Annotated in this window: 51 protein-coding genes, 2 tRNA genes and 1 other RNA gene (1 of these 54 cut by a window edge); 30 read left to right on the forward strand and 24 right to left on the reverse strand. The window is 67.5% G+C overall.

The features are described from left to right. Nucleotides 1-42 precede the first annotated feature (42 nt). The gene (locus ACFVMC_RS04830; RefSeq protein WP_379206895.1) at nt 43-1,257 is read right to left on the reverse strand and encodes an acetyl-CoA C-acetyltransferase; all 1,215 of its coding nucleotides are present in this window, start codon (nt 1,255-1,257) and stop codon (nt 43-45) included. A 421-nt stretch (nt 1,258-1,678) separates the two neighbouring features. Beyond that, a complete protein-coding gene (locus ACFVMC_RS04835; RefSeq protein WP_379206897.1) occupies nt 1,679-5,089 on the reverse strand; it encodes a DNA polymerase III subunit gamma and tau in 3,411 nt (1,136 codons plus the stop codon). A gap of 434 nt (nt 5,090-5,523) precedes the next feature. Between ACFVMC_RS04835 and ACFVMC_RS04840 the strand changes: the two genes are divergently transcribed. The 4 genes from ACFVMC_RS04840 (at nt 5,524) to ACFVMC_RS04855 (ending at nt 9,299) form a co-directional block, all read left to right on the forward strand. Then, complete coding sequence (locus ACFVMC_RS04840) at nt 5,524-6,351, forward strand: hypothetical protein (protein ID WP_379206899.1); 828 nt, start codon at nt 5,524-5,526, stop codon at nt 6,349-6,351. Between the two features lie 176 nt (nt 6,352-6,527). Next, the gene (locus ACFVMC_RS04845) at nt 6,528-7,799 is read left to right on the forward strand and encodes an ammonium transporter (RefSeq protein ID WP_379206901.1); all 1,272 of its coding nucleotides are present in this window, start codon (nt 6,528-6,530) and stop codon (nt 7,797-7,799) included. Between the two features lie 103 nt (nt 7,800-7,902). Beyond that, nucleotides 7,903-8,712, forward strand: coding sequence for a metalloregulator ArsR/SmtB family transcription factor (locus tag ACFVMC_RS04850; protein WP_379206902.1), 810 nt, complete (start codon nt 7,903-7,905; stop codon nt 8,710-8,712). Further along, entirely contained in the window at nt 8,709-9,299 is a 591-nt protein-coding gene (locus tag ACFVMC_RS04855) for a dihydrofolate reductase family protein (protein ID WP_379206904.1), read from the forward strand. The genes ACFVMC_RS04850 and ACFVMC_RS04855 overlap by 4 nt, the downstream gene beginning before the upstream one ends. Here the strand turns inward: ACFVMC_RS04855 and ACFVMC_RS04860 are convergent, their stop codons facing one another. The 4 genes from ACFVMC_RS04860 to ACFVMC_RS04875 all read right to left on the reverse strand — a co-directional run bounded on the left by ACFVMC_RS04860 (nt 9,300) and on the right by ACFVMC_RS04875 (nt 11,388). Beyond that, entirely contained in the window at nt 9,300-9,656 is a 357-nt protein-coding gene (locus ACFVMC_RS04860; protein WP_379206906.1) for a DUF488 domain-containing protein, read from the reverse strand. Between the two features lie 122 nt (nt 9,657-9,778). Continuing rightward, complete coding sequence (locus tag ACFVMC_RS04865; protein WP_379206908.1) at nt 9,779-10,081, reverse strand: hypothetical protein; 303 nt, start codon at nt 10,079-10,081, stop codon at nt 9,779-9,781. 212 nt (nt 10,082-10,293) lie between these two features. Continuing rightward, nucleotides 10,294-10,382 (reverse strand) — tRNA-Ser (locus ACFVMC_RS04870). A gap of 55 nt (nt 10,383-10,437) precedes the next feature. Then, nucleotides 10,438-11,388, reverse strand: coding sequence for a hypothetical protein (locus tag ACFVMC_RS04875; RefSeq protein ID WP_379206910.1), 951 nt, complete (start codon nt 11,386-11,388; stop codon nt 10,438-10,440). 111 nt (nt 11,389-11,499) lie between these two features. Between ACFVMC_RS04875 and ffs the strand changes: the two genes are divergently transcribed. Together ffs and ACFVMC_RS04885 are read left to right on the forward strand one after the other, a co-directional pair. After that, an RNA gene (gene ffs, locus ACFVMC_RS04880) (signal recognition particle sRNA small type) lies at nt 11,500-11,594 on the forward strand. A gap of 111 nt (nt 11,595-11,705) precedes the next feature. After that, nucleotides 11,706-12,995: an aminotransferase class I/II-fold pyridoxal phosphate-dependent enzyme gene (locus tag ACFVMC_RS04885; protein WP_379206912.1), complete on the forward strand. Its 1,290-nt coding sequence runs from the start codon at nt 11,706-11,708 to the stop codon at nt 12,993-12,995. 47 nt (nt 12,996-13,042) lie between these two features. Here the strand turns inward: ACFVMC_RS04885 and ACFVMC_RS04890 are convergent, their stop codons facing one another. After that, nucleotides 13,043-13,885, reverse strand: coding sequence for a methyltransferase domain-containing protein (locus tag ACFVMC_RS04890; protein ID WP_379206914.1), 843 nt, complete (start codon nt 13,883-13,885; stop codon nt 13,043-13,045). 110 nt (nt 13,886-13,995) lie between these two features. Between ACFVMC_RS04890 and ACFVMC_RS04895 the strand changes: the two genes are divergently transcribed. The 3 genes from ACFVMC_RS04895 to ACFVMC_RS04905 all read left to right on the forward strand — a co-directional run bounded on the left by ACFVMC_RS04895 (nt 13,996) and on the right by ACFVMC_RS04905 (nt 16,510). Next, nucleotides 13,996-14,577 (forward strand): HhH-GPD-type base excision DNA repair protein, encoded by a 582-nt coding sequence (locus ACFVMC_RS04895; RefSeq protein WP_379206916.1) that lies wholly within the window; start codon nt 13,996-13,998, stop codon nt 14,575-14,577. Between the two features lie 92 nt (nt 14,578-14,669). Continuing rightward, nucleotides 14,670-15,377, forward strand: coding sequence for a hypothetical protein (locus ACFVMC_RS04900; RefSeq protein ID WP_379206918.1), 708 nt, complete (start codon nt 14,670-14,672; stop codon nt 15,375-15,377). 173 nt (nt 15,378-15,550) lie between these two features. Then, nucleotides 15,551-16,510: an acyl-ACP desaturase gene (locus ACFVMC_RS04905; protein WP_379206920.1), complete on the forward strand. Its 960-nt coding sequence runs from the start codon at nt 15,551-15,553 to the stop codon at nt 16,508-16,510. A 30-nt stretch (nt 16,511-16,540) separates the two neighbouring features. Here the strand turns inward: ACFVMC_RS04905 and ACFVMC_RS04910 are convergent, their stop codons facing one another. Further along, a complete protein-coding gene (locus ACFVMC_RS04910) occupies nt 16,541-18,148 on the reverse strand; it encodes a DUF2207 family protein (RefSeq protein ID WP_379206921.1) in 1,608 nt (535 codons plus the stop codon). 78 nt (nt 18,149-18,226) lie between these two features. Between ACFVMC_RS04910 and ACFVMC_RS04915 the strand changes: the two genes are divergently transcribed. The 3 genes from ACFVMC_RS04915 (at nt 18,227) to ACFVMC_RS04925 (ending at nt 22,352) form a co-directional block, all read left to right on the forward strand. After that, nucleotides 18,227-19,312, forward strand: coding sequence for a neutral zinc metallopeptidase (locus ACFVMC_RS04915; RefSeq protein WP_379206923.1), 1,086 nt, complete (start codon nt 18,227-18,229; stop codon nt 19,310-19,312). A gap of 93 nt (nt 19,313-19,405) precedes the next feature. Further along, on the forward strand, nt 19,406-20,821 hold the full coding sequence (locus ACFVMC_RS04920) for a DUF1254 domain-containing protein (protein ID WP_379206925.1): 1,416 nt from the start codon (nt 19,406-19,408) through the stop codon (nt 20,819-20,821). Nucleotides 20,822-21,092: 271 nt separating this feature from the next. Continuing rightward, nucleotides 21,093-22,352, forward strand: coding sequence for an ROK family protein (locus ACFVMC_RS04925; RefSeq protein ID WP_379206927.1), 1,260 nt, complete (start codon nt 21,093-21,095; stop codon nt 22,350-22,352). Between the two features lie 175 nt (nt 22,353-22,527). Here ACFVMC_RS04925 and ACFVMC_RS04930 read toward each other — a convergent pair whose 3' ends face one another. Further along, nucleotides 22,528-24,135, reverse strand: a complete 1,608-nt coding sequence (locus ACFVMC_RS04930; RefSeq protein ID WP_379206928.1) for a wax ester/triacylglycerol synthase domain-containing protein — start codon at nt 24,133-24,135, stop codon at nt 22,528-22,530. A gap of 106 nt (nt 24,136-24,241) precedes the next feature. Here ACFVMC_RS04930 and ACFVMC_RS04935 point away from each other — a divergent pair, with 106 nt between their 5' ends. Continuing rightward, a complete protein-coding gene (locus ACFVMC_RS04935) occupies nt 24,242-25,870 on the forward strand; it encodes a cytochrome bc complex cytochrome b subunit (protein ID WP_379206930.1) in 1,629 nt (542 codons plus the stop codon). 85 nt (nt 25,871-25,955) lie between these two features. On the opposite strand, the gene ACFVMC_RS04940 is transcribed toward ACFVMC_RS04935, so the two are convergent. Further along, nucleotides 25,956-26,165 carry a DUF397 domain-containing protein gene (locus ACFVMC_RS04940; protein WP_379206932.1) on the reverse strand — a complete coding sequence of 70 codons (210 nt, stop codon included), beginning with the start codon at nt 26,163-26,165 and terminating at the stop codon, nt 25,956-25,958. A 421-nt stretch (nt 26,166-26,586) separates the two neighbouring features. Between ACFVMC_RS04940 and ACFVMC_RS04945 the strand changes: the two genes are divergently transcribed. Genes ACFVMC_RS04945 through ACFVMC_RS04955 form a run of 3 tightly spaced genes read left to right on the forward strand, consistent with a single transcriptional unit; the run spans nt 26,587 to nt 28,793 of the window. After that, nucleotides 26,587-27,141, forward strand: a complete 555-nt coding sequence (locus ACFVMC_RS04945; RefSeq protein ID WP_379206933.1) for a DUF309 domain-containing protein — start codon at nt 26,587-26,589, stop codon at nt 27,139-27,141. Beyond that, on the forward strand, nt 27,138-28,085 hold the full coding sequence (gene gluQRS / locus ACFVMC_RS04950; protein ID WP_379206935.1) for a tRNA glutamyl-Q(34) synthetase GluQRS: 948 nt from the start codon (nt 27,138-27,140) through the stop codon (nt 28,083-28,085). Before ACFVMC_RS04945 ends, gluQRS begins: the two co-directional genes overlap by 4 nt. A 54-nt stretch (nt 28,086-28,139) precedes the next feature. Then, the gene (locus ACFVMC_RS04955) at nt 28,140-28,793 is read left to right on the forward strand and encodes an RDD family protein (RefSeq protein ID WP_379206937.1); all 654 of its coding nucleotides are present in this window, start codon (nt 28,140-28,142) and stop codon (nt 28,791-28,793) included. A gap of 4 nt (nt 28,794-28,797) precedes the next feature. Here the strand turns inward: ACFVMC_RS04955 and ACFVMC_RS04960 are convergent, their stop codons facing one another. Further along, complete coding sequence (locus ACFVMC_RS04960) at nt 28,798-29,316, reverse strand: DUF4190 domain-containing protein (RefSeq protein WP_379206939.1); 519 nt, start codon at nt 29,314-29,316, stop codon at nt 28,798-28,800. 37 nt (nt 29,317-29,353) lie between these two features. Between ACFVMC_RS04960 and ACFVMC_RS04965 the strand changes: the two genes are divergently transcribed. After that, on the forward strand, nt 29,354-30,127 hold the full coding sequence (locus ACFVMC_RS04965; protein ID WP_379206941.1) for a queuosine precursor transporter: 774 nt from the start codon (nt 29,354-29,356) through the stop codon (nt 30,125-30,127). Between the two features lie 67 nt (nt 30,128-30,194). Then, nucleotides 30,195-30,500, forward strand: a complete 306-nt coding sequence (locus ACFVMC_RS04970; protein WP_379206943.1) for a chorismate mutase — start codon at nt 30,195-30,197, stop codon at nt 30,498-30,500. Here the strand turns inward: ACFVMC_RS04970 and tgt are convergent. The 5 genes from tgt to ACFVMC_RS04995 form a co-directional block, all read right to left on the reverse strand. After that, on the reverse strand, nt 30,484-31,743 hold the full coding sequence (tgt, locus tag ACFVMC_RS04975) for a tRNA guanosine(34) transglycosylase Tgt (protein WP_379206945.1): 1,260 nt from the start codon (nt 31,741-31,743) through the stop codon (nt 30,484-30,486). The genes ACFVMC_RS04970 and tgt overlap by 17 nt on opposite strands. A 22-nt stretch (nt 31,744-31,765) precedes the next feature. After that, on the reverse strand, nt 31,766-33,679 hold the full coding sequence (locus ACFVMC_RS04980) for an ABC transporter ATP-binding protein (protein ID WP_379206946.1): 1,914 nt from the start codon (nt 33,677-33,679) through the stop codon (nt 31,766-31,768). Continuing rightward, entirely contained in the window at nt 33,676-35,409 is a 1,734-nt protein-coding gene (locus ACFVMC_RS04985; protein ID WP_379206948.1) for an ABC transporter ATP-binding protein, read from the reverse strand. Before ACFVMC_RS04985 ends, ACFVMC_RS04980 begins: the two co-directional genes overlap by 4 nt. Before the next feature lie 73 nt (nt 35,410-35,482). Next, nucleotides 35,483-35,962: an RrF2 family transcriptional regulator gene (locus ACFVMC_RS04990; protein ID WP_379206950.1), complete on the reverse strand. Its 480-nt coding sequence runs from the start codon at nt 35,960-35,962 to the stop codon at nt 35,483-35,485. Between the two features lie 50 nt (nt 35,963-36,012). Continuing rightward, nucleotides 36,013-36,606 carry a TetR/AcrR family transcriptional regulator gene (locus ACFVMC_RS04995; protein WP_379206952.1) on the reverse strand — a complete coding sequence of 198 codons (594 nt, stop codon included), beginning with the start codon at nt 36,604-36,606 and terminating at the stop codon, nt 36,013-36,015. Between the two features lie 238 nt (nt 36,607-36,844). Here ACFVMC_RS04995 and ACFVMC_RS05000 point away from each other — a divergent pair, with 238 nt between their 5' ends. Continuing rightward, entirely contained in the window at nt 36,845-39,184 is a 2,340-nt protein-coding gene (locus ACFVMC_RS05000; RefSeq protein WP_379206954.1) for an MMPL family transporter, read from the forward strand. 176 nt (nt 39,185-39,360) lie between these two features. Further along, nucleotides 39,361-41,673, forward strand: a complete 2,313-nt coding sequence (locus tag ACFVMC_RS05005) for an MMPL family transporter (protein WP_379206956.1) — start codon at nt 39,361-39,363, stop codon at nt 41,671-41,673. Here the strand turns inward: ACFVMC_RS05005 and ACFVMC_RS05010 are convergent. Beyond that, the gene (locus tag ACFVMC_RS05010; RefSeq protein ID WP_379207831.1) at nt 41,627-41,821 is read right to left on the reverse strand and encodes a hypothetical protein; all 195 of its coding nucleotides are present in this window, start codon (nt 41,819-41,821) and stop codon (nt 41,627-41,629) included. The genes ACFVMC_RS05005 and ACFVMC_RS05010 overlap by 47 nt on opposite strands. A 139-nt stretch (nt 41,822-41,960) precedes the next feature. Then, nucleotides 41,961-42,161, reverse strand: coding sequence for a hypothetical protein (locus ACFVMC_RS05015; protein ID WP_379206957.1), 201 nt, complete (start codon nt 42,159-42,161; stop codon nt 41,961-41,963). A gap of 212 nt (nt 42,162-42,373) precedes the next feature. Here ACFVMC_RS05015 and ACFVMC_RS05020 point away from each other — a divergent pair, with 212 nt between their 5' ends. The 3 genes from ACFVMC_RS05020 (at nt 42,374) to ACFVMC_RS05030 (ending at nt 46,837) form a co-directional block, all read left to right on the forward strand. Further along, nucleotides 42,374-44,200, forward strand: a complete 1,827-nt coding sequence (locus ACFVMC_RS05020; RefSeq protein WP_379206959.1) for an ABC transporter ATP-binding protein — start codon at nt 42,374-42,376, stop codon at nt 44,198-44,200. Next, a complete protein-coding gene (locus ACFVMC_RS05025; RefSeq protein WP_379206961.1) occupies nt 44,197-46,104 on the forward strand; it encodes an ABC transporter ATP-binding protein in 1,908 nt (635 codons plus the stop codon). Before ACFVMC_RS05020 ends, ACFVMC_RS05025 begins: the two co-directional genes overlap by 4 nt. A gap of 184 nt (nt 46,105-46,288) precedes the next feature. Further along, entirely contained in the window at nt 46,289-46,837 is a 549-nt protein-coding gene (locus ACFVMC_RS05030) for a putative glycolipid-binding domain-containing protein (RefSeq protein ID WP_379207833.1), read from the forward strand. 6 nt (nt 46,838-46,843) lie between these two features. Here ACFVMC_RS05030 and ACFVMC_RS05035 read toward each other — a convergent pair whose 3' ends face one another. Further along, nucleotides 46,844-47,794 carry a prephenate dehydrogenase gene (locus ACFVMC_RS05035; RefSeq protein ID WP_379206963.1) on the reverse strand — a complete coding sequence of 317 codons (951 nt, stop codon included), beginning with the start codon at nt 47,792-47,794 and terminating at the stop codon, nt 46,844-46,846. Between the two features lie 58 nt (nt 47,795-47,852). Between ACFVMC_RS05035 and ACFVMC_RS05040 the strand changes: the two genes are divergently transcribed. The 4 genes from ACFVMC_RS05040 to ACFVMC_RS05055 all read left to right on the forward strand — a co-directional run bounded on the left by ACFVMC_RS05040 (nt 47,853) and on the right by ACFVMC_RS05055 (nt 49,178). Further along, nucleotides 47,853-48,392, forward strand: coding sequence for a tRNA adenosine deaminase-associated protein (locus ACFVMC_RS05040; protein ID WP_379206965.1), 540 nt, complete (start codon nt 47,853-47,855; stop codon nt 48,390-48,392). A 14-nt stretch (nt 48,393-48,406) separates the two neighbouring features. Beyond that, nucleotides 48,407-48,841: a nucleoside deaminase gene (locus tag ACFVMC_RS05045; RefSeq protein WP_379207835.1), complete on the forward strand. Its 435-nt coding sequence runs from the start codon at nt 48,407-48,409 to the stop codon at nt 48,839-48,841. A 54-nt stretch (nt 48,842-48,895) separates the two neighbouring features. Continuing rightward, nucleotides 48,896-48,983 (forward strand) — tRNA-Ser (locus ACFVMC_RS05050). Between the two features lie 69 nt (nt 48,984-49,052). Then, nucleotides 49,053-49,178, forward strand: a complete 126-nt coding sequence (locus ACFVMC_RS05055; RefSeq protein WP_379206967.1) for a hypothetical protein — start codon at nt 49,053-49,055, stop codon at nt 49,176-49,178. A 114-nt stretch (nt 49,179-49,292) separates the two neighbouring features. On the opposite strand, the gene ACFVMC_RS05060 is transcribed toward ACFVMC_RS05055, so the two are convergent. Then, nucleotides 49,293-49,670, reverse strand: a complete 378-nt coding sequence (locus ACFVMC_RS05060; RefSeq protein WP_379206968.1) for a hypothetical protein — start codon at nt 49,668-49,670, stop codon at nt 49,293-49,295. Between the two features lie 212 nt (nt 49,671-49,882). Between ACFVMC_RS05060 and ACFVMC_RS05065 the strand changes: the two genes are divergently transcribed. Then, complete coding sequence (locus tag ACFVMC_RS05065; RefSeq protein ID WP_379206970.1) at nt 49,883-50,614, forward strand: hypothetical protein; 732 nt, start codon at nt 49,883-49,885, stop codon at nt 50,612-50,614. Next, the gene (locus tag ACFVMC_RS05070) at nt 50,598-51,065 is read left to right on the forward strand and encodes an NUDIX domain-containing protein (protein ID WP_379206972.1); all 468 of its coding nucleotides are present in this window, start codon (nt 50,598-50,600) and stop codon (nt 51,063-51,065) included. The genes ACFVMC_RS05065 and ACFVMC_RS05070 overlap by 17 nt, the downstream gene beginning before the upstream one ends. Before the next feature lie 217 nt (nt 51,066-51,282). Here the strand turns inward: ACFVMC_RS05070 and ACFVMC_RS05075 are convergent, their stop codons facing one another. The 4 genes from ACFVMC_RS05075 to ACFVMC_RS05090 form a co-directional block, all read right to left on the reverse strand. Then, a complete protein-coding gene (locus ACFVMC_RS05075) occupies nt 51,283-51,591 on the reverse strand; it encodes a type II toxin-antitoxin system PemK/MazF family toxin (protein WP_379206973.1) in 309 nt (102 codons plus the stop codon). After that, nucleotides 51,588-51,878 carry a hypothetical protein gene (locus tag ACFVMC_RS05080; protein WP_379206975.1) on the reverse strand — a complete coding sequence of 97 codons (291 nt, stop codon included), beginning with the start codon at nt 51,876-51,878 and terminating at the stop codon, nt 51,588-51,590. Before ACFVMC_RS05080 ends, ACFVMC_RS05075 begins: the two co-directional genes overlap by 4 nt. Nucleotides 51,879-51,984: 106 nt before the next feature. Further along, complete coding sequence (fadD32, locus tag ACFVMC_RS05085) at nt 51,985-53,901, reverse strand: long-chain-fatty-acid--AMP ligase FadD32 (RefSeq protein ID WP_379206977.1); 1,917 nt, start codon at nt 53,899-53,901, stop codon at nt 51,985-51,987. A 144-nt stretch (nt 53,902-54,045) separates the two neighbouring features. Next, entirely contained in the window at nt 54,046-55,296 is a 1,251-nt protein-coding gene (locus ACFVMC_RS05090) for a KasA/KasB family beta-ketoacyl-ACP synthase (RefSeq protein WP_379206979.1), read from the reverse strand. 274 nt (nt 55,297-55,570) lie between these two features. Between ACFVMC_RS05090 and ACFVMC_RS05095 the strand changes: the two genes are divergently transcribed. Next, nucleotides 55,571-56,493, forward strand: the 5' portion of a protein-coding gene (locus ACFVMC_RS05095) for a DNA cytosine methyltransferase (RefSeq protein ID WP_379207837.1). The gene runs 199 nt beyond the window's last position; the window shows 923 of its 1,122 coding nt (coding positions 1-923); its start codon is at nt 55,571-55,573; its stop codon lies off the right edge, out of view.

Here is a 56,493-nt window from a genome sequence, read left to right on the forward strand (position 1 = left end):
GCCTCCTCCGGGCGCTGAGCTCACACCGCGGGTCGGTTGGGGTTAGACGCGCTCGATGATGGTCGCGACGCCCATGCCGCCGCCGATGCACAGGGTGATCAGCGCGTAGCGGCCATTGCGGCGCTCCAGCTCGTCGACCATGGTGCCGGTGATCATCGCGCCGGTGGCGCCCAGCGGGTGGCCCATCGCGATGGCGCCGCCGTTGACGTTCAGCTTCTCGTCCGGGACGTTCAGGTCCTTCTGGAACTTCAGCACGACGGAGGCGAACGCCTCGTTGATCTCGACCAGGTCCATGTCCTCGATCGACAGACCCGCCTTGGCCAGCGCCTTCTTGGCGGCCGGGGTCGGACCGGTCAGCATGATGGTGGAGTCGGCGCCGGAGGTCGCGGTCGCGACGACGCGGGCACGCGGGGTCAGGCCCGAGGCCTTACCGGCCGCCTCGGAGCCGATCAGCACCAGCGCGGCGCCGTCGACGATGCCCGAGCTGTTGCCGCCGTGGTGCACGTGGTTGATCTTCTCCACGAAGTGGTACTTCTGCAGCGCCACCGCGTCGAAGCCGCCCATCTCGCCGACCATGGCGAAGGACGGGTTCAGCTTGCCCAGGTCGGCGGCGGTGGTGCCGGGACGCATGTGCTCGTCGTTGTCCAGCACGACCAGGCCGTTCTGATCCTTGACCGGCACGATCGACTTGGCGAAGTAGCCGCCGGTGGTGGCCGCGGCGGCCAGCTCCTGCGAGCGCACGGCGTAGGCGTCGACGTCATCGCGGGTGAAGCCCTCGATGGTCGCGATCAGGTCGGCGGAGACACCCTGCGGCACGAAGTAGGTGTCGTAGTTGGTGGCCGGGTCCAGGGCCCAGGCGCCACCGTCGGAGCCCATGGCCACGCGGGACATCGACTCGACGCCACCGGCGATCACCAGGTCGTCGAAGCCGGAGCGGACCTTCTGCGCGGCCAGGTTGACGGCCTCGAGGCCGGAGGCGCAGAAGCGGTTGAGCTGGAAGCCACCGACAGTGTCCGGCAGACCGGCCACGGTGACGGCGGTGCGGGCGATGTCCATGCCCTGGTCGCCGACCGGGCTCACCACACCCAGGATCAGGTCGGAGATCTGGTCCTCGTCGAGGTTGGGGAAACGGTTCCGCAGCTCCTGGATCAGACCCACGGTCAGGTCGATCGGCTTGACCGAGTGCAGCGAACCGTTCTTCTTGCCGCGTCCGCGCGGGGTGCGGATGGCCTCGTAAATGTAGGCCTCTGTGGTCATGTGGAGTGTTTCCTTCCTTGGGGTGCGGCGGCCGGGAGTTCACCCGTCCGAGCGCTCTGTGCACCGACCGGCGCTACGACCGACCGTCTGTATTCAATTGGGCGACGCTGTCCGAGCCACGCATCGATAACGCTGCAGGCTCGTCGTTCGTGCCGCATAACGCTGTACAAATTCGGGCACGCAACTGCTCACGATAGAGCCTCGCCACACCCGAGTCGACGGCCACCCGCTCATAGTACGCGCTGTGCGAACTCCGGTTAACTTAACGTCCTCCCGCCAACCCTTGTCAACCATCTGGGGATGTGGCGCCGAGCTCACTGGGGACCACCCCACCCCCAACCCATCCCCACACACTCGAAAGTGCTTGCGTCGGGCAAACCATGTGAGGTTGGGCAATACCCCGGTGGGGTGGACGCGGGGGTCAGCCGTCGATTCGGGTGGCGCCCAGTTCTGCGCGGAGGAGTTCGAGGGCGGCTTCGTCCGGGTCGCGGCGGTCTTCGGGGGCGACCGGCTTGGCGGCTTCGGCGAGGAATTCCTGCTCCTCCTCCGGGGTCAGGTCGCGTGGGGTCGCGTCGTAGGTCGGTTCGCCGCCCGGCTCAGCGGGCGGAGGGTCAAAAGGGCCGGGGTCGTCCGGTAGATCGGGGTAGTCGGGGGGCGGGATGTCGTCCTCGGCGAACGGTTTGGGGTCCGGGGCCGAGCGCTGCGGGGCGGCCGGCTGGGCGGACTTGGCCTGGCTGGGACGGGAGAACCGCGGCGGGGCGGCCGGACCACCGGAGTTGCCCGCGCCCGGCGCGGCGGGCTGCGCACCGCGCGTGGCCTTGACGGCCGGCGCTGCCTGCCGCGGGGCCGCACCGCCTGCCTCCCAGCGGATCTCGTATTCGTGACCGAGCACCGCCCGCACCGCCGACTTCACCGCTTCGATATTGCGCGGCTCGGACAGTCGCTTCGCCAACGGCGCGTGCTGGTGCGCGAACACGATCACCTCACCCTCGATCCGCGCCACCGAAGCACCCGAAAGCAGCGCCTGCACCGCGGCTCCGAACTCTCGCACCTTCGCCCGGATATCGGCCCACGCCGCCTCCACCGAGCGCAACACATCATCCGAGCTCAACCCCGATGAACCCGCCGCGGGCACATCGCCACGTCCAATAGCCGCACCAGCCCCCGCCGACGCCTCGGAACCTGCCCCCGCAGCGCCACTTTCCACTGGCGGCCGCTGTTGTGTCACTCGCTGAGGCTCCGCTGCGGTCGCCTGATCAGGTTGATGGTTGTCCGCACCACCCACGGCCTCGGTGTTCGCCGCGTCACGCCCGTTGCCGTGATCGCCTCGCACCGGCGACCCCTCGCTGGCCGCCGAGCTCTGCGCAGTTGGCGAACCATCTCGCGCGCCGAGGTTCCGCGGTTGTTCGGTTGTCGGCGCACCGAGCTCCGGGGCCATCGACGTGGCACCTCGCGCCGCCGGATCGCGCTCAGCCGGCGACGCGAAATCCGATGCGACGCCCGGCGCTGGCGCCCCGGAACTGCCCGGGACCCCAGTACCGGAGCCGTGCACGCCATGCGGAACCGCACCTTGTGCATCGGAGTAATCCTGCACACCGTGCGTATCGGCATGCGACGCCATCTCGGCCGAATGAGATGAGATCCCCTGCTCAGCGCCCGGCGGCGGAACACTTGCGGTCGATTGGACAGGGTGCTGCGACACATCCTCGCCATCGAGACGCGCACCCCCTGGACCGGTTACCCCCGCAGCCGGCTCAGCAGAGCCCTGCGCGACCGCACGAACAGCACCTCGAGGTGCACCCACGCCGTGCTCGGACGCTTCGCGCCGGCCGACGTCGCGCCCCGCCGAATCCGATGCCTTCTCAGCGGAGCTCGGCGCGAACTGGGGATCGACACCCTGCGCCGCGGTGCTCGTCGCTCGAGCAGCTGCGCCCTGATCACCAGGACCCTGCCCGGCCGATACGGCACCCAGCCGACCAGCAACGGGGTCCGGCCCGCCGACCGGCTCGGTCGAGGCGGAACCCGGTGCCAGTTCAGCGAGATTCGATGTCACCGCACGCTCAGCACCCTGAGCTGCACCCGGGATGGAACCAGCCGCTTCGACATGTCCGGCGCCAGTCGCGGAACCATGCCCGGCGACCGACGGAGAATCGTGCTGTACCGAGCCGGAACCGCTGGCGCCCCGCACGGGTTCAGTGGCGGACATCGGGTGCCCCGCGTTGTCTGTCGCCGCCGAGGCTGATGCGGAACCGGCGGACGCTGAGGTAGAGCCAACAGACGCCGGAGCGGAACCGACCGGCGCAGACGGAGTGCCGCCGGATGCCGGAGCGGAGCCAGCAGACTCTGGGCTGGAACCGACAGATCCCCGGGCAGAGCCGACAGACCCCCGGGCAGAGCCGACAGACCCCGGGGCGGAATCAACAGGCGAGGGAGCTGAGCCAGTAGACCCCGCAGGAGAACCAGCGGACGCGGCGGTGGAGCCGGGCGCGGTTCGCGCGTCGGCGGCTGGTTGAGGTTTCGAAGCGCCGCTACGTTCGGCTCGAGCGGCGGCGAGGGCTTCGGCGCCGCGGCGGCGGCCGGGTTCGGGGGCGGCGGGCCGGTGCGGGGGTGCGGCGGCGGACGAGTCCGCAGCGGCGGGGCGAGCGGAGCCGGCCGCGGACGAGTCCGCGGCGGCAGGGCCCACCCCTGCGCGTTCGAGACGTTCCAGGCGTTGCAGGGTGGCGGATTCCGCGTCGGAGACCGACGGGAGGAGCATGCGGGCGCAGACGATTTCGAGCAGGAGGCGGGGGGCGGTGGCGCCGCGCATCTCGCCGAGGCCCTCGTGCAGGAGCTCGGCGTAGCGGGCGAGCGTGGCCGCGCCGACGCGCTGGGCCTGATCGCTCATGCGTTCCAGCACATCGCCGGGGCCGGTGACCAGGTTGCGTTCGACGGCGTCGGGGACCGCGCGCAGCAGGATCAGGTCGCGGAAACGCTCCAGCAGGTCGACGGCGAAGCGGCGCGGATCGTGCCCGGCCTCCATGACCCGGTCGACCGCGCCGAACAGGGCCGCGCCGTCATCGACTGCGAGAGCTTCGACGGCGTCGTCGATCAGGGCGACATCGGTGACGCCGAGCAGCGACACCGCACGGTCGTAGGTGACGCCCTCGGGTCCGGCGCCGGCCAGCAGCTGATCGAGCACGCTGAGGCTGTCGCGCGGGGAACCGCCGCCGGCGCGAATCACCAACGGGTACACGGCTTCCTCGACCGGCACGTGTTCCTGGTCGCAGATCTTGCCGAGCAGGCCGCGCATGGTCGCGGGGGGCAGCAGCCGGAACGGGTAGTGGTGGGTGCGCGAACGGATGGTGGGCAGCACCTTGTCCGGCTCGGTGGTCGCGAAGATGAAGATCAGGTGGGCGGGCGGCTCCTCGACGATCTTGAGCAGCGCGTTGAAGCCCGCGGTGGTGACCATGTGCGCTTCGTCGACGATGAAGACGCGGTAGCGGGATTCGGCGGGCGCGTAGAAGGCGCGGTCGCGGAGTTCGCGGGTGTCGTCGACGCCGCCGTGGCTGGCCGCGTCGAGTTCGATGACGTCGAGGTTGCCCGGACCGCCGGGCCCCAGCGCCACGCATGACGGGCAGACGCCGCAGGGTGTCGAGGTGGGACCTTCGACGCAGTTCAGCGAGCGCGCGAGGATGCGGGCGGACGAGGTCTTGCCGCAGCCGCGCGGGCCGGAGAACAGGTAGGCATGACTGATCCGCCCGGTGTCCAGGGCGGTGCTGATCGGGTCGGTGACGTGCTCCTGACCCACTACCTCAGCGAATGTTGCCGGTCGGTACTTCCGGTACAGAGCCACGGCCAGAGGTTACCGGCGACCACCGACAAAACCCACACCCGCCGGGAGGCCGCCGGTCGGCGCAGCGCAAACATCCAATTATGTGATGTAGATCACAGCTGACAACGCACCCGATTCCAGCGCACTTCACGAAACCCGCAACAGCAACGTATTAGCAATCACCAGGCGGGCCCGCCGCCCAGCCGACGAACACCAGCAATACACCCATCCGATCAGCACTATTTCGAACTCCCGCCCCGTTATCACGGATTATTTCGGAGGTAACGAATCCATTACCTCCCATGACATCACGCAATCGGCTGGCTACCGTGGCACTCGGCAACTTCGGTAGCCAAACCTTCATCAGGTTGGTGGCCCCGGCCGGTCCCTCATCCCGACCGGGGCACAACCTGGAGTCCCGATTTCACCGACACGTACCCGGAGGAATCTCCCCCGTGCCGTCCTGTGATGACATCGCCTCGGCTTGGCTCTCCAGCACCGACTTCGCCGGAGACCGCGCCGCGGTCGATCTACTCAGCCGAGCCATCAGCCCACAGGACTTCGACCTCAAACGCGATTCGCTACCGGTCGCCGCGGCCGCCGACCCGGCCACCGCCACCGCCATCCTCGAGCTTCTCGAGCGCGGTCAGGTGCCGACCATGGCCGCCATCCGCACCTTGACCGCACAGAACGAGATGCGCCGCGAGGCCGAGCGGATCGAACGCCTGGGCCGGCGCGCACAGCGCAGCATCGACGACTTCGGCAAGGTCCTGGCGCGGCTCGCGCACGAGCACTGGACCGCGCACGGCACCGGCCCCACTCGCCGCGACGCGCTGTCCTCCGCACCGGTGATGGCGCTGATCGCCGAGCGGATCGGCGAGATCGCGCCCACGGCGGTGAAACATCTGTGGTTGATCGAGCGCGCTCAGCGGGCCGGTTGGATCGCCTCCAACGCGAATCCGCAATCGCTGTGCGCGGCAAGGCGTTTCCATGCCTCGAAGTACGGCAACCGGGTGTCGCTGCGGCCGGTCAATACGATCGGCACCCTGGTGGCGGGCTTCCTGGCCGAGCACCGCGCCGAGCATGGACGTCCGCCACGCTGGTCGGCGCTGGCCCGCGAACTCCGCGACGACCGCGGCCGCCGCCTGTTCCACGACACCGCCGACGCCCGCATCCAGCAGCTGTGGCTGACCACCGCCGAATGGATCGCGATCGACGAGGACGACCTCCCGATCCCGGGAAAACGCGGCCTGCGCACCCTCGCCCGAAAATCCCGTTCATGAGGGCGACAACCGATCTGTGAAGAACACGGGTAACTCACCGGGTACCGGCCGACTCGACCTCGCCGGTACCGGCGGCCGCCAATGTGACTGGTCACGCACCTGAGTCTGGCCTGAAGTCACGGAGAGGCGGGGGAGTAATTTCCTTGCAACGCAAATTCTGCGTGAAGGGAGTTTCTGTGTCCTCGATCGATCCTGCGGCCACCGCGTGGCTGCTCATCAGCACCGCATTGGTGTTGCTGATGACGCCCGCCCTGGCCATCTTCTACGGCGGAATGGTGCGCTCCACCGGCGTACTCAACATGCTCATGATGAGCTTCATCGCGATTCCGCTGGTGACGGTGGTCTGGCTGCTGGTCGGCTACACGCTGGCCTTCGGCGAGGACGCGGGCGGCGGCCTGATCGGCAATCTGGAGCATCTCGGGCTGGCGGGCATCGACCCGAACACAGTGAAGGGCACCGTGCCGGAGCTGCTGTATGTCACGTTCCAGCTGACCTTCGCGATCTTGACCGCGGCGCTGGTCAGCGGCGCGATCGCGGATCGGGCCAAATTCGCGGGCTGGATGGTGTTCGTGCCGCTGTGGACGCTGGCGGTGTACGTGCCGATCGCGCACTGGGTGTGGGGTCCGGACGGCTGGCTGGCGAAGTTCGGCGCGCTGGACTACGCGGGCGGTCTGGTCGTCGAGATCGCTTCCGGTGCTTCGGCTTTGGCGCTGGCGATCGTGCTCGGCCCGCGGGTGGGTTTCAAGGTCGACGCGATGCGCCCGCATAATCTGCCGTTCGTGCTGCTCGGCGCGGGTCTGCTGTGGTTCGGCTGGTTCGGCTTCAACGCGGGCTCGGCGCTGGCCGCGAATGGCACGGCCGCCGCGGTCTTCCTGAACACGCTGGTCGCTGGCTGTCTCGGCATGCTCGGCTGGCTGGCGGTGGAGCAGATCCGCGACGGCCACCCGACCACGTTCGGCGCGGCCTCGGGTGTGGTGGCCGGCCTGGTGGCGATCACCCCGTCCTGCGGTTCGGTGAACACGGTGGGCGCGCTGGTCGTCGGTTTGATCGCGGGCGTGGCGTGTTCGTTCGCGGTGGGCTGGAAGTTCAGGGCGGGCTATGACGATTCGCTGGATGTGGTCGGCGTGCACTTCGTCGGCGGCGTGGTCGGCACGATCCTGATCGGCCTGCTCGCCAACCAGGTGATGACCGGAGGCGTCGAGGGCCTGCTCTACGGCGGTGGGCCGGCCCAGCTGGGTAAGCAGCTGGTCGGCGTCCTGGCGGTCGCCGCGTTCGCGTTCACGGTCAGTTTCGTGCTCGGCAAGCTGATCGATCGCACCGTCGGTTTCCGGATCACCAAGGAGGACGAGACCTCGGGCATCGATTTCGCGCTGCATGCGGAGACCGCGTATGCCGAAGGCGTGCACGGACATTCGCCCGGCAAGAAGGTCTTCGGCAACACGCACTGACCTGTCTCGGCGGACGCCCATCACCCTGAGCGGGTGGTGGGCGTTCGGCGTTTCAGGAGATATTCCTTGACAGGAATATTCCCTACAGTGAATACTTCAATGCATGGAACAGGTCGCCTCGGCACTCGGAGACAGCGCCCGCTGGCGCATCGTCGAACTGCTCGCCGAACGTCCCCGCTCGGTAGGTGAACTCGCCGAACTCACCGGTTTGCGGCAGCCTCAAACCACCAAGCATCTGCAAACGCTGGCCCGCGCGGGCCTGGTCGCGGTCTATCCCTTGGGCCAGCGGCGGGTCTACGCGCTGGAAGCTGCCCCGCTGGCCGCCCTCGCGCAGCGGCTGCGTGAACTCGTCGGCACGGTCGAGGCGCATCGAGGCGAACGCGATGTGCTGGCCCGGTACCAGGCCGCCATCGAGGCGGATTCGCTCGCGGCGAACCGGCAACGCTGGGCGGACGGCCGACATTTCACCTTCGAGCGGGCCCTGCCGGTGCCTCCGGAAGTCCTGTGGCGGCAGTGGACCGACCCGGACCAGCTGGTGGCCTGGTGGGCGCCGCCCTCGATGACGATCACCGACTGCGTGATCGAACCGAAAGCGGGCGGTCGCGCCGTGCTCGACTACCGCGACGCCGAGCGGCGGCGGTACCGCTCCGAAGGCCGGGTGCACGCCGCCACCGCGCCGGAGCACCTCGAATTCGATCTCTCGGTCCTGGACGCGGCGGGGGCGGTGTCCTTCACCGGCCACTACGACCTGCGGCTCACCGCCACCCCAGCGGGCACCGCGCTACGGCTCGACCTGCGCATCACCGACACCACCGTCGAGGCGGTCCCGTTCATCGCCGGAATCGAAACCGGCTGGGGCCAGGTCCTGGACAACCTCATCACGCACACCACAGACAAGGAAGCCCGATCATGAACGCACGCAAGATAACCGCGAACATCGCCCTGACCCTCGACGGCCGCTACCACGGTCCCGGCGGCCCCGCCGACGCCGGCGCGATCGTCCGGTACGCGACCACCGACACCGCGCGCGACTTTCTCGGCTGGATCCACGAGAACGCCACGACCGCGGTTCTGGGCCGGGGTTGCGCCGAAGGCTTCCTGGGGTTCTGGTCCACCGTCGCCGTGGACGAGCAGGCCGATCCCCGCGACCGCGGTTACGCCAAGTGGCTGGTCGACACCGAAAAGGTGGTCCTGTCCTCCACTTTGACCGAATCCCCCTGGAACCACGCCCGCGTGATCGACGCCCCCACCGCCGACGTGCTCACCGAACTGAGGGCCACCGGCACCGGTGACATCCTGGTCAACACCAGCCCGAGCGTCATCAAGCCGCTGCTCGCCGCCGACCTCGTCGACCGGCTCTACCTGCTGATCTGCCCGGAGATCGCGGGTGGCGGACAACGTCTGTTCGAGGACGGTTTGCCCGGTTCCACGTGGAGCATCGTCCGCCGGGAGGTCGGCGAACTGGGCGAACTGGCCCTGGTCTACGACCGCGTGCGCTGACTAGCGCAGGTGCGCGAGCAGCACGGCGACGTGGCTGTGCGCGGGGTCCTTGGCGGCCGTCACCAGCGTGACCCGCCGCTGCTTCCCTTCGTCCCGCAGCTTCGTCAGCGCCTGCCGCTGCGCGTCACCGGCCAGTTCGGCCTCGTAGCGCCGCACGAACTCGTCGAAGTTCGCGCCCGGATCATGGTGGAACCAGGTCCGCAGCGCGCCCGAGGGTGTCACGTCCTTGGCCCACTCGTCGATCCGCGCCTCCTCCTTGCTGACCCCGCGCGGCCACAATCGATCGACCAGCACCCGATATCCGTCCCCCTCGTCCGGTCCGTCGTACGCGCGCTTGACCGCGAACCCGCTCGTCATTTCCTCATCATCGCGGCGAGGGCGGCATCCGCAAATTCCGACACACCACCTCGAGTTATTCACGGCCCATACGAAGGCCCCCTGGAGCGATCCAGGGGGCCTATTCTTCAGGCGGGCCCGAATCAGCAGGAGATCGCCGCCGAGCCCGTTCCCGGGGAGCACGGACGGCTGGGCTCGTTATTGTTCGGGCGGGACTCCTCGACTTCCAAGCGGAGGATGTAGTTGTACCCGTTGGTGCCCGGGATGGGGGACGTGGCGCTACAGCGGTAGCTCAGCACATCGCCGTGCAGCTGGGCCTTACCCGCCTGCTCACAGGCGGATCGGCTGCTGTACGTGCCTGCCTCGATCGTCTTCGCGGAAGCGGTTCCCATTCCGAGGGCGGTGACCGCGGTGGCGAGCATGCCGAGGACAATGGCGCGTTTCATCAGATTGATCCTTTCGTGCCCAACCCTCGCGGCCGGGCCCAAAAGACATTACCTCGCGACACCGACATCTATTGTCCGGCAATTGATTTCGAATGCGGGCACGATTTCCGATCGATAACCCGAATCTCGCATCGGCAATGCGAGTCTCGCAAAAGGACAACCTGTGGATGAAAACAAGCAACGCCCCTGACCATTGGTCAGGGGCGTTGCTGTGGCGGAGGATAGGGGATTTGAACCCCTGAGGGCTGTTAACCCAACCCGCGTTCCAGGCGAGCGCCATAGGCCACTAGGCGAATCCTCCGTCGAGCAGCATACCGGGTAAGTACGGGTGAGTACCAAATGCCCCTGTCAGAGGGCTACTTCTGGAGGCCGGTCAGGGCTTTGCGGACCTGCGCCTTGGCGACCTCGCCGAGTTCCTCCTTGTCGAAAGAGTCGCCGTCGGCGCGGTCGACGGAGATCTCGACCTTGATCGAGACATTGCTGTCCTGCACCGCGACCGTGTACTCGGTGATGGCCGAACTGGAGTAGTCGCGGACCTCGGAGTGCCAGTAGCCCTTCTCGCCGATGCCGGTGACATCGCCGGAGGACAGGCCGGAGCCGGTGGTGCCGGTGTCGTACTGCTTCCAGTTGTCGTAGTCGTGATCGGCGAAGGAGCCGTCGCCGAGGAAGGACACGTCCAGGCTGATCGAGGCGGTGTTGGTGTGGTACTTGCTGCTGGTGCTGGCTTCCTTGTAGGTGGCACGGCACTTGAGTTCGCCGCCGGTGTAGCTCTTGGGCTGGGTCTCGGTGTGCTCGGGATCGCCGGAGGGTGTCTTGGCCCACTTGGTCACCGAGGAGGTGTCGATCAGGTTGCACGCGTTGGTGATCTTGTCCATGGCGTACTTGCCCTCGGCGTTGCCGCCGCCGCTCTTGTAGCTGTCGCTGGCGGTGTTGATCAGCGCGACACAGCCCGCGAACAACCCGATCACCAGCACCAGCACGATGCCGCCCGCGATCAGCCAGGGCGTCTTGCTGGATCTGGTCCGCTGGAACGGCACCGGCTGGGGCGCGTAGCCGGGCTGGGCGCCGTACTGCGGCTGCGGCTGCGGCGCGGTGTAGGGCGGTGGAGCCGCGTATTGCGGCTGCGGCGGCGGGGTGTACTGCTCCTGCCCCGCGAAAGGCGTTGTGGGAGTTCCGATCATGGTCGGATCCGAGCGGGCCGGATCCGGCGCACCCGACGCCGCCGCGGTCGGCTGCTCCCACCAGTGCGCGGCCGGGTCCGCACCCTCCGGTGTCGCATCGCCGTTGGGTGGATTCTTCTCAGTCACGCGACCGGTCCCCTCGTACCTTTGTCTGGGCAAGCCCCTCCGTTATTGCGACCGATCGTAGCCGTATTCGGGGCACCTGATGGTGATCGGTGATCGTCCGCTACACTCGTCTGCGGATCCCGCGCGGCGCGCATCCTGTGAACTCCCCCAGGGCCGGAAGGCAGCAAGGGTCAACGGGCTCTGCCGGGTGCGCGGGGTCCCCTTAAAACAATCCCCTCCACTTCGGAGCAACACCCGGGTACGGTGAATCGCGGTCCGCCCCATGGCTTGGACCCGCCCAATATATGCCCATTCGCCGCTTCGAAAGGCTGCACAGGATGCCCCGGCAAACGCAGATCGGTTTGATGAGCCACGAGGAGCTCGTGTCCGAACACGAGACCCAGACCGCGAATTACGCGACGCTCCAGACCGAGAAGCTCACGCTGGATCTGACCCGAGGCAAACCCTCACCGGAACAACTCGACCTCTCCGCGGCCCTGCTCGCCCTGCCCGGCTCGGGTGATTTCACCGACGGCACCGGTACCGACTGCCGCAACTACGGCGGCCTGCACGGTCTGCCGGAACTGCGCGCCATCTTCGGCGAACTACTCGGTATCCCGGTGTCGAATCTGCTGGCCGGCAACAACGCCAGCCTCGAGCTCATGCACGACATCATCTCCTTCGCGATGCTGTATGGCACACCCGATTCCGAACGGCGCTGGGTCGCCGAGGACACCGTCAAGTGGCTGTGCCCCGCCCCCGGCTACGACCGGCATTTCGCCATCACCGAGGCGCTCGGTTTCGAGATGATCCCGATCCCGATGCGTAACGACGGCCCCGATACCCACGCGATCGCCGCGTTGCTGGCCGGCGATCCGCAGATCAAGGGTCTGTGGGCGGTGCCGAACTACTCCAACCCGACCGGCTTGACCTACTCCGAAGAGGTTGTGCGCGAACTGGTTTCGATGCCCGCCGCGGCTCCGGACTTCCGCCTGTTCTGGGACAACGCCTACGCGGTACACCCGCTGACCGACACCGCCGAACCGGTGCTGGACGTCCTGGGTCTGGCCGCCGCAGCCGGAAACCCGAACCGCCCACTGGTTTTCGCTTCCACCTCGAAGATCACCTTCGCGGGCGCGGGCGTGAGTTTCCTGGGCGGGTCGAGCGCGAACCTGGACTGGTACCTGTCGCACGCCGGGCGCAAGAGCATCGGCCCGGACAAGCTCAACCAGCTGCGCCACCTGCGTTTCTTCACCGACGCGGCCGGTGTGCGCGCGCATATGCAGAAGCACCGCGAATTGCTGGAGCCGAAGTTCCAGCTGGTGCTGCGGATTCTGGAGGACCGGCTGGGCGCCTCGAAGGTCGCGTCCTGGACGGAGCCGAAGGGCGGCTACTTCATCAGCCTCGATGTGCTCGAGGGCACCGCGGCCCGGGTGATCGCGCTGGCCAAGGACGCGGGTATCGCGTTGACCGCCGCCGGCTCGGCCTTCCCGTACCGCAACGACCCGGAGGACAAGAACATTCGCATCGCGCCCAGCTTCCCGAAGCTGCCGGAGCTGGAGCAGGCGATGGACGGGCTGGCCACCTGCGTGCTGCTGGCCGCGACCGAGAAACTGCTCGACAAATAGGCCGATAGGGAAACGGCGGGCGTCCTGGACGCCCGCCGTTTTCGTGCCTATTCGGGTTTGCGCGCGAGCACCGCGAACATGGTGACCGACAGGTGGATGTCACCGTTCTCGGCGCCACCCGCCAGATCGGCGAGCAGTGCGTCACGCTGCGCTTCGCCGATCGCGCCGCGCGCCACCGCCATCGCCGAGATCCGCTGCACCAGCGCACCCGCGCCGACCGTGCGGTCCTGCACCAGCGCGTGCGAGCCGATGTCGTCGATGACCAGGCCCGCCGTGGTGAGCAGGCCGGGCAGGCGGCGGCCGGAGAACGGATTGGTGGTGGCCGCGACCAGGGTATCGATCACCTCGCGCACCACCGACCGATCCCCCGGATGCACGATCGCGGTGCCCCAGTCGACGTCGACGACGACCGCTCGGCCGCCGGGGCGCAGCACCCGCGCGATCTCGGCGGCGGCGCGGGCGGGCGCGGTCAGGTGCTGGAACACCCGCTCGCACAGGGCCGCGTCGAAGCTGTCCGCGCCGAACGGCAGGCCGTAGGCATCCCCGGAGTGGAATTTGGCGCGCGAGCCGGCCTGCTCGGCACGGCGTTCGGCGGACGCGAGCAGGTGCGGGTCGGGTTCGACGCCGACCGCGGCGCCGGTCGGGCCGACGGCGTCGGCGAAAGCCATGACTTCCGAGCCGGTGCCGGAGCCGATGTCCACGGCATGTTCGCCGGGACGCAGGGCGAGCGCGTCGTGCGCCCAGTTCCGCAGCCGGTGGATGCCGGGCAGGGCCGCGTGCAGGTCGCGCACGTCGACCAGTTGGTCCTGGCCGGCGCGGTCGAAACGATCCGGTCGCGGTGCGTAGGTGTCGCTGAGCCGGTCCTGAGCTGAGGCCGTCGTCTGAGGCATGGCCGGAGCATACGCTCAGCTGTGACGCAGCGCACTCGGATGATCCGCCGACCGCGGAGTGGAATGATCGATGCGGATCGGGTTGCACTGGCCGCAGGAAAGGATCGATGGTGACCGCACAACTGTGTCTCGCGCAGGAGCCGGAGGCGGATCGTCTGCTCTCCGAGGATCCGTTCGCACTGCTCACCGGCATGCTGCTGGATCAGCAGTATCCGCTCGAACACGCCTTCCGCGGGCCGCGCAAGATCGCCGACCGGATGGATGGCTTCGATATCCATCGGATCGCCGCCGCGGACCAGCAGGCTTTCGAGGAGCTCTGCTCGACGCCGCCGGCCATCCATCGCTACGGCCGCTCGATGGCCCGGCGCACGCAGGATCTGGCGCGGTATGTGCTCGAGCACTACGACGGCGACACCGCGGCGATCTGGACCGCGGGCGATCCCGACGGCACAGAGGTGCTGCGACGGCTCAAGGACCTGCCCGGCTACGGCGATCAGAAAGCGCGAATCTTCTTGGCGCTGCTGGGCAAACAGCTCGGGGTGCGGCCCGCCGGGTGGGAGCGGGCCGCGGGCGCCTATTCGGAGCCGAATTCGCGGCGTTCGGCCGCCGATATCGTCGATCAGGAGACGCTGCTCGAGGTGCGCGCGTTCAAGAAGGAAGCGAAGGCCGCAGCCAAAGCTACCGGTAAGTAAGAATCGCACTGCGTAATTTCCTCGTCACCTGATGTTCGCTCAATAAAGCTTGACCCTCATCGAAGCACTGTCGAGATGAGGGATAGCAGTACATGAAGATCAGGAAACTGGCCGTCGTGGCCGCACTGGTTACCGCGGCGACCGGAATCGCCGCGGGCAGCGCCGGCGCCGCGCCGGTCGCCGACGAGACGCCGATCAATTTCACCGCCCGGGCCACCGATACGCAGTCGATCATCTCGATCGACTCGGGCTCGCTCGTGGTCGAGGACAATGCCTTGAAGATCAAGGCCGCCAACGGTCTTACGGTCGCGGGCACGCCGCTGTCGTTCCGGATCGACGATTTCGAATTCCCGATCGCCGCGCAGATCTCCGACCGCACCGCGACGCTCACGCCGCAGATCGCGCGGGACAAGGCCGTATACAAGCCGGTCGCGCTGCCGCACGAGGACAAGGCGCCGTGGAAGTCGGAATACGACCGTGAGCAGGCCGCCTGGAGCCGGTTCACCAGCACGATCAGCCTGGGCGCCACCATCGGCACCCTGGTCGGCGGCATCGGCGGCGGTGCGCTCGGCTGCGTGCTGGGCGGTATCGCGGGTGCCACGGTCGCCTCGGCCACCATCATCGGCCTGTTCGGCCCGTTCATCCCGGCCGCGGCCATCGGCTGCATCGGCGGCATCCTGGCCGTCGGCGCGATCGGCACCCTGCTGGGTCAGATCTTCGTGACCGCGCCCTTCGCCATCGGCGCGGCCATCCAATACTTCACCACCATCAACCAGCCGTTCACCGCACCGGCCAAATAGTTTTCGCGTGACAATCGGCCCCGCCCAGCGACTTTCGCCGGGCGGGGCCGAGGCGACGCGCCGATTCGGTGGGTGGCGGGCAGTTGAATACCCGCGCTCGGGTGACTTACGGTGGCTCGGCGATATCTGAGTTCTGTTCTGCCCGGTTGATCTGATCTCACCGAAAGGCGTTCATGACAACGGATTTGACCCAATTGCAGCTTTTGTCGGAGTTGGAGCCGGTGGTTGCGCAAAACCTCGATCGGCATCTGGCGACCGTCAAGGATTGGCACCCACACGATTACGTGCCCTGGGACGAGGGCAGCAATTTCGCGGCCATGGGCGGCGCCGACTGGTCCCCGGAGCAGTCGCGGCTGTCCGAGGTGGCCAAGGTCGCGATGATCACCAACTTGCTCACCGAGGACAACCTGCCCTCCTACCACCGCACCATCGAGGAGAACTTCTCCCGCGACGGCGCCTGGGGCACCTGGGTGGGGCGCTGGACCGCCGAGGAGAATCGGCACGGCATCGTCATGCGCGACTACCTGGTCGTCACCCGCGGCGTCGACCCGGTAGCGCTGGAGAACGATCGCATGGTGCACATGACCCGCGGCGTGCACGCGCCCGACAACTTCGGCGGCGTGCTCGACCAGGTCGCGTACGTGACCTTCCAGGAACTGGCCACCCGGGTCAGCCATCGCAGCACCGGGCGGGTGTGCGGCGATCCGATCTGCGACAAGATGCTGGCCCGGATCGCGACCGACGAGAACCTGCACATGATCTTCTACCGCAATGTCGCCGGCGCCGCCTTCGACCTGGCTCCGGATCAGGCGATGGAATCGGTGACCAAGGTGGTGCTGAACTTCGCCATGCCCGGCCACGGCATGCCGAACTGGCGGCGCAACGGCGTGCTCATGGTCAAGCACGGCATCTACGATCTGCGCCAGCATCTCGACGATGTGGTGTCGCCGGTGCTGCGGATCTGGAATGTGTTCGACCGCACCGACTTCACGGCCCGCGGCGAGCAGGCCCGCGAGGAACTCATGGAGTATCTGGAGCGGCTGAAGAAGGATGTCGTCCGCTTCGAGGAGCAGCGCGATCGCATGTTGGCGCGCGAGGCCGCGCGCGCCGAGGTGGCGCCGGCCGTCGTCTGACCGAGGTGGGCGCCGGATCCGGCGCCCACCTCAGTTCTCGCCCTGCTTGCCGAACAAACCCTCCATCGCGGTGATGAAGTAGGGGAAGTGGCCCGCGAACCGGACCAGATCGCGATCGTGGTCGAATCCGCCGAACCAGTAGACGCCGGGCTGCGAATCGGCGGCCGGATTGAGGTCGCGGAAGGTGCGGACCCAGTTGTCGGCGCGGCCGGACACCACCGCGAAGGGCAGCGCACGAGAGAACACGGTCTCCTGATCCTCCGGCGGAATCCGTTCGGGGCGCACCGCGTCCAGCCCGCGCTGTAGTGCCCGCACCTGCCCGGCCAGTTCCCGGCCGAGCGCCGTGCGCGCGGGCAGATACCTGGGCAGCAGCGCGATGGCCACACCCGCGAGCAGGATCGCCACACCCACCAGCGCGTGCCCGGCGGTGAACGCCAATGCCGGGGTCGCGATCGCGCCCGCCACGACCAGCCCGCCGCCGAGCCAGGTGGCCGGGCCGGGGCGGGAACGATCGATCAGCGCATCGCGCGCGACGGCGTCGGCGATGATCGCTTTGCGGATCGCCGCGGCCGGAATCCGGTCCGGCGCCCGCAATTCGCTGACCCGCACCGTTTCGGTGCCCTCCGGCAGTAGCGCGGTGTAGACAGCCTGCTCGTAGTCGCGCAGCTGATCGTCGGGTGCGTTGACCCGGCTGATCTGCCAGTCACCGTCACCGGCCGGAGCGATCCAGAGATAGCGGCGCACCGCGAGATCGACGACGGTGGCGGCGATATCGATCGGGTCGGCGTATTCGTCGACGACCAGCCCGGCCTCGCCGGGCAGCAGTCCGCCGGGCGAGACGAACTGCACCTGCCCGCTGTCTCGGCGCAGCGGCTCGATAACCTCCGAACCCGCTGTGGCGCGGGCATTCTCTCGGCGCGCCCGGACCGCGTACCCGGCCAGCCCGGCCAGGGTGAGCAGCAGCGCGATCAGCGCGAGCAGCGCCGGCAGGGTGAACGCGAACGGATTGGCCTGCTCGCCCGGGGTCGCCACCGTGCCCGGCGGCATCCGCAGGGTCAGATCGATCGCGTCGCCCTTACGCAGGTCGGTCTGTTCCAGGAACAGCACGCCGTCGGCTTCGACACGCACGTCCGCGCACGGCCGGGTACCGCCGGGCGGGCCGAGTTTGCAGTCCACGATGGACATCTCGAAACTCGGGCTGATCAACGAGACACTGACCGAGGCGATGTCGTGGTTCACTACGCCGAGCCAGCGGAACTCCTGTGCGCTCGGCGCGTCGTCGACCATATTGTGGATCAGATAGCTGAACTTGGATTCGCCCGGATCGGCGTCGACGATGAACTGGTCGTTGGCGATTCGGGTGCTGCCCGCGCCGCTGGTGGTGACATCGGTGACCTCGAAGGTGCGCACCACGTCGTCCTGCAATTGCAGGCGCAGCGGCAAGGTCATGGTGAAGTCGCCGTCCGGCGGCACCGTGACGGTCTCCTCCACGCGCAGCACACCGTCACGAGTCAGGGTCAGGTCGGCCACGATGGTCGCTCCGGCCGCGGATTGGCCGTGCGCCAGCGGTGCGGTCGCGATCATCCCCAGGCCGGCGAGCGCGAGCGCCCCGGCCCGGAGCCCCCGAAAAGTCAGCATGGTCGCCCACTTTAGACAGGTTGCTATCCTGCGTCAGCGGAGCCTGACGACGAAACCGAGACGAGGGGGTACGGGGGAGTGAACCAGCCACCGTACGGGCACGGGCCGATTCCACCTGGTGGACAACGGTTTCCCGGGCCTGGATATCGTCCGCAGCCGCCCGGGTATCCCAATCAGCCGGGGCCGGGCTACCGGCCGTCGCCGGGATACGGTCCGCCGCAGGGCTTCCCGGCGGTGCGCCCGAACCAGCCGCCGGCCCGCCGCCCGCCGATTCCGCCGCCGCTGCCCTACGGGCCCTCCGGCGGCGCGCCGCGGCCACCTCGCAGGCAGCGCGGCGGCGGTCTGATGACGCTGCTGCTCGCCGTTGTCGTCCTGGTGGTCGGTGGCTTGGTGTTGGTCGCGGTGCGCACCGGCGACGAGGACAAGCCCACGGCCGCCACCGATCCGGGTACCGGCAGCGCCGGGGCCAATTCGCTGCTCACCGACCAGGACGGCACTCTGCTGCCCGCGGAGTGCGCGTACACCCAGTGGAGCACCGACGTCGAGACCGCGCGCACGTTCTTCGAGACCGCCGCGACGTGTCTGCACGACGCGTGGGAACCGTTGCTGGCCAAGCAGAATCTGAGTTTCGAGGCGCCGACGCTGAACGTCAGTGCCAGCACCGAGGGCATCACAACCCCGTGTACCGGCTCCACCAGTAGCTTCGCCGCCTTCTACTGCCCGGCGAACAAGACGATCTACATGCCGATCAGCCAGTTGCAGACCGAGATCTTCCGGAACAACTGGGTGGTCTATCTGTCGGTGTTCGCGCACGAGTACGGACATCATGTGCAGGCCATGTCCGGAATCCTGCGCCGCGCCAATGCCGAACGGGTGGACGCGGGCGTCCGCAGCGCCCGCGGGCTGGAGCTCTCGCGGCGGGTCGAGTTGCAGGCGCAGTGTTTCAACGGCATGTACCTGGGTTCCTCGAACGCGGGTGGCGGCTTGTCGACCGCTCAGATGAATGTCGCGCAGCGCGATGCCAACGGCCGCGGCGACGGGCCGACCGATGCGCGCGATCACGGCACCGCGGAGAACAGCGGGAACTGGTTCGAGATCGGCGTGGACAAGAACCGCACGTTCGACTGCAATACCTTCACGGCGCCGGCGGCGTCGGTGAGTTGAAACGACTCCGCGGCGGAGACCGGGCTGCTACCGTCCACACCGATGTTTGCTGAATATTTGCCATCCGGGTAACCAACGGTCCAGGAGGCCAGGATGCGGGAGAACGTCAGCGGTGTCGGCCGACGCGCGATGCTCGGAATGCTCGGTCTGGCCATGGCCTCCGGAACCGCGCTGGCCGCGTGCGGCTCGGACGATTCGAGCAGCTCGAGCGGCACAAGCACTTCCGGGAGCGATCCGACGGGCGTCGCGACCGACGCCTACGTGTTCGGCTACCCGCTGGTACTCGTGGACGCCACCCGCGGCACCGCCCCGGTGAATCAGTTCATGCATGCCGACTCGTTGCCGACCGCGGCCGACCGGGTCGTGGTTCGCATGAACCTCGACACCCTGTACTCGCAGGCCTGGCTGGACCTGAGCGCCGAACCACTGGTCATGCAGATACCGGACATGGGCCCGGACCGGTACTGGCTGATGCAGATGCTCGACGCCTGGTCCAACACCGCACACAACCCCAGCAGCGTGCGCCCGCAGACCACGCCGGGACAGACCACCCCGCCCTTCACCTACCTGGCGACCGGCCCCGGCTGGAACGGCACCGTCCCGGACGGTATGACGCGCCTCGAGTTCCCGACCAACACCGTGTGGGTCATCGGGCGGGTACAGGTCGACGGCGAATCCGATATCGCGGCCGTCCGCGCGATCCAGGAGAAGATGAAGCTCGCGCCGCTGAGCGCCTGGCAGGCCGATCCGAACCTGACCACCCCGGGCATGACCATCCCCGACGCACAGAAGGCCACCTCGCCGGCCGCGGCGGTGGCCGCCATGGACGGCACCGCGTTCTTCACCAAACTCTGTCAGCTGATGTCGGACAATCCCCCGGCCCCGGACGACCACGAAGCCATGACCCGCTTCGCGCCCCTCGGGATCACGCCCGGCGGTACGCCTACCGCGGACCCGGCCGTGCTGAACGCCGCCGTGACCAAGGCCAAGCAGCAGATCGCCGACTTCAAAGATCCCGAGGCCCAGAACGACAACGGCTGGCTGTTCTCCACCGATGTCGGGGCATACGGCACCGACTATCCGCTGCGCGCCCACACCGCCTACTTCGGACTCGGCGCGAACCTGGCCGAGGACGCCCTCTACCCCAGCCTCAACGGCGTCGCCGACGCCGACGGCCGTCCGCGGCGCTTCCGGCTGCACTTCCCGGCCGGGCAACTACCGCCGGTGGACGCGTTCTGGTCGCTCACCGCCTACGACGGCGACAGCTATCTGATCGACAACCCGGCCGGCATCTACGCCGTCGGCCACCAGATCCCCGTCACCGCGAATCCCGACGGCTCGGTCGACATCGCCGTCCAGAACGCGGACCCCGGCGCGGCGGTCCCCCGGGGCAACTGGCTGCCCATCCCCGTCGCCGGCAAGTTCTCCCTCACGCTGCGCCTGTACGCGCCCAAATCCGAAGCGGCCGAGGGCAAATGGCAGCCGCCCGCGCTCGAGGCGGTCTCCTGACCTGCGGCGATAACTGTGTCCGGGAACACCTCGGCGGATTGGGGCTTGGTCCGGCGTCCGGTTCGGTGTTAACTTCGAAAGGTGTCTACCAATCCCTCCGTCGCGTTGCGGGTCACCTATGTGACAGCCGCGCTGGGGTTGCGGCTGCCGTTGACCCGGGAACTGTGTTGTTCCCGCAGTCGCGGCTGAGTCCTATCGGATCGGCCGCCTCGTCGCCGACCCTGTAGACATGCCCCGCCCTTCGGCCGGGGCCGAAGCTTGGATTCTCCCCATGGCTCTCACCACCCTCGATCGGCCTGCCGGTACCACCCGCACCCGGGTGCAGCGGCCGGTCATCGCGCCGGAATTCCGGATCACCGACAATCCCGCGGCGGCCGTGCTGCGCGCCGCGACCGGCGGACCGGTCTCGCGTGACAATGCCGCCCGCACCACAGGTTCCAGCATCGCGACGGTGAACCGCCAGGTCTCAGCGCTGCTGAGCGCGGGTCTGCTGCGCGAGCGCCCCGACCTGGCGACCTCGGGTGCTGTCGGCCGCCCGCGGGTGCCCTTCGAGGTGGACAGCGACACCTATCTCACCCTCGGTATCCACATCGGCGCCGCGGCCACCAAGATCGTGGTGGCCGACCTGCGCGGCCGCATCCTCGGCGGTCTGGCCATCGCGACCCCGCAGACCGGGCAGGACTTCGCGACCGTCACCGTGGCTCGCAGCGCCAAGGCGTTCCTACAGCGCTGGCATCGGCGAAAACCACTGTGGGCCGGTGCCGCCATCGGCGGTCGCGTCGATCCGGCCACCGGCCTGGTCGATCATCCGAAACTCGGCTGGCAGGGCGCGGCGCTCGGCGCTGTGCTCGGTGACGTACTCGAACTGCCCGTCTCGGTCGCCCCGCACGTGGAGGCCATGGCAGCCGCCGAACTACTGCTGCCCACGCCCGAACCGCGCACCGGTCAGGAACGCGGCAGCAGCCTCTACTTCTATGTCCGCGAAACCGCCGGTATCTCGGTGACTCTCGACGGTCGCGTCCACACGCCGAGCAGTGGCCCGGGCTCCATCGCGCATCTGCCGACCGGCTCCCAGGTGCAGTGCACCTGCGGACGGCGCGGCTGCTTGGAGGTCACGGTGGGCGATCGCGCCCTGCACGCGCGGGCGGTCGGACTGGGAATCATCCCGGCGCACAACGGAACCGCGGGCACCACCATCGCCGATCTGTATCGCGCGGCCGAAGCCGGTTCGGTTCCGGCCCAGGATCTGCTGCGGGAACGCGCCACCATCCTGGGTGACACCGTCGCCCTGGTGCGGGACATGTTCAATCCGGATCGTGTGGTGCTGGGCGGCCAGGCCTTCACCGGTTACCGTCCCGGCGTCACCCACGTCGCGAATGCCTTCCGGAAGAGCAGCACCCTGCCCCCGACCGATATCCGGATCAGTGGTTTCGGCGGCAAGGTCCAGGAATTCGCGGCTGTCGCAACCTCGTTGAGCAACATCTACGCCGATCCCCTGGCCGCGGCCCGGCGCATCGGGCTCACCGACTGACGACTCACGCGAATTGTCCGAGCAGCGCGGCGACGTCGCGTGCCCGGGACGTGCGGTCGGGCCACGCGCCGAGGTGACGGAGTTGCGGTCGAGACAGGCGCCGCTGCGCGGCTCCAGCGGTCCGCTCGGCGAGGCTGGTAGAGCACCGTGTTCATCGCGGTCGCTCGACCAGCCCTTACCTGGACGCGCGACCGGTCACCACGGTGCGCAGGGCGGCATCCAGGAGATGGGTGTAGGCGTCGATGTCCGGGATCACGCGGGAGTCGGCGTGTATCGAGATCGTGACCGTCGCGCCGAGGCCGTGCACGCCGTGAGTCAGGTGCATCACCGAACCGACGGCGGGGAATCCCGCGGTGAAAAGGGCTGGGCCGCCGAAGGTCAGGTCGGCGGGACCGCGGTGCACACTCGAGACCACGGTATGCCCGGCGATGGCGGCGGGCACGCTGTCCAAAGGGTAGCGATCCAGGTCGCGGTGCAGCAGCGCGGCGGGGGTCACGTCGGTGACCCGGTCCTGCGCGCAGAGCAGCGGGTGAACGGCACGCGCGCGCCGCTCGGCCAGTGCGCGGGTGATCTTGTCCGCGCGCCGGCGCAGGTCGGGTTCGTCGAGGCACAGGTCGACACCGAGACTGCGATAGTTGTTGCGGGTCGCGGCATCTCCGGGCATCGCCATCGGAACCTGGGCGCCCGATTCATTCACAGGCGTCCCCAGGCGGTGAAGGTACTCGGTGAGCGCGATCGAGACCGCGGTCAAGACCACAACGGTCACCGTCCGGCCCGGAACCTTCAGTTCGGCGCTGTCACGCACCAGCATCCGGACCCGATGCGCGGAATCATCCACCGCACCAGCGGGATTCACCGCACTCGGCCGGTAACTCGGCCCGGGCCCAGGCAACTCGCCGACCGCCGTGAGTTCGGCCAAAGCCTGCTGCGCTCGGAAGGCCCGCAGCCCACGCACCACAGTCCGCAGCACCTGCCCGGGCATGCGCAGCACTCCCCCGACCAGCTCGAGCACGTCCCCCAGCGGCACCTCGCCCGCGACTCGCCGCACCATCCCGAACACGCCCCGCCGCCCCAATTCGACCGCGACCGGCCGCGCCATCCCAACCGCGACGGGCCGGGTATTCCCGCCCCCAACCAGCCGGGCATTCTCGACCGCGACCAGCCGGGCACTCTCGACCCCAACCGGCCGGGCATTCTCGCCCCCAACCGGCCGGGCATTCTCGCCCCCAACCGGCCGGGCATTCTCGACCGCGACCAGCCGGGCATTCTCGCCCCCAACCGGCCGGGCCGACTCGGGGCGACCGCCCGGCGACTCCGGCGCGAACAGCGCCCGCGCGATGGCCGCGGCCCGGGTGCCGTCGGCCAGTGCATGCGACATCTGCAGCACCGCAACGGTGGCCAGCCCGGGAGCACCGGGGACATCCGCGACGCCGCGGAACAGGTGCAGCCGCCAGGGCCGATCGGCCGCGTTCACGCCGGTGCCGAGCAATTCCCCCACCACGTCATGTATCTGTGCCCAATCGCGCGCCGAGTGCTCGACCACCTGATCCGTGCGGAATCCACAGGGCTCCCATGATGGGTAGTCCAGATCCCGTGGCACCGTGCGCACGCGCACCGTGAGATCCGGAATCTCCGTGCTGCGCTGCTGGATTCGCTCTCGTAGCACCGCTGTCGGCACACCCCTGTCGGCGAAGGCGTACAGCAGGAACAGATCGTTGCGGGTGCGCGCGGACAACCAGTACATGGTGGCGTCCTGCGGGGCCATGCGACGCCGATGCTTCACCCGGACGACCCTAGGGCAGTATGCGCAAACCTATCGATTCGGGCAGCGACTACTGCTACCGTCTGTAGTAGAACCATTCCACTCACCCAGGGGCGGGGTGCAGGCCATGACGACATCGATAGCTCGCAAGGCAAGTGCGCAGGCAGACGAGGCGGACCAGCGATATCAGGCGGCCGCGTTCCTCAAACGGTCGATCAACAAAGTGTTTCCGACACACTGGTCGTTCCTGCTCGGCGAGATCGCGCTGTACACCTTCATCATTCTGCTGATCTCCGGCGTCTACCTGACGCTGTTCTTCGATCCGTCGATGAGCGAGGTCGTCTACGACGGCGCGTACCAGCCGCTGCGCGGGGTCACCATGTCGCGCGCCTACGAGACCTCACTGAATCTGTCCTTCGAGGTGCGCGGCGGGCTGTTCGTGCGCCAGGTGCACCACTGGTCGGCGCTGCTGTTCGCGGCCTCGATCATCGTGCACCTGTTCCGGGTCTTCTTCACCGGCGCCTTCCGCAAACCGCGCGAGGCGAACTGGGTGATCGGCTCGATCCTGTTGATCCTGGCCATGTTCGAGGGTTACTTCGGCTACTCGTTGCCCGACGACCTGCTCTCCGGCACCGGCCTGCGGGCCGCGTTCTCCTCGATCACCCTCGGCATGCCGGTGATCGGCACCTGGCTGCACTGGCTGATGTTCGGCGGCGACTACCCGGGCACCATCATCATTCCGCGCCTGTTCATCGCGCACGTGCTGCTGTTCCCGGGCATCATGCTGGCGCTCATCGCGGCACATATCGCCCTGGTCTGGTATCAGAAGCACACCCAGTACCCCGGCCCCGGCCGCAGCGAGAAGAACGTGATCGGCGCCCGCATCGTGCCGGTGTTCTCCCTGGACCAGGGCGCGTTCTTCGCCTTCACCCTGGGCACGGTGGCGATCATGGGCGGTCTGCTCCAGATCAATCCGGTCTGGAATATGGGCCCCTACAACCCCTCCCAGATCTCCGCCGGCACCCAGCCCGACTTCTACATGATGTGGACCGACGGCATGATGCGGCTCATTCCACCGTGGGAGCTCTACATCTTCGGGCACACGGTGCCCGGGCCGTTCTGGGGCGCGCTGATCATGGGCCTGGTGTTCACCCTGCTGATCGCCTATCCGTGGATCGAGAAACGCCTGACCAAGGATGTGGCGCCGCACAATCTGCTACAGCGCCCGCGAGATGTGCCGGTACGCACCGGGATCGGCGCCATGGTCATCACCTTCTACGTGGTGCTCACGCTGACCTGCGTCAACGACATCATCGCCTACAAGTTCGACATCTCGTTGAACGCGACCACGTGGGCCGGGCGTATCGGTGTGCTGCTACTGCCGCCGCTGGCCTACTTCCTCGCCTACCGGCTCTGCCTCGGTTTGCAGCGCAGTGACCGCGCGGTGCTGGAACACGGCATCGAGACCGGGGTGGTCCGGCGACTACCGCACGGTGAGTACATCGAGTTGCACCAGCCGCTCGGCCCGGTCGACGCGCACGGTCACCCGATTCCGCTGGAGTATCAGGGCGCGCGGGTACCGAAGAAGATGAACCAGCTGGGCGCGGCGGGCAAGCCGGGTACCGGCAGCTTCCTCCGGGCGGATCCTCGGCAAGAATCCGAACGCAACCTGGCGTTCGATCACGATGCGGAACGCACACAGCTAGCGGTCCTACGCCGGGTCCAGGACCAGACGGCAGCCGACGAGCACGGCTGATCCCGATGGAATCGGGCACACCAAGGCCCCGAGTCGGTTCCGACTCGGGGCCCCGTGCTGACTACTTCGGAATACGGCCTGGGTTTCAGGCGGGACCGAATTCCCCGCCGGATACGCCGCTGAGGAACGCATCCCATTCGCCCGGGGTGAACGCCAACACCGGGCCACATCCGTTGTCTTTGGTGTCCCGAACAGCGACGTTGCCGCCGCTCACCATCGCAACTTCCACGCAGTTCCCATCAGGGCCGCTGTATGTGCTCTTGTGCCACACAGCACCCGTCAAATCGAACTTCACGGCACTAGCTCCTTTGCTTTGTCGAAACGAGGGAATTCTTCGGACGTTTCCAACTAACTAGCACCGGCACTCGGCAAGACCGCCGAATCCCGTGCGGGCTCCGTTAGCAGCGCGCAACCTTCGCGGCGCGTCGTTTTCGCACTGTAGTTCGAGGTGAAATCTCACCCCCGGGGCTGTCCCCGCGGGCTAAACAGTAGCAGGGATCCCAATGATTTGCCGAGCTCTTGCTCGGCCGAACCCGATTTCTGCCAATGTTGCGAAGTCCGAATGTAGCCATGACTTAGCCAGCTATCCACATTATTTCCACATGGTCGTATTCCGCAAACTTTTGGTCTACGTGATTACTCCGTAATTCGTTGGTAATACGCTTTCTAGATCATCCGCCGTACCGCGCGTGCGATACATCGTGGATGATGGATCCATGGTCGAACGCCCCCGCGACGAGGCAGGTCGCGCCCGCAACCCCCGTCCCCGCGACAGATTCGGTCGCCCGCTACCGCTCGGCAGTGTGGGCGTGCCCCGAATTCCGGATGATCTCGATATCCCACCCCAGCAAACTCTTATCCTCGCGCAGCAACTGCTGGATGACGGCTTGGCATTCAACGCGCACGAGGTATTGGAGGCCGCATGGAAGAACGGGCCGATAGCGGAGAAGATGCTGTGGCAGGGCTTGGCGCAATACGCGGTCGGAATCACGCACATACAGCGCGAGAATCCCAAGGGCGCGCGCACCCTACTGGAGCGCGCCATGGGAAGACTGGACCGCTACGCGCCGGTAGCCCCCAGCGAAGAATCGGACACCCCCTCGAATAGTGACAATTGCGAAGACAATCCTGGCGACTACCAGAATGCGAATGTGGCTCCTTACGGGATCGATCGACCGGGTCTGATCGCACACGCCCGATTCCTGCTGGCCGCACTGGACGCCGGGACCCCGATCGGCCCGAAGGATCTCACACCGCGCCTGGCAAAATGATCTTCGTGCCCGCCGACCCCGCTCCCGCGCCCACCGCGGGCGCGGGCCGATACGCCCCGAGCCCCTCGGGCGATCTGCACCTCGGCAATCTGCGCACCGCCCTGCTGGCCTGGTTGTTCGCCCGGCACTCCGGACGCCGCTTCGTCCTGCGCGTCGACGACCTGGACCGGGTCCGGCCCGGCGCCGCCGAACGCCAGCTCGCCGACCTCGCGACCATCGGCCTGGACTGGGACGGACCGGTACAACGGCAATCCGAGCGCGTGGCGCACTACGCCGCGGCCATCGACACGCTCACCGCCGCGGGCCGCACCTACGAATGCTTCTGCACCCGAAGAGAAATCCAGCAGGCCGCGACCGCGCCGCACGGTCCGATGGGCGCCTACCCCGGCACCTGCCGGACACTCACCGCCGCCGCCCGGGCCCGGCACCTGGCCGACGGACGCCCCGCCGCCCTCCGGCTACGAGCCGAGATCAGCGACTTCGAGATCACCGACGACCTGCACGGCCGCTACCGCGGCGCGGTCGACGACCTGGTGCTGCGCCGCGGCGACGGCCTGCCGGCCTACAACCTCGCGGTCGTCGTCGACGATGCCGCCCAGGGCGTCGACCAGGTGGTCCGCGGCGACGACCTGCTGCCCTCCACCCCGCGACAGGCCTACCTCGCCACCCTGCTCGACCTGCCGGTCCCGCACTACGCGCACGTCCCGCTGGCGCTGAACACCGCCGGACAGCGGCTGGCCAAACGCGACGGCGCCGTCACCCTCGCCGATCGGATCGCCCTGGGCAACACGCCCGAGGACGTGGTCGGTGTACTGGCCGGTTCGCTCGGCTACACCGCGAGCTCACCGGCCCAGCTTCTGGACCGATTCGACCCCGCGCGACTGCCGCGCGAACCCTGGATCGTGGACGAGAACAGGTTGTTGCGACCCGAGGAGGGTCCGTAACGTACGCGGCAAAAGGCGAAGTTGGCTGATCGACCGATCACGACGAGGACAACCATGACTAGCGGTGGGTACGATCCCAATCGGAATCCCCAGGGCGACGAGCCCTATTCGCAAGGCGGACAACAGTATCCGCAGGGCGAACCGTATGGGCAGCAGCCCTACGAGCAGCAGCCCTACAGCCAGGGCGACCCCTACGGTCAGTCGCAGTACGGCCAGGATCCCTCCGCCGGGCAGCCGGGCTACGGCCAGCCCTACGGCCAGGGCTACACCTACGCGGGCTTCGGCACCCCCGCCGACCTCGGCGTCCGCATCGGCGCACGCGTGATCGACACACTCATCGTGCTGATCCCGATCAACATCATCCTGCGCGTCGTCTACGGCAGCGGGAGCGGCTTCTTCGTCGGCGTGAGTGTGCTCGGGGCCATCGCGCTCACCCTGTACTTCGTGCTGATGGAGACCCAGCAGGGCACCACCCTCGGCAAGAAGCTGCTCGGCCTGCGGGTACTCGGCCCCGGCGGCGCACCGAAGGTCACCGCGGAACAGTCGCTCAAGCGCAACCTCTACACGATCGTCTACGTGGTGCCGTGCCTCGGCCAGATCGCCTCGATCGCGCTGATGATCTACATGATGATCACGCTGTCGCAGGACCCGAACAAGCAGGGCTGGCACGACAAGTTCGCGGGCGGCACCCAGGTCGTGAAGGGCTGACGTCTCAGGAACTGCTGACGATGCTGAGCGTCCACCACAGGATCGTGGCCACGATGCCCGCGACACCGACCCAGATACCGGCCTGGGCCATGCCGCGCCCCTCCTCGTAGGGGTTCTCCTTCAGCTGATTCAGTGCCAGCACACCGAGCACGATGCCGACCAGCGAACCGATCCCGCAGCTGCAGAAGCCCATCAGCGACGCGACCAGCGCACCGATCGCCAACCCGTTGGTCCCGCCGGCCGGCGGGCCGTAGCCGTAGGGCTGATAGCCCGGCGGGTACGGATACGCCGGGCCGGGCGCGGGCGGAACCTGTTGCGGCCCCGAAGGATACGGTTGCGCCGCGGCGGGCTGCGGCGGATAGGCGGGCGGCTGCACCGGATACTGCGGCGCGGACGGATACCCGGACGGCTCGGAGGTCGGGTACTGCGGGGTCGAAGGCTGCTGCTGTGCACCGGAATCAGCCGAGACGCCCTCACCGCCGTACTGTTTCCACCATTCGTCGGAATCGCCGGGCTTCGTCATGGATACAGCGTATGTGAGACCTGGTTGTATAAACCTTGTGAGTGACTTACAGAAAAACCCAGCACGCGAGGGGTCTGGGCGCCCCGCGCCGGACCACGCGGCATTCGCCCAGGTTGCGCGGGGGTACTACACACCCATCGTGGCGCTGTTCACGGCCACGCTGATCATCTCCAACGTCTGCGCCGGTAAGGGCGTGGAATTCTTCGGCGGCAGCGAGCTGTCGCTCGGGCCGATCCAGGTGCTGCCCATCGTCACCGACGGCGCCTTCTTCCTGTTCCCCCTGGCCTATGTGCTCGGCGACGTGCTGAGCGAGGTGTACGGATTCAAGGCCACCCGCCGAGCCATCTACTACGGTTTCGGCGCGCTGCTGCTGACGGTGCTCTGCTTCGCCATCGCCGTGCGCCTGCCCGCCGCCGGCTTCTACGAGAATCAGCAGGCGCTGGAATCCATCATCGGACCCACCTGGCGGCTGGTGCTGGCCGGACTCGCCGGATACTTCGTGGGCCAGCTGCTGAACTCCGCGACACTGGTGCTGATCAAGGAGCGAACCAAGGAGAAACACCTGTGGGCCCGGCTGATCGGCTCCACCGTGGTCGGCGAATTCGCCGACACCCTGATCTTCTGCTCGATCGCGGCCGGTGTCATCGGCATCGAGACCTGGCAGCAGTTCATCAACTATCTGATCGTCGGATTCGTCTGGAAGACGCTGATCGAGGTGCTGGTCCTGCCGATCACCTACCGCGTCATCGCGCTGCTCAAGCAGCACGAACCCACCTACGCCCCCAAGGAATCCGATCCACTGCACGTCTGAGGTGCCCGGCCCGCGCGCGCCCTCGCCGGTCGGCGGGGGCGCGCTGCTGTCGGTAGGGTCGACGATCGTGTCCGATCTCCACTCGCTCGACGACGTCCGCGCCCGCATCGATACCCTCGACGGCGACCTGATCCGGCTGCTCGCGGACCGGCAAGCGCTGGTACGCGTCGCCGCCACCTTCAAGACCGATCAGCAGGCGGTGCGCGCGCCCGACCGGGTGGAGCGGGTGGTGGCGCTGGCCCGCGAGCGCGCCACGTCCGCCGGGCTCGCACCCGAGGTCGCCGAAGCCGTGTGGCGCGCCATGATCGGGGCGTTCATCGAACTCGAACTGACCGAGCACGCCACGCTGGCCCGGACTACGACGGCGCCTTGATCCGCCCCTGCCAGATACCGAGCGCCTCGGCCTTGTAGTCGTCGAAGTAGCCGCCCAGGATCGACTCGCGGATGCGGTCCACCAAACGCACGGTGTAGCGCTCGTTGTGGATGGTGCACAGCGTCGCCGCCAGCATCTCCTTCGCCTTGAACAGGTGATGGATGTAGGCCCGGGTGTAATGCGCGCAGGTGTAGCAGTCGCAGGTGTCGTCGATCGGGGTGAAATCGCGGCGGAAACGGCTGGTATTGATATTGAACCGGCCCTCGTCGACATAGATCGCCGCATTGCGGGCGACCCGGGACGGGTTCACGCAGTCGAAGGTGTCGGCTCCGTTCTCCACCGCGGTGAAGATGTCCTCCGGTTCGCTGATGCCGAGCATGTGCCGCGGCTTGTGCTCGGGCAGCTCGTCACAGCACCAGCCCACGATGGTGCCGAGATTGTGCTTCTCCAGCGCGCCGCCGATGCCGTACCCGTCGAAACTCGTTCCGGCGCCGCCGCGCAGCGCCTCCAGATCACGACAGGCCTTGCGGCGCAGATCCTCGTACTGCGCGCCCTGGATCACCCCGAACAGCGCCTGATAGGGCCGGTGCGCGCGCTCCTCGGTGAGCTTCTCGTGCGCGTCCAGGCAGCGCTGCGCCCACAGGCGCGTGCGCTCCAGCGAAAGTTCTTGGTAGCCACGGGTATTCAGCAGAGTGGTGAGCTCGTCGAAGGCGAACATGATGTCCGCGCCCAGCTGATGCTGGATACCCATCGACACCTCGGGCGTGAAGCGGTGCCTGGACCCGTCCAGGTGGGAGCGGAAGGTGACGCCGTCGTCGTCGACGGTGGCCAGGCGCTCCTTGCCCTTGGCGATCACATCGTCGTTCTGCACGCCGACGGCCTCCATGGCCAGCACCTTCTTGAACCCGACACCCAGCGACATCACCTGGAAGCCGCCGCTGTCGGTGAAGGTGGGACCGGACCAGTTCATGAACGCCCCGAGCCCACCGGCCTCGTCCACGATGTCCGGGCCGGGTTGCAGATACAGGTGGTAAGCATTGGCAAGCAGGGCCTGCGCCCCGAGCTCACGCATGGTCTCCGGCAGCACCGCCTTGACCGTCGCCTTCGTCCCCACCGGAATGAAAGCCGGGGTCGCCACCTCGCCGTGCGGTGTGCCGATCACCCCCGCGCGGCCGTTGCGCCCGCCGTCGAGGCGGGCATCGATGCGGAAGGTGAACTGTTCGGCTGCGGACACGGCCTCCATCCTCCCAGGTGCCCGGCGGCGCCTAGACCTCGGCGGAGGCCGCCGCCGCGAACTGCGCGTTGTACAGGCGGTAGTAGGCGCCGCGCTCCGCGAGCAGGCGTTCGTGGTTGCCGTGTTCGACGATGCGGCCCGCCTCCATGACGACGATCAGATCGGCGTCGCGGATGGTGGACAGACGGTGGGCGATGACGAAGCTGGTGCGGTCGCGGCGCAGCGCGGCGGTCGCGTGCTGTACCAGCAGTTCGGTGCGGGTATCGACCGAGCTGGTCGCCTCGTCCAGGATGAGGATGGACGGCTTGGCCAGGAACGCACGAGCGATGGTGATGAGCTGCTTCTCCCCCGCGCTGACGCCCGAACCCTCCTCGTCGATGACCGTGTCGTAGCCGTCGGGCAGTGCGTGCACGAACCGGTCCACATAGGCCGCGCGGGCGGCCTCGAGGATCTCGGTCTCGGTGGCGTTTGGGTTGCCGTAGGCGATGTTCTCCCGGATGGTGCCCTTGAACAACCAGGTGTCCTGCAACACCATGCCCATCCGGGAGCGCAGGTTGTCGCGGGTCATCTCGGTGATGTCGACGCCGTCGATGGTTATCGTGCCCGCGTCGAGCTCGTAGAAGCGCATCAGCAGGTTGACCAGCGTGGTCTTTCCCGCGCCGGTCGGACCGACGATGGCGACCACGTGCCCGGGCTCCGCGACCAGCGAAAGCCGTTCGATGATCGGCTTTTCCGGCTCGTACCGGAAGGAGACGGCCTCGAACTCGACCCGGCCCCGATCCAGCGGGCGCGCGTTCTCCATGACCGGATCCGGGGACTGCTCCTGCGCGTCGAGGATCTCGAAGATCCGCTCCGCCGAGGCCACACCGGATTGCAGCAGGTTGGCCATCGCGCCGATCTGGGTCAGCGGCTGACTGAACTGCCGGGAGTATTGGATGAACGCCTGCACCTCGCCGAGCGAGAGATTGCCGGTCGCCACCCGCAGGCCGCCGACCAGGGCGACCAGCACGAAGTTCACGTTCCCGAGGAACATGATCGAGGGCATGATCAGACCGGAGATGAACTGGGCCTTGAAGCTGGATTCGTAGAGATCCTGGTTGCGCTTGTCGAATTCGGCGCCGACCTCGCGGCTGCGGCCGAACGCGGTGACCACCTCGTGCCCGGTGTAAGCCTCCTCGACCTGGGCGTTGACCATGCCGGTGTACTTCCACTGATCCACGAAGTGCGGCTTGGAGCGCTTGGCGATCTGCGCGGTGACGATGATCGCGGCGGGCACGGTGAGCAGCGCGATCAACGCCAGCAGCGGCGAGATCCAGAACATCATGATCAAGATGCCGATCACGGTGAACAGCGAGGTGAGCAGCTGGCTCATGGTCTGCTGCAGGCTCTGCGAGACATTGTCGACGTCATTGGTGACCCGGCTCAGCAGATCACCGCGCGGCGAGGTGTCGAAGTAGCGCAGCGGCAGGCGATGAATCTTGTCCTCGATATCGCCGCGCAGTCGCTTGACCGTCCGGTTGATCACGATATTGAGCAGGAACGCCTGCAACCAGCCGAACAGCGCCGCGCCGACGTACAGCGAGAGCACCAGGATCAGCACCCGGCCGACCGCACCGAAATCGACGCCGACACCCGGAATGACATCCATCGCGCCGAGCATGTCGGCGAAGGTGTTGTCACCGCTCGCGCGCAGCTGCTCGATCACCTGTTCCTTGGAGGCTCCGGCGGGCAACTGCTTGCCGATCGCGCCGTCGAACACCAGGTTCGTCGCCTTGCCGAGCAGATAGGGGCCGAGGGTGTTCAACACCACCGAGGCGATCACGAGGGCGATGATCAGCCCGACATAGAACCGCTCGGGAGCCAGCCGGCGCAGCAGCCGCTTCAGTGACGGGCCGAACGACTTCGCCTTCGCGTCCGGCGCACCGGGATTGACGCCGGGCCTCATCGCGCCTCCTCCGCCGACAGCTGGGATTCGACGATCTCCCGGTATTCCGGACAGTCGCGCAGCAATTGCTCGTGTGTGCCGATCCCGGCCATCGCCCCGTCCTCCAGCACCACGATCTGGTCGGCATCGCGGATGGTGGTGATCCGTTGCGCGACAATGATTACCGACGCGTCCCGAGTGACCGGCCGCAGGGCGTCGCGCAACCGGGCGTCGGTGGCCACGTCCAGCGCGGAGAAGGAATCGTCGAACAGGTAGACACGCGGTTGCCGGACCAGCGCGCGGGCGATCGCCAGCCGCTGGCGCTGCCCACCGGAGACGGTGGTGCCGCCCTGCGCGACCGGGGTGTCCAGGCCCTGCGGCATCTCCCGCACGAAATCGTCGGCCTGCGCGATCTCCAGTGCCCGCCACAGTTCGTCGTCGGTGGCGTCGGGTTTGCCGTAGCGCAGGTTACTGGCGACGGTGCCGGAGAACAGGTATGCCTTCTGCGGCACCAGTCCGATCTGCTCGCGCAGCGACTCCGGATCCAGATGCCGCACATCGGTGCCGCCGACATACACCGCGCCGTCGGTCACGTCGATGAGCCGGGGAATCAGATTGAGCAGGGTGGTCTTTCCGGCGCCGGTGGACCCGACGATGGCGGTGGTGGTGCCCGGCTCGACCTGGAATTCGATGGCCTTCAGGACCGGCTTCTCCGCGCCCGGGTAGGCGAACTCGGCGTAGGAGATCGACACCGCGGCCGGATCGCCCTCGAACGGCTTCGGGAACTTCGGCGGCAGCACCGAGGTGTGCGTATCCAGCACGGCGCCGATCCGATCGGCCGAGACCGCCGCCCGCGGCGCCATCATGGCCAGGAACGACGCCATCATGACTGCCATCAGGATCTGCATGATGTAGGACAGCAGCGCGGTGAGCGAGCCGATCTGCAGGCTGCCGTCATCGATCAGGTGCCCGCCGAACCAGATCACCGCGACGGCGGTCAGGTTGGAGATCAGCATGACGGTCGGGAACATCAGCGCCATCAGCCGCCCGACGCGCAGCGAGGTATCGGTGAGCTCGGAGTTCGCCACCCCGAAACGCCAGGTCTCCTGCCGTTCCCGGACGAACGCGCGGACCACCCGGATACCGGTGATCTGCTCACGCAGCACCCGGTTCACCTCGTCGATGCGGTGCTGCATATCCCGGAAGCCGGGCACCATGCGGGCCACGATGATCGCCATGGAGATGCCGAGGGCGGGCACCGCGATCAGCAGCAGCCAGGACAGGCCGAGATCCTCGCGCAGCGCCATGAAGATGCCGCCGAAACACATGATCGGCGCCATCACCAGGATGGTCGCCGACATCACGATCAGCAGCTGCACCTGCTGAATGTCATTGGTATTGCGGGTGATGAGCAACGGCGCGCCGAACATGCCGACCTCGCGCGCCGAGAAGGTGCCGACCCGATGCAGCAGCGCACCGCGCATATCGCGGCCCGCGGCCATCGCCGCCTGCGCGCCCAGATACACCGAGCAGGCCGATGCGACGATCTGCACGCCGGTCACCGCGAGCATCCACAGACCGGTGCTCCAGATGTATCCGATATCGCCCTTGGTGACGCCGTTGTCGATCAGATCGGCGTTCAGGCTGGGCAGGTACAGCATCGCGATGACCGAGATCAGCTGAAGCACGACGACCCCGGCCAGCTGGGCGCGGTACGGGGCGAGATAGGTGCGGAGCAGTCGGATCAACATGATGTTAGGCAGGCTACCGGCTGCTGCCGACACTCGTCGTGAGGTTTACCGGCCGGCATGGAACCGGTCGCGGTCAGCTCGGCTGGGTGTGCGGTTCGCGCCGGGCCCAGGCACCGGGATCGGCGACGAGGTCGTCGAGGAAGCCCGGCAGCCGGTCGGCGGCGATGTCGTCGATCGAGACGTTCTCCAGCACCGCGCGCAAGTTGACACGCACTGCGATCCACACGCGCCGCAAGGGTTCGGCCGCGCCCTCGTAGCGCACGTCCTCGGGCCGTTCGCCACGCACCGAGGCCAGCGGGCCCTCGACCGCGCGGATCACGTCGGCGATCGAGATGTCGGCGGCGGGCCGGGCCAGCCAGTAGCCGCCGTCCGGTCCGCGGCGGCTGATCACCAGCTCGGCCCGGCGCAGCTCGCCGAGCACGGTCTCGAGCACCTTGGGCGGAATCTGCTGTGCGGTCGCGATGGCGTCGGCCTTCAGCGCGGTCGGCTGTGGCGCGCGGGCGATTTCGAGCAGGGTTCGCACCGCGTAATCGACCTTCGCGGTGATGTGCACTGACTGCTCCCTGAACGATTCGGCTGGTGTTCGGCTAGGAATCTACTGGGCTATCGGGTTCCGCAGGCGGTCAGTACACAGGTGGCGGCGTCCAGCAGGGTGCTTTCGATGAGTTCCTCGTCGGCGTCGGGTGCGAGTTCACCGGAGAACAGGGCGACTTCGAGGACCTGGAGGGCGGCGCTGGCCCGTAGTTTCGCCTCGGCGCTCGGGTTCGGGCCCGCGAGCCAATCCCCGAGCGCCCGGCTGAATTGGAACAGGTCCGGGTTGCGGTCGGCCATGGCGTTGACGATGGCAACGGTGTCACGCACGCACATGGCGCCGACATCGCGGTGGGCCAGGATGCCGCGGATGTAGTTGGTCAGCACGGTCCGCACGCCCTCGGGAGTGTGCGGGACGGTCTCGATATCCGCTGCGACATCGCGCATGTGGGCCACGATCGGATCGATGATCGCGACGAGCAGATCCAGCTTCGAGGGGTAGTGATAGTAGAGCGAGGCCTTTGTGATTCCTACCGCATCGGCGACCTCGCGCAGGCTCGTCTGCTCGAATCCTTTGCTGCCGAAAAGCTCCACAGCTGCGTCTCTGATCGCCAGCTTCGTGCTCCGACCTGCGGATACGGATTCTGCCGTCACTGTGATCTCCATCGGATGTCCTTGTTGTGCCTACTGAGCCGTGCTTACGGTGCCCCTACAAATAGAGGTTGTACCTCCGCTTAGCGCCAAGTTAGAGTCTACCTACCGCACGGTAGGCAAAAAACGTCAATTGGAGGCGGGCAGTCCCCCGGTCTGGATCTCGAATCCACGACGCAGCTGGGCACCCGCGCGAACGCACTGTCTGACCGGCATGTCCCGGCCAACCCTGTTATCGCTAGGAGACCCCCTCATGTCCGTACTTCTCTACAGATGGGGAAAGTTCGCTTTCCGCCGGAAATGGATCGTGCTACCGATCTGGCTCGCTCTGCTGATCGCCGTCGGCGGCGTGGCAGCAGTGATCAGCAAGCCGATGAACGATGACTTCTCCATGCCCAACCTGCCGTCGGAGCGGGCCACCGAGATCCTGGACCAGCACTTCCCGGGCATGTCGGCGCAGTTCAGCATGGACGCCGTGCTCGGCACCTACGTGATCCAGGCGCCGGAGGGCCAGAAGCTCACCGACCCGGCCAACGAGACCGCCATCGACGGGCTGATCGCCAAGCTGCGCGAACTGCCGATCGTCGACGCGGACAACAAGAACAAGCCGCTGGTCAACCCGGTCACCCTGGCCAAGAACCTGCCGTTGGGTCCGGAGAAGACCTTCGACTGCGTGGCCGTCGACCGCCAAAGCCCCGACGCCAAGTCCTACTGCGCCAGCGCTCCACTGAACGTGCTGGGCGAGCAGCCCGACACGGTCGCGACGCTGGACGTGCCGTTCAAGATCGCGAGCATCTCCGATGTCACGCCCGAGCAGCGCAAACTGGCCTACAACGCGGCCGATTCGGCGCGGGCCGCCGGTCTGACCGTCGAGATGAGCGGATCGCTGCCGCTCGAGCAGGAGCAGCCCAGTGGCTCCTCGGAGGCGATCGGCTTCGCCGTCGCGTTCATCGTCATGATCATCGCCTTCGGTGCGCTGATCGCCGCGTTCGTGCCGCTGATCACCGCGATCGTCGGCCTGGGCCTGGCGGTCTCCACCATCACAATGGGGACCGCGTTCCTGACCATCCCCACCTTCACGCCGATTCTGGCCACGATGATCGGCATCGCACTGTCCATCGACTACGCGCTGTTCATCGTCTCCCGCTATAAACACGAACTGGTGGTCCAGGATTCGCCCGAGGAAGCCGCGGGCATCGCCCTGGGCACCGCGGGTTCGGCGGTGGTGTTCGCCGGTCTGACCGTCATCATCGCCCTCGCCGGGCTGAGCATCGTCGGCGTGCAGTTCCTGACCTTCATGGGTCTGGGCGGCGCATTCGCCGCGGCGTTCGCGGTCCTCACCGCGGTCACCTTCCTGCCCGCGCTGATGGGTGCGTTCGGCCGGTTCCTGTTCAAGCCGAAGGTGCCGTTCGTCGCCAAGCACGACCCCGAGGACGACACCTCGGTCACCAACGGCACCCGCTTCGCCCGCCTGATCGGCAAGATGCCCGCCGTGACGTTCATCCTGAGCATCCTGGTGCTCGGCGCGCTGGCCGCTCCCGCGGCCGGGATGAACCTCGGTCTCCCGGGCGAGGGCAGCATGTCCAAGGAGACCACGGTCCGCAAGGCCTACGACATCCGCACCGAAGGCTTCGGTGAGGGCAGTAACGGCGTGCTGAATATCGCCGTCGACCTGTCCGGCGTCTCGGAACAGAAGCGTGACGACGCGCTCACAGCGCTGCGCGAGAAGATCGCGTCCTACCCGGATATGGCCTACGTGACCGCGACCATGCCGAGCCCGGACGGCGCGGGTGCGATGTTCAACGGCGTACCGAAGTCGGGACCGAACGAGCAGGTCACCAAAGATCTGGTCAAACAAGCCCGCGACGCCGAGGGCTACTTCCAGGCCGAATACGGCATGGAGTACGGCGTCACCGGTGTGACCGCCATCTTCGCCGACGTCGACAATGTGCTGCTCGGCAAGATCGTGCCCTACCTGGCGATCGTGGCCGGCGCCGCGTTCGTCCTGCTGATCCTGGTGTTCCGCTCGATCCTGGTGCCACTCACTGCGGCCCTGGGCTTCCTGCTGTCCATGGCGGCCACCTTCGGCGCGACCGTGCTGATCTTCCAGGAGGGCGCGTTCGGGCTGATCGCGGATCCGCAGCCGATCATCAGCTTCCTGCCGATCATGCTGATCGGCCTGGTGTTCGGCCTCGCCATGGACTACCAGGTCTTCCTGGTGACCCGCATGCGTGAGGAATTCGTGCACGGCAAGTCCGCCAAGGACGCCATGATCAACGGCTACCACCACGGTGCCCGCGTGGTGACCGCGGCCGCGATCATCATGATCTCGGTGTTCTCCGGCTTCATGCTGATGCCGGACGCGACCGCCAAGTCGATGGGCTTCGCGCTGGCCGCGGGCGTGCTGTTCGACGCGTTCATCGTCCGCATGGTGCTGATTCCGTCGCTGCTGGTGCTCATGGGCAAATGGTCCTGGTGGATCCCGAAGTGGCTGGACCGCATCCTGCCCGATATCGATGTGGAGGGCGCCAAGTTGCAGGGTGTGCAGCCGCAGACCGTGGAACTGAAGAAGGAGCCGGTCGGCGTGAGCTGATCCCGGCCTGACCGTCACTCGGCCCCGTACCTGTTCCAGGTGCGGGGCCGAGTGCGTTTCCCCTTGATAACAGGTGCGGTCGGTTCTTGATCTTGTGCGCCGCCCGCAGCAGACTCAGCACAGGTTCCGTTCTTCAGCTCGGTCAGGCTCGATCCGATCACCGCGAGGAGAAGACCGTGTCCGTTTGGCTATACCGGTGGGGCAAATTCGCATTCCGCCGCAAATGGCTGGTGCTGCCCATCTGGTTCGCGCTGTTCCTGATCCTCGGCGCACTCGGCAACGGACTCAAAGAGCCGATGAGCGATGACTTCAGCCTGCCCAACCTGCCCTCGGAGCGCGCCACCGAGATCCTGGACAAACACTTCCCCGGCATGTCGGAGGCCTTCCAATTCGACGCCGTGACCGGCACCTACGTGATCGGCGCGCCCGCCGGGCAGAAGCTCACCGACCCGGCCAACCAGGCCGCGATCAAAGAGCTGATCGGCAAGGTCGAGGCGCTGCCGATCGTGGATCGCGCCAAGCCGCTGGTCGATCCGATCGACGCGACCCAGCAGCTGGGCTGCCTGGTCCCCGACGCCGACCCCAGCAAGTGCAGCGGCGCCCCGCTGAACGTGCTGAACAAGACCAGCCCGGAGACCGTCGCCTTCTTCAGCGTCCCGTTCACCATCACCGATTTCACCAAGGTCACCGCCGAGGACCGCGACCTGGCCTATCGGGCGGCCGATGCGGCGCGGGCGGCTGGGCTCACGGTCGAGATGAGTGGCTCGATCGCGATCGAGCAGGAGATGCCGAGCGGCAAATCCGAGATGATCGGTATGGGCGTCGCCTTCATCGTCATGATCATCGCGTTCGGCGCGATCGTGGCCGCGTTCGTTCCGATCATCACCGCGATCGTCGGTCTGGGCGCGGCCACCTCGCTGATCTTCCTGGGCACCTCGGTGCTGTCGGTGCCCAGCTTCACCACCTTCCTGGCCACGATGATCGGCATCGCGCTGTCCATCGACTACGCGCTGTTCATCGTCTCGCGCTACAAACACGAACTGGCCGTGCAGGATTCACCTGAGGAAGCCGCGGGCACGGCCCTGGGCACCGCGGGCTCGGCGGTGGTGTTCGCCGGTCTGACCGTGATCATCGCGCTGGTCGGCCTCGGCATCGTCGGCGTGCGGTTCCTGACCTTCATGGGTCTGGGCGGCGCGATCGCCGCCGCGTTCGCGGTGCTCACCGCCATCACGCTGATGCCCGCGCTGCTCGGTGCGTTCGGCCGGTTCCTGTTCAAGCCGAAGCTGCCGCTGGTCGCCCGGGCCGATCCCGAGGACGACAGCGTCGTCACCAACGGCACCCGCTTCGCCCGCCTGATCGCGCGCGCGCCGTGGGTCACGCTGGTGCTCAGCATCGTGGTGCTCGGTCTGCTGGCCGCGCCCGCGGCCGGGCTGAATCTCGGCCTGCCGGGCGAGGACAGCATGCCCAAGACCACCACCGTCCGCAAGGCCTACGACCTGCGCACCGCGGGCTTCGGCGCGGGCAGCAACGGCATTCTTCAGGTCGCCGTCGACCTGACCGACGTGCCCGCCGAGCGCCGATCCGACGCGCTGACCGCGCTGCGGGAACGGCTCGGGTCCTACAACGACATGGATTACGTCACCGAGCCCACCATGAGCGAGGACGGCAGCGGCGCCTTGCTCGAGGGTGTGCCGCAGGACGGCCCGAATGCCAAGGCCACCAAGGATCTGGTGGCCGAGGCCCGTGACGCCGAGGCGCAGCTGAAGTCCGAGTACGGGATGCAATACGGGATCACCGGCACCACCGCGATCTACGCCGATATCGACCACGTGCTGCTCAGCAAGATCGTGCCCTACCTGGCTATCGTGGCCGGCGCCGCCTTCATCCTGCTGATCCTGGTGTTCCGCTCGATCCTGGTGCCGCTGACCGCAGCCCTGGGCTTCCTGCTGTCCATGGCGGCCACCTTCGGCGCGACCGTGCTGATCTTCCAGGACGGAAAATTCGGCCTGATCAAGGATCCGCACGCGATCGTCAGCTTCCTGCCGATCATGCTGATCGGCCTGGTGTTCGGCCTGGCCATGGACTACCAGGTCTTCCTGATGACCCGCATGCGCGAGGAGTACGTGCACGGGAAGTCACCGACGGACGCGGTGATCAACGGCTATCACCACGGCGCGCGTGTGGTGACCGCGGCCGCGATCATCATGATCTCGGTGTTCGGCTCGTTCCTGCTGGAATCCGATGTCACGGCCAAGTCCATGGGCTTCGCGTTGGCGGTCGGTGTGCTGCTGGACGCCTTCCTGGTGCGCATGGTGCTGATTCCGTCGCTGCTGGTGCTGCTGGGCAAGTGGGCCTGGTGGATGCCGAAGTGGCTGGACCGGATCGTGCCCGACATCGATGTGGAGGGCGCGAAACTGCGTGCGCTACAGGGGAAGTCCCCGGCTACTGACTCGGTTGCGGTACATGGCACGTCCCGACCTTGGGATTGAGGCCCATATAGTTCAGCGGGCCGGCCAGGGCGGTGAGTGCGATGGTGCCGAAACCGGAGCAGGTGATCGGCCCGTTGGTGAAGTAGTCGCGCTGGACACCGGCGAAAAGGCCGATGGCCAGCCAAGCCACGAGCAGCAGACTCGCCAGTCGAGCGGGGAGGCCGCCGCGCTCACGCTCCGGTCTCCCATAGGCAGCACGATCACGCATGATTACCGCCTCTCTTTTCCCGAGAGCTTACTCGGGCCGAAGTGACCGGCCCGTGCCGATAACCGCAGGTGTATCCCCTTTATGGGCTGGGCTCGGGGACATTGCAATCCGAGATTTTCGGATTGACACCCATGTAGTTGAGCGGACCGGCCACCACCGTCACCGCGATGGTGCCGAACCCGGCGCAGTTGATCGGCCCGCTGTCGAAATAGTCCCGCTGCACCGCGGCGACCACGCCGATCAACAGCCAGATCAGAACTATGGCACTTCCGATTCTCATCCGATGCTCCTATCCGTTGGGGCGTAATACCCACCGGCGAGCGGTTTACCCGATCGGACTTGACCTCGACATTACTTTAGGTTGTTGAGTGGGTGGCAGAAAATCAGTGGAACGCGGCTCGTGGCTTTGACACCCTGAGATGTCGGACCCCAGTGGGAACATCACTGGCACCGCGTTCTCTGACACCGCAATCCACGACCCGAGGGGGAGCCTTGTCACTCGCACTGGAGCAGCCCGCCGCCGACGCCGACGGCGACAGACCTTCGCGGCCAGGCGAATCCGAACCGCCGGGCCGCCTGTTCTCGCTCCGCCGGTTCCTGCCTTATATTCGGCCGCACCGCAATACGCTGCTCGCGGCCACCGGACTGGCGCTGCTGAGCTCGCTCACGGCCGTCGTCATCCCCGTGGTGATCGCGCGCATCGTCGACGGTCCGCTCGCCCGGCGGGATTTCGGTGCGCTGCTGTGGCCGGTGGCGCTGGTCCTCGTGCTCGGGCTGCTCGAATCACTGGGCGTCTGGGGGCGGCGCTGGCTGGTCTCCAAACCCGCGACGCAGGTCGAAATCACCATGCGCGCCAAGATCTTCCGCAAACTGCAGGCCCTGTCGATCGGGCGGCACGACGCCTGGGAATCGGGGCAACTGCTCTCCCGCGCGGTCGACGATATGGCAACGATGCGCAAGTTCATCGCGTTCATCGGCCCCTTCCTGCTGATCCACCTGGTCCTCATCCCGGTCGGGCTGGTGGTGCTGCTCGTGCTGAACTGGCGGATCGGCCTGATCTTCGCGATCGTCGCACTCCCGCTCACTTGGTTCTGCGTACGGTTCGAACGCAAATATGCGGTGGCCTCCCGTCGCTCCCAGGACCAATCCGGCGACCTGGCCACCACCGCCGAGGAATCCGCGCAGGGCATCCGGGTGCTCAAGGCGTTCGGGCGGGGCGCGTTCTTCGGCACCCGGTTCACCGCGCAGTCCCGAGAACTCCAGCAGACCGAGCTGTTGAAGGTGCGCCTGGACGCGAATCTGTGGTCGGCCATGGTGGCGGTACCGCAGCTGGCCATTGCCTTCGCGCTCGGCTACGGCGCGTTCGCAGTCGCGGGCGGCACCATGACGCTGGGCACCTTGGTCGCGTGCATCACGCTGGCCAATTTCCTGCAGTGGCCGATCATCTGGACCGGCTTCCTGCTGGCCGAATGGAACGACGCGCGCACCGCGGCCGACCGGTACTGGGAGATCATCGACACCCCGATCGATATCACCGATCCGATCGACCCGGTGCCGCTGCCCGAGCGGATCCGGGGCGAATTGCGTTTGGACAGGGTGCGATTCGCGTTCCCGAACGAGACCGGCCCGGGCAGCGCGGTGCTCGAGGACATCTCGCTCACCGTCCGCCCCGGCGAAACGGTGGCCCTGGTCGGCGCCACCGGCAGCGGGAAAACCGCGCTGCTCAACCTGATTCCCCGCCTCTACGACGTCACTGGCGGGCGGATCAGCGTCGACGGCATCGATATCGCCGCACTGCGGGTCTCGGATCTGCGCTCGGTGGTGTCGGTGGCGTTCGAGGAGCCGGTCCTGTTCTCGGCCAGCGTCCGCGAGAACGTGGCGCTGGGCGACCCGGCCGCCTCCGACGACGATGTCCGGCGCGCCCTCGACGTCGCGCAGGCCACCGAATTCGTGGACAACCTGCCCTGGGGTCTGGACACCCGGATCGGTGAGCAGGGCATGAGCCTGTCCGGCGGACAGCGCCAGCGACTCGCGCTGGCGCGGGCCGTACTGGCCGGCACCCGGCACCGCGGCCGGGTGATGGTGCTCGACGATCCGCTCTCGGCGCTCGATGTGGAGACCGAGGAGCGGGTGCAGGAGCGCCTGCGCAGCGTCCTGGCCGATGCGACGACTCTGCTTGTCGCGCACCGGCCTTCGACGGCGGCCCTGGCCGACCGGGTGGCCGTGCTGGCCGGCGGGCGGATCGTCGCCGAGGGCAGCCACGACCACCTGCTGCGCGTCAACGCCGTCTACCGAGAACTGATGGGAGGTGAGCAATGAGCACCGAGACAGTCGAAACGAAAGCGGTCGCGACACCGGAGAAATCCCGGGACGAGGTCGCGGACTGGCGCGGCATCGCCAGCGAGGACAAAGAGGTCACCGCGACCGGCAACCTGGTGCTGGCCGAACGCTCCCGGCGGCTGCTGCTCGAGCTGATCCGGCCCTATCGCGGGCGGGCCATCCTGGCCCTGGTCCTGATCGTGGTGGACAATGCCGCCAAGGTGGCCGGTCCGCTGTTCATCGCCTACGGCCTGGACACCGCGATCGCACAGAGCCGGCGCGACAACTGGACCCCGCTGGCCTGGACGGTGGCGGGCTACCTGGGCACTGTGCTGCTCAGCATGGCCACCACCTACGTGTTCCTGCGGGTCAGCGGAAAGCTCAGTCAGAGCGTGCTTTTCGACCTACGAGTGCGCGCGTTCGCCCACACCCAGCGGCTCAGCGTGGCCTTCCACGAGAAATACACCTCCGGCAAGGTGGTCTCGCGGCTCACCGGCGACATCGAAACCTTGCAGGAGTTGCTGGAGAGCGCGCTGAACCAGGCGATCGGCGCCATCCTGTCCGTGGTGACCATCGCGGTCATCCTGGTCTACCTGGATCTGACGCTGGCCTCGATCGTGCTGGTCGGGTTCATTCCGCTGGTGCTGGTCACCCGCTGGGCGCAGCGGCGTCAGCGCGCCGGCTACCGCAAGACCCGCGGCGCCATCGCCAAGGTCGTCGTGCAGTTCGTGGAATCGATGGGCGGCATGCGCGCGGTCCAGGCGTTCCGCCGTGAACAGCGCAACGAGTCGGTGCTGGCGATCGAGGACGCCGCCTACCGCAAGGCCACGATCACCGCGATTCGCGGTGTGGGCGATTACGTCGGGCTCACCCGGCTGCTCGGCAACCTGACCACGGTGATCATCATCGTCGTCGGCTCCTGGATGGTGATCGAGGGCAATCTGGCCGTCGGCGTGCTCGCGGCCTACCTGCTCTACCTCACCGAGTTCTACGGTCCGCTCGACGAACTCGCGCAGGTGTTCAACGCCTACCAGTCCGCGGCCGCGGCGCTGGAGAAGATCTCCGGCGTGCTCGAGGAAGAGCCGTCGGTACCGGAACCGACAACGCCGGTGCCGCTGGGCAAAGCAAGCGGTGCGGTACGGATGGAGCGGGTGTGGTTCGGCTACGCCGCGGGCTCCACACCGGTCGAGCAGCTCGACGCGCCGGTCGAGCCGTCCAAGGTGGTGCTGCCCGAGTTCGGCCTGGAGATTCCGGCCGGACAGGTCATCGCCCTGGTCGGCGCGACCGGCGCGGGCAAATCGACCCTCGCCAAACTGCTCACCCGGTTCTACGACCCCTCCGGCGGCACGATCGCCCTGGACGGCGTGGATCTGCGCGACCTCACCGACGCCGACCTGCGCCGCAATGTCGTCATGGTCACCCAGGAGGCGTACCTGTTCTCCGGGTCGGTCGCGGACAACATCCGGCTCGGCCGGCCGGAGGCCACCGACGCGCAAGTGCACGCGGCCGCGCGGGCGGTCGGGTTGTACGACTTCGTGGCGGCGCTGCCGCAGGGCTTCGACACCGATGTGAAGAAGCGCGGCGGCCGGCTGTCGGCGGGCCAGCGGCAGCTGGTCGCGTTTGCCCGGGTATTCCTGGCCGACCCGGCCGTGATCGTGCTCGACGAAGCCACCTCCAGCCTCGACATTCCCAGCGAGCGGCTGGTGCAGCGAGCGCTGGAGACGGTGCTGCACGGTCGGACCGCGGTGATCATCGCGCACCGGCTGTCCACGGTCGCGATCGCCGATCGGGTGCTGGTGCTCGAACACGGGCGGATCGTCGAAGACGGTGCACCCGCCGACCTCATCGCGGGCAGTGGCCGGTTCGCCGGCCTGCACGCGGCCTGGCGCGAGTCGCTGGTATGAGGCGGTGCGCGTCCGGCTCGGCTCCGGGGTTGGCCGGGCCGGGCGCGCACGATCCGCCGCCCACCGGGCAGTGGGAGTTCGCTGGTGTGATGCGGTCCGGCAGTGCGCGAGGTCCGCTGTCGCTTACGGTAGATAGGTGACCAACCCAGCCCCTGGCTCCGGCGCCACCTCCCGTTGGCCGGGAATGCTCACGTGGCGCGCGCACAACGCGACACGGATGGAGTCGGTCCGGGTGACGCTCAACGGCAACCGTATCCGGGCCGCCGGGCGCATGATCGGCGGCGCGTGCGAGGAGCATCCGGCATTCAGCGCCTCTTACGACCTGGTCACCGACGAGAACGGCGTCACCAAGCGGCTGTCGCTGCGCAGCACCACCCCGGCCGGTGAGCGGCATGCCTCGCTCGCCCGCGACGAGGAGAACTACTGGCTGGTCGACGCGGGCGGCAGCCACGTGCGCTCCACCTTCGGCGGCGCGCTCGACGTCGACGTGGTGCTGAGCCCGTTCTTCAACACCCTGCCGATCCGCCGCTTCGGCTTGCAGCACGCGGTGGACGAGGTACAGGTACCGGTGGTCTACGTCCGGTTGCCGGAGCTACAGGTGCAGGAGGCCAGTCTCACCTACAGCAGCGGACCCAACGGCGTGAATGTGCTGTCGCCGGTGTCCAGCGCCACGGTGACCGTCGACGCCGACGGCTTCGTGCTCGAATATCCCGGGCTGGCCGAGAGAATCTGAACTGCCTCAAGGCAATTCGGTGAGCACTCCCCCGCCCCGGCCGGCTTCGGCGAATGCGGCCAGCCAGTCGTGGTCGCCGGGCGTCACACCGGTGATCGACCAGCGCTTCGCGGTCTCGTAGTCCTGTCGCCCGTCGTGCCCGGCCTCGACGAGTTCGGCCAGCGACGCGTCCGCGCGCAGGCTGTCCCGGGCCGCGGTCAGCACGGTCAGCGTGTCGTCGAGCACCTCCAGCAGCGCCGCCGCGTTGGGTTCGCAGATGGCGCGCACCAGGTCCGGCGCGGTCCCGGCGACCCGGGTGCCGTCCCGGAACGAGCCCGCCGCCAGCCCGAGCGCCAGCGGGCCACCCGCCGCGCCCGCGACCGCCAGCGCTTCGGCGAGTACGTGCGGCAGGTGGGAGATCCGGGCGACCGCGCGATCATGCTCGGCGGCCAGTACCGGAACCACGACCGAACCGCAGTCCAGCGCCAGCCGCACCACCCGGCTCCACGGATCCACGTGGGTGCCCTCGTCCACCCCGACCGCCCACACCGCGTCCCGGAACAGTTCGGGAAATGTTGCCGCCCAGCCGGATTCGGAGGTGCCGGCCATCGGGTGCCCGCCCACGTAGCGGGCCGCGAGGCCGTGTCGGCGCACCGCGTCGAGTACCGGGCCCTTCACGCTCACCACATCGGTCAACGGACAGTTCGGGGCGTAGTCGGCGATCAGTTCCAGCAGATGGTCGACGGCGGGCATCGGCACCGCGATCACGATCAGCGCGTCGGCGTCGGCGGCCCGGCGCAGGGTGCCCACCAGATCGGTGCTCACCTCGAATCCGTCCGCGCGGGCGGCCCGCGCCCCGTCCTCGGACCGGTTGTAGGCCCACGCCGGGTACCCCGCCGCGGTGGCGGCACGCAGCAGGGAACCACCGATCAAACCGGTCCCCAGCACGCATACGGGGGGCTTCGGGTCACGCGTCATCGGAACAGATTGGCATACGACTTCAACATTTCGGGTCAAGCAGACTACCGTTGCGACCATGGCAGCACAGCGCTCGGGCACGAACAGTGCGGCGTCGGAAGACTATGACGCCGTGGAGGGGTTCGCCGTGGCGGTGGTCCGTGAAGATGGCAAGTGGCGCTGTAGCCCATTGAGCCAGGCGGCCCTCACCAATTTGTCCACAGCCGAGACCGAGCTGAAGGCTTTGCGCAGCTCCGGTGCGGTCTTCGGGCTGCTGGACGTGGATGACGAATTCTTCATCGTGCTGCGGCCCGCGCCGAGCGGCACCCGGATGCTGGTCTCCGACGCCACCGCCGCGATCGATTACGACATCGCCGCGGATGTGCTCGAGGCGTTGAACGTCGAGATCCCCGATATCGATCCCGATGATCTGGACGATGTCGATCCGTGGGAGGAGGGCGATCTGGGCGTGCTGGCCGATCTGGGGCTGCCCGAGCCGGTGCTGAGCGTCATCCTGGCCGATACCGGCCTCTATCCCGACGAGCAGCTCAATATGATCGCCCATCGCCTCGGTTTCGCCGACGAACTCTCGGCGGTCGTGGACAAACTACCGCGTTGATCTCCGATTCGGAGATGGTGCTGGCCGCGCTCGACGCGGCCGCCGCCGCCGATCCCCGCGATGTCCCGGTGGGCGCGGTCGTCTTCGACGCGTCCGGCCGGGAGCTGGCGCGCGCCGCCAATGCCCGCGAGGCGCTCGCCGATCCCACCGCGCACGCCGAGGTGCTTGCGCTGCGCCAGGCCGCCCGCGTGCACGGCGACGGCTGGCGGCTGACGGGCGCCACCCTGGCGGTCACCCTCGAACCCTGCACCATGTGCGCCGGCGCCCTGGTCCTGGCCCGGGTCGACCGCGTCGTGTTCGGCGCCTGGGAGCCCAAGACCGGCGCCGTCGGCTCCCTCTGGGACGTGGTCCGCGACCGCCGCCTCAACCACCGCCCCCAGGTCCGCGGCGGCGTCCTCGAATCCGACTGCGCCGCCCTGCTCGAATCCTTCTTCACCGACCAGCGCTGACCCCCGCTTCCAGCCGATTTAGCGATCCGCCCCCGCTCCGGTATGGTTGTCGGCGGTGGCGTGTCCGAGCGGCCTAAGGAGCACGCCTCGAAAGCGTGTGAGGGGTAACCCCCCTCCGAGGGTTCAAATCCCTCCGCCACCGCTGAGAGCCCCTCACTTGCATCGCAGGTGAGGGGCTTTTTCATCGCCACAGAAGGCCCGATCAGTCGCCGTGCCCGAACAGCTGCAACACCTCGACACGATGGGGCCGTTCACGCGCCAGTTCAGCAACGGGTTCACCGGCTGGTCACTGGCCGAAACCTACGCAATGAACCGATATCGCAAACGCGCGCAATGACTTTCAGGGTGACTGGTACTGGCTACTCGTCACCCTGGTCATCGGTAGGCCACCAAATCGCCGCCGCCAACACCAGCAACGGCAACCCGGCCGCGACCGCCAACCCCATAGTGGTCACGGCCGGACCGCCGCCAGCGCGGCGGTCACATCACCGTGCAGCTCGTCCAGCTCCACCCACCGAGCGCGCGACGGGCGAACATAACCCACGCCGTAACCCGAATAGGGCCACGACTGCGCAGGCGAATGCAGATCGGCAACGCCGGTGACCGCCTTGGTGAACCGGCCGACGTGCTCGATATCGGCGACCACGACCGCGTGGATCCCGAACCGGTGCACCGTCTCGAGCAACGTGAAGATCCAGCCCTGCTGGTCACTGCGATAGGCCAGCACCTCCACCACGATCAGCGCACGCTCTTCGGCTATCGAGCGGATGACCCGGCGCGCATGCTCGGCACCACCACTGACCATGCCGCTGCTATCGAGCTTGACCACAGCCAAAGCCGCCTTGTACATGTCCGCCCCTGTCCCGAAAACCATTGGAGTCCCCCGCCGCCGAGGACACGCTCGCCCCGGCGGCGGGGCTGGTTTCAGCGTCCCGTTGACCACTGGGACGGCGGAACTGTCACCAGGACGCTTCAACGGACACTTGGGAACGTCTGACGCGTCCCGTAAACGTCCCGTACCGTTTGGATATGGCACAGCGATTGGAATCGGCGATGCTGCGAGCTGGGCTCGACTCGGCCGCACTCGCAGCCACGGTCGGCGTCGATGCGAAAACGGTCTCGCGCTGGATGTCAGGCCGGATTCCGCACCGGCGCAGCCGAATCGCGGTGGCTGAAGCGCTCGGCGAAACCGAGGACAGCCTATGGCCGCAGGCCAGACCTGATCTGGCCGCCGGTAGCCCGGCCACGTCGGAAGTACTTGCCGCCTACGCGCACCGAGCCGACATCCCCAACGATGTATGGACCGGCCTGTTGCTCAACGCAGCTCAGCGGATCGACATCGTCGGCTACGCCTACCCATTCGTATTCGAGCTGCTGCCTGACGCCGCCGGGATCATCGCCGAAAAGTGCGCTGCTGGCGCCACGGTCCGGTTGGCGTTCGCCGACCCTGAATGCGCCCACGTCGGCGAACGTGACCAGCTCGAACAGATGCAAGGCACCCTGCCCGGTCGCATCCGCAACGCGCTGTCAATGCTCGGGTCGCTGGACTCCACATCCGGCTGTACGGTCGGACTGCACCGCACCCACCTCTACAACTCGGTGTTCCGGTTCGATGACACGATGCTGGTTACCCCATACCTGGTGCGGGCGCGTGGATATCAGCATCCTGCGCTACTGCTGCGCCGCTTATCGGCGCACGGCATATTCGAGTCCTACGCCGACCAGTTCGAACAAATTTGGGGAACGGTGAGCCACTATGGGCCGCAGGACTGACTACTACCGTGATCCGGCCGCGCCACAACCGAACTCGCTGATACCTGGCGGTTCCGCGCTCGTGGTCGACGACGCCGGGCGAATTCTGCTGCAACGCCGAGCCGACTCGGGCAACTGGTCATTTCCCGGCGGGACCATGAACCTCGGCGAAACCCTCGAACAATGCGTGATCCGCGAGACCCGCGAGGAAACCGGCCTCGAGGTGACTATCACCGGACTGCTCGGCATCTACACCGACCCGGCGCACGTCATCGCCTACGCCGATGGCGAGGTGCGCCAGGAGTTCAACGTCACCTTCTACGCCTCGGTAACCGGCGGCCGACTCACCGTCTCGAATGAGTCCACCGCAGTGGAATGGGTCGATCCCGCCGACCTCGAGGCGATACCGATGCACGACACGATGCGGCTGCGAATCGCACACCACCTCGAGGGGCGGACGTGGTTCGGGTAGCCGTCCGCCTGCCCATATTTTGCCCACAATCGCCCATGAAACCCCGTGATCAGCGGCGAATCACAGTTATGTGTTTCAGCTGGTAGAGCTGGTTTCATCGCTCTCACCTGGCACCCCGGAAGGGTTCAAATCCCTCCGCCACCGCCAGAAAGCCCCGCACCTGTTCCGACAGGTGCGGGGCTTTTCGTTGACCGCGATGCGCAGCGAGCAGGCCTTCTCAAAGGCCGAGATACAGCTGTAAGGCGTTGTCCAGCCGAGCCATGTCGTCGCGCAACAGGTATCCCACCATGTCGCCAAGGTGTTTGGTATCGAGCGACCGCACCTGATCCACCAGCAAGAGCGTGGATCGCTCCATGAGTTCGATCCGTGGCCGATATCGGGAATCCTGAGCCGAGGTGGATGTGGGGACAACGGTGACCATGGACCAATCGACCTCGGACAACACCACCCCGTAGTGCCTTCCTCGTTGCTCGCGTCCGCGGTTGACGATGCCCAAATCAACCTGATATACCGCGCCTCTGATCACCAGGCGTCGGGTTCCACATTGAGGTCCTCGCCGCTGGCGTCGATGCGCTCAGCGTCGGCTTGCGCAGCGATCAGCCATTCCCGCCGATCGAGTTCATGCAGGGCTCGACGAATTACGTCGGCTTTGGTCTCGCCCGGTTGGGTGAGCTTGGCGAGCAATTCTTGATCGTTGGGAGCCAACCGTATGCCGGTGGTGCTCCGCGGTCGCGGCCTAGCGACCTGGTCTGCGATGTCAGTGTCTTTGGTGGATTTCGCCGATCTTCTGGGCTTACTCGTTCTGGTGGTCATGAAATCCAGTGTAGGCGGGCTGTGCAACATATGTGCAACACATGGAGGATCGCGACTGTTGGAGCGCCGGATAGTCGAAGCCCCGGCCGGGGCCGGGGCTTCGGGGTCAGGAGACGCTGATGCTCTCGCGTTCCACGGCGTCGGGGAACGCCTGCTGCTGGTAGCCGCCGCGGAGGGTGCCTTCCAGGTAGGCGGTGCGGCAGGCGCGGCGGGCGATCTTGCCGCTGGAGGTGCGCGGGATCGAACCCGCGGGCACCAGCAGCACGTCACGCACGGTGACGCCGTGGCGCTGGGAGATGGCGGCGCGGACGGCGTCGGCGACGGGCTGCGGGTCGAGTTTGGCCGCGCCGGTGCCGCGTTCGGCGACCACGACGAGCTGCTCGGAGGTGTCCTCGGCGTCGAACTTCAGACCCGAGTGGCTGCCCTGTTCGAAGACGAGCGCGGGCAGCTGGTTGGCGGGCACGGAGAAGGCGGCGATGAAGCCGGGCCGCAGCGCCGAACTCGCCTCCTGCGCGGAGTATTCGAGATCCTGCGGGTAGTGGTTGCGGCCGTCGACGATCACCAGATCCTTGACCCGGCCGGTGATGTAGAGCTCCCCGTCGACGTAGGCGCCGAAATCGCCGGTGCGCATCCAATGCGCGCCGGGATCGGTTCCCGCGGCGTGGCTTTCGGGCTGGCGCACGTCGAGGGTGTTACGGAAGGTGGCTTCGCTCTCCTCCGGCCGCCCCCAGTATCCGATGCCCATGTTCTCGCCGTGCAGCCAGATCTCGCCGACCTCGCCGTCGGCGCGTTCGGCGAGGGTCTCGGGGTCGACGATGACCGCCCACTGCGACAGCGCGACATAGCCGCAGGACACCTGGGCGATCGCATTGTCGGCGTCGGGCGCGGTCTCGGTCATCCGGCCCGCATTGAGCTCGTTGCGATCGACATAGACCACCTTGGCCTCGTCTTCGGCCTTGGTCGCCGACACGAACAGCGTCGCCTCGGCCATGCCGTAGCACGGCTTGATCGCGGTCTTCGGCAGACCGTACGGCGCGAACGCCTCGTTGAACTTCTTCATCGACGACACCGACACCGGTTCGCTGCCGTTGATCAGCCCGATCACATTCGACAGATCCAGCGACTCCCCGGCCTTGGGCAGGCCGCGCGCCGCCGCGTGCTCGAATGCGAAATTCGGTGCGGCGGCGAAGGTTCCAGCTCCGTCGGAGACGGCGGCCAGCTCCTTGATCCACCGGTACGGGCGGCGCACGAACGCACTCGGCGACATGATGGTGATGAAGCCGCCACCGACGGTGGGCAGGATGACACACAGCAGCCCCATGTCGTGGAACAGCGGCAGCCAGGTGACGCCGCGTGAATTCTCTTTCACGCCAATGGCATCGATCATCTGGAGCAGGTTGGTGCCGACCGCGCGGTGCGTGATCTCCACCCCGGCCGGCGTCCGGGTGGACCCGGATGTGTACTGCAGGTAGGCGACATTGTCGATATTGATGTCGGGCCGCACCCAGGTCTCGCCGACGCTGTCGGGGATCGCGTCGACCGCGATGATGCGCGGCCGTTGTGGAGCGGGCAAGTGCCGGAAGAAGTTCCGCACACCGGCCGCCGAGGTGGACACCGTCAGGATCGCCGCGGGTGTGCAGTCGCCGAGTACCGCGTGCAGCCGGTCGGTGTGGCCCTGTTCCTCCGGATCGAACAGCGGCACAGCGATATTGCCCGCGTAGACGGCCGCGAAGATCGACACCACGTAGTCCAGTCCCTGCGGCGCGAGCACCGCGACCCGGTCCCCCGGTCGCGAAACCTGTTGCAGCCGTGCGGCTACCGCGCGCAGCCGGACACCGAACGCAGCCCAGGTAAGGTCCTGGTACTCGCCGTCGCGTTCACGGGAGTAATCGATGTAGCGGTAGGCGAGGGCATCGCCGTTCTCCGCGCTGTGCTTGTCGACGAAGTCGATCAGGGTTTTGTCCCCGGGGATCTTGATATTGCCCTGTTCGTCCAAATAGTCGTCAAAGGTCTCGCCGATCATCGCTTTTATCCTTCATCCAACGCACGCACCGAGGGTGCCGTGACACCGAACACAGATCGACCATGGAGCGCCGGGAAGGTTAGCAGGTTGCGCGCCGATAGTCATTCTGGCTGGATATGACTCGATCCCCCCGGCCGTCCGCTGCTAGTACCGCCCGAAGGTGAGCGCGACGTTGTGCCCACCGAACCCGAAGGAGTTGTTGACCGCGTAGTCGATTCGTCCCGGACGGGCCTGGCCCTTGACGATGTCCAGGTCGACCGCCGGGTCCTGGTTCTCCAGATTCAGGGTGGGCGGCACGATTCCGTCGCGGACGCTGAGCACGGTGATCACCGATTCCAGGGCGCCGACCGCACCGATGGAGTGGCCGAGCGCCGACTTCGGCGCGTAGACCGACGCGTGATTGCCGACGGCCTTGCTGATCGCGTTCGCCTCGGCGGTGTCGCCGATCGGCGTGGCGGTGGCGTGCGCGTTGATGTGGCCGACATCGGATTTGCCGATGCCCGCGGTTTGCAGCGCGCGGGTGATCGCGCGCGCGGCGCCCGATCCCTCGGGATCCGGTGCGACCAAATGGAATCCGTCGGAGGTGACGCCCGCGCCGAGCAGCCGGGCGTGGATGGTCGCGCCGCGCGCCTTCGCGTGCGCCTCGGTCTCGATGACCATCATCGCTCCGGCCTCGCCGAAGACGAAACCGTCGCGGCCCAGGTCGAACGGGCGCGAGGCGGCTTTCGGGTCGTCGTTGCGGGTGCTCATGGCGCGCATCATGGTGAACGCCGCGATCGGGACGGCCTGGATGGAGCCCTCCACGCCGCCGGTGACCACCATGTCGGCATCGCCCATGACGATCATCTTCCACGCGTTGGCGATCGCCTCGGAACCGGACGAGCAGGCCGAGACCGGGGTGCACACGCCGGCGCCCGCGCCCAGTTCCAGGCTCACGCACGCGGCCGGGCCGTTGGGCATAATCCATTGCACCGACAGCGGATTGACCTTGCGGTAGCCGCCGTTCTGCATCTTGTCGCGCTGGTCGATGATGGCTTCGGCGCCGCCGAGGCCGGTGCCGATCGAGACGCCGAGCCGGGTCTTGTCCACCTCGGGGCTGCCCGCGTTGCGCCAGACCTCCCGGCCCAGCACCGTCGCCATTTGCTCGACGTAAGCCAGTCTGCGCTGTTCGGCCGGGGTGAGGTTGGCCGACGGCGCGACCTTGAGGTGCCCGCCGATGCGTACCGGCAGGCCGAACTGGTCGATGAAAGTGTCGTCGAGGACGTCGATCCCGCTCTCCCCACCGAGCAGGCCCTTCCAGGTGGAATCGACGTCGCCGGCGATCGAGGTGGTCGCGGCGAGGCTGGTCACGACGACATCGGGGAAGTTGCCGTTCTTGGTGGACGGAATCTGCATCGGGTCTCGCTCTCCTGGGCAGCACGGGTGGAACCGGGGAACCGCGTGGAACGATCGGCAAAGCGCCGCAAGCCTAGATGGGCTCGGGCCGCCTCGAATTATCGGGGAGGTCGAGCTAATCCGCAGCAAGACACGCAACCTGGTACTCCCGTGCCGTAAGCGAGGGCTTTCACACACTGTCGCGCGGCCGCGCGGCGGCTCGAGTAACGTGCACTGCGCGCACGGGCGGTGGCGGGTCGGAGCAGCGGAGAGGTGGACGGTGACGGGCGGGCGGATGGTCGGGCTGTTCGCCGGGATCGGCGGGCTGGAGCTCGGCCTCGGCCGCCACGGCTGGCACACCGAGCTGCTGTGCGAGATCGATCGCGGCGCACAGGGCGTGCTGGCCGCGCACTTCCCCGAGGTCGACCTGCACGCCGACGTCACCCGGCTGCGCGCGATTCCCGCGGGCACCGAGCTGGTGGCGGCCGGTTTCCCCTGCCAGGACCTGTCCCAGGCCGGGCGTACCGCGGGTATCACCGGATCCAGGTCGGGACTCGTCGACGAGGTGTTCCGTCTGGTGCGACGTAAACGCGGTCCGCGCTGGCTGCTCATCGAGAACGTGCCGTTCATGCTGCAACTGGGCCGCGGCGCGGCGATGCGGCACATCACCGGCGTGCTGGAGGAGCTGGGCTACACCTGGGCCTATCGGGTGGTCGACGGGCGCGCGTTCGGCTTGCCACAGCGCCGTCAGCGGGTGCTGATGCTCGCCTCCCGGACCGAGGATCCGCGGCCGGTGCTGTTCGGCGCGGACGCCGGGCCGCTGGAAGTCGGTGACCCGCAGCGCGATCCGTGCGGCTTCTACTGGACCGAGGGGGTGCGCGGGCTGGGGTGGGCGGTCAATGCGGTGCCCACCCTGAAGGGCGGTTCGGCGCTGGGGATCGCGAGCCCGCCCGCGGTGCGGCTGCCGTCCGGGGAGCTGGTCACGCCCGGTGTCGTCGACGGCGAGCGGTTGCAGGGTTTCGCGGCGGGCTGGACCGAGCCCGCCCTCGAGGTGCCGGGCGTGCGGGCCGGGCACCGGTGGAAGCTGGTCGGCAATGCGGTGAGCGTGCGGATGGCCGAGTGGATCGGGGCGCGGCTGGCGGCGCCCGACGACGATTTCCCCAGAGGCGTGCCGTTGGCCGAGGACGAAGCCTGGCCGACGGCTGCCTGGGGGCGCGC

Source organism: Nocardia sp. NPDC127579 (assembly GCF_042672005.1).
Taxonomy (GTDB): domain Bacteria; phylum Actinomycetota; class Actinomycetes; order Mycobacteriales; family Mycobacteriaceae; genus Nocardia.

What these genes read in the sequence shown, in the direction of transcription:
- ACFVMC_RS04945 (WP_379206933.1), top strand. Translation starts at nt 26,587, where the DNA reads ATGGTCGAACGCCCCCGCGACGAGGCAGGTCGCGCCCGCAACCCCCGT.
- ACFVMC_RS04920 (WP_379206925.1), top strand. Translation starts at nt 19,406, where the DNA reads ATGCGGGAGAACGTCAGCGGTGTCGGCCGACGCGCGATGCTCGGAATG.
- ACFVMC_RS05015 (WP_379206957.1), bottom strand. Translation starts at nt 42,161, where the DNA reads ATGAGAATCGGAAGTGCCATAGTTCTGATCTGGCTGTTGATCGGCGTG.
- ACFVMC_RS05045 (WP_379207835.1), top strand. Translation starts at nt 48,407, where the DNA reads ATGGTGCTGGCCGCGCTCGACGCGGCCGCCGCCGCCGATCCCCGCGAT.
- ACFVMC_RS04890 (WP_379206914.1), bottom strand. Translation starts at nt 13,885, where the DNA reads ATGCCTCAGACGACGGCCTCAGCTCAGGACCGGCTCAGCGACACCTAC.
- ACFVMC_RS05090 (WP_379206979.1), bottom strand. Translation starts at nt 55,296, where the DNA reads ATGCAGATTCCGTCCACCAAGAACGGCAACTTCCCCGATGTCGTCGTG.
- ACFVMC_RS04955 (WP_379206937.1), top strand. Translation starts at nt 28,140, where the DNA reads ATGACTAGCGGTGGGTACGATCCCAATCGGAATCCCCAGGGCGACGAG.
- ACFVMC_RS04925 (WP_379206927.1), top strand. Translation starts at nt 21,093, where the DNA reads ATGGCTCTCACCACCCTCGATCGGCCTGCCGGTACCACCCGCACCCGG.
- ACFVMC_RS04830 (WP_379206895.1), bottom strand. Translation starts at nt 1,257, where the DNA reads ATGACCACAGAGGCCTACATTTACGAGGCCATCCGCACCCCGCGCGGA.
- ACFVMC_RS05025 (WP_379206961.1), top strand. Translation starts at nt 44,197, where the DNA reads ATGAGCACCGAGACAGTCGAAACGAAAGCGGTCGCGACACCGGAGAAA.
- ACFVMC_RS05030 (WP_379207833.1), top strand. Translation starts at nt 46,289, where the DNA reads ATGCTCACGTGGCGCGCGCACAACGCGACACGGATGGAGTCGGTCCGG.
- ACFVMC_RS04910 (WP_379206921.1), bottom strand. Translation starts at nt 18,148, where the DNA reads ATGCTGACTTTTCGGGGGCTCCGGGCCGGGGCGCTCGCGCTCGCCGGC.
- ACFVMC_RS05070 (WP_379206972.1), top strand. Translation starts at nt 50,598, where the DNA reads ATGGGCCGCAGGACTGACTACTACCGTGATCCGGCCGCGCCACAACCG.
- gluQRS (WP_379206935.1), top strand. Translation starts at nt 27,138, where the DNA reads ATGATCTTCGTGCCCGCCGACCCCGCTCCCGCGCCCACCGCGGGCGCG.
- ACFVMC_RS04860 (WP_379206906.1), bottom strand. Translation starts at nt 9,656, where the DNA reads ATGACGAGCGGGTTCGCGGTCAAGCGCGCGTACGACGGACCGGACGAG.
- fadD32 (WP_379206977.1), bottom strand. Translation starts at nt 53,901, where the DNA reads ATGATCGGCGAGACCTTTGACGACTATTTGGACGAACAGGGCAATATC.
- ACFVMC_RS05000 (WP_379206954.1), top strand. Translation starts at nt 36,845, where the DNA reads ATGTCCGTACTTCTCTACAGATGGGGAAAGTTCGCTTTCCGCCGGAAA.
- ACFVMC_RS04865 (WP_379206908.1), bottom strand. Translation starts at nt 10,081, where the DNA reads ATGAAACGCGCCATTGTCCTCGGCATGCTCGCCACCGCGGTCACCGCC.
- ACFVMC_RS04855 (WP_379206904.1), top strand. Translation starts at nt 8,709, where the DNA reads ATGAACGCACGCAAGATAACCGCGAACATCGCCCTGACCCTCGACGGC.
- tgt (WP_379206945.1), bottom strand. Translation starts at nt 31,743, where the DNA reads ATGGAGGCCGTGTCCGCAGCCGAACAGTTCACCTTCCGCATCGATGCC.
- ACFVMC_RS05035 (WP_379206963.1), bottom strand. Translation starts at nt 47,794, where the DNA reads ATGACGCGTGACCCGAAGCCCCCCGTATGCGTGCTGGGGACCGGTTTG.
- ACFVMC_RS04850 (WP_379206902.1), top strand. Translation starts at nt 7,903, where the DNA reads ATGGAACAGGTCGCCTCGGCACTCGGAGACAGCGCCCGCTGGCGCATC.
- ACFVMC_RS05080 (WP_379206975.1), bottom strand. Translation starts at nt 51,878, where the DNA reads ATGACCACCAGAACGAGTAAGCCCAGAAGATCGGCGAAATCCACCAAA.
- ACFVMC_RS04900 (WP_379206918.1), top strand. Translation starts at nt 14,670, where the DNA reads ATGAAGATCAGGAAACTGGCCGTCGTGGCCGCACTGGTTACCGCGGCG.
- ACFVMC_RS04985 (WP_379206948.1), bottom strand. Translation starts at nt 35,409, where the DNA reads ATGTTGATCCGACTGCTCCGCACCTATCTCGCCCCGTACCGCGCCCAG.
- ACFVMC_RS04980 (WP_379206946.1), bottom strand. Translation starts at nt 33,679, where the DNA reads ATGAGGCCCGGCGTCAATCCCGGTGCGCCGGACGCGAAGGCGAAGTCG.
- ACFVMC_RS04960 (WP_379206939.1), bottom strand. Translation starts at nt 29,316, where the DNA reads ATGACGAAGCCCGGCGATTCCGACGAATGGTGGAAACAGTACGGCGGT.
- ACFVMC_RS04935 (WP_379206930.1), top strand. Translation starts at nt 24,242, where the DNA reads ATGACGACATCGATAGCTCGCAAGGCAAGTGCGCAGGCAGACGAGGCG.
- ACFVMC_RS04905 (WP_379206920.1), top strand. Translation starts at nt 15,551, where the DNA reads ATGACAACGGATTTGACCCAATTGCAGCTTTTGTCGGAGTTGGAGCCG.
- ACFVMC_RS04885 (WP_379206912.1), top strand. Translation starts at nt 11,706, where the DNA reads ATGCCCCGGCAAACGCAGATCGGTTTGATGAGCCACGAGGAGCTCGTG.
- ACFVMC_RS04995 (WP_379206952.1), bottom strand. Translation starts at nt 36,606, where the DNA reads ATGGAGATCACAGTGACGGCAGAATCCGTATCCGCAGGTCGGAGCACG.
- ACFVMC_RS05040 (WP_379206965.1), top strand. Translation starts at nt 47,853, where the DNA reads ATGGCAGCACAGCGCTCGGGCACGAACAGTGCGGCGTCGGAAGACTAT.